The organism is Rhodothermus profundi (assembly GCF_900142415.1).
Classification (GTDB): Bacteria; Bacteroidota; Rhodothermia; order Rhodothermales; family Rhodothermaceae; genus Rhodothermus; species Rhodothermus profundi.
Map to the genome: position 1 here is coordinate 284,144 of NZ_FRAU01000002.1, position 56,417 is coordinate 340,560.

50 protein-coding genes and 1 tRNA gene (2 of these 51 running past the window's edge) are annotated in these 56,417 nt (G+C 59.7%); 29 read left to right on the top strand and 22 right to left on the bottom strand.

The window, feature by feature from the left end:
- Positions 1-844, top strand: partial view of a porin gene (locus BUA15_RS04710; RefSeq protein WP_072714809.1) — the 3' portion only. The gene continues 425 nt to the left of window position 1, outside the view; the window shows 844 of its 1,269 coding nt (coding positions 426-1,269); its start codon lies beyond the left edge, outside the window; the stop codon is at positions 842-844.
- Positions 845-1,091: 247 nt separating this feature from the next.
- Here BUA15_RS04710 and porQ read toward each other — a convergent pair whose 3' ends face one another.
- The gene (gene porQ / locus BUA15_RS04715) at positions 1,092-2,057 is read right to left on the bottom strand and encodes a type IX secretion system protein PorQ (RefSeq protein ID WP_072714810.1); all 966 of its coding nucleotides are present in this window, start codon (positions 2,055-2,057) and stop codon (positions 1,092-1,094) included.
- A 256-nt stretch (positions 2,058-2,313) separates the two neighbouring features.
- On the opposite strand from porQ, the gene BUA15_RS04720 reads away from it, so the two are divergent.
- From BUA15_RS04720 to BUA15_RS04730, 3 genes are all read left to right on the top strand, one after another.
- Positions 2,314-2,592: a hypothetical protein gene (locus BUA15_RS04720; protein WP_072714811.1), complete on the top strand. Its 279-nt coding sequence runs from the start codon at positions 2,314-2,316 to the stop codon at positions 2,590-2,592.
- A gap of 86 nt (positions 2,593-2,678) precedes the next feature.
- Entirely contained in the window at positions 2,679-4,172 is a 1,494-nt protein-coding gene (locus tag BUA15_RS04725) for a xylulokinase (protein WP_072714812.1), read from the top strand.
- Between the two features lie 3 nt (positions 4,173-4,175).
- On the top strand, positions 4,176-5,315 hold the full coding sequence (locus BUA15_RS04730) for a TIM barrel protein (RefSeq protein WP_072714813.1): 1,140 nt from the start codon (positions 4,176-4,178) through the stop codon (positions 5,313-5,315).
- A gap of 413 nt (positions 5,316-5,728) precedes the next feature.
- On the opposite strand, the gene BUA15_RS04735 is transcribed toward BUA15_RS04730, so the two are convergent.
- The 4 genes from BUA15_RS04735 to BUA15_RS04750 are packed head-to-tail and all read right to left on the bottom strand — an operon-like array spanning position 5,729 to position 10,186.
- Positions 5,729-7,432, bottom strand: coding sequence for a BatD family protein (locus BUA15_RS04735; protein ID WP_072714814.1), 1,704 nt, complete (start codon positions 7,430-7,432; stop codon positions 5,729-5,731).
- A gap of 6 nt (positions 7,433-7,438) precedes the next feature.
- A complete protein-coding gene (locus tag BUA15_RS04740; RefSeq protein ID WP_072714815.1) occupies positions 7,439-8,176 on the bottom strand; it encodes a tetratricopeptide repeat protein in 738 nt (245 codons plus the stop codon).
- Positions 8,177-8,180: 4 nt separating this feature from the next.
- Positions 8,181-9,200: a VWA domain-containing protein gene (locus BUA15_RS04745; protein ID WP_072714816.1), complete on the bottom strand. Its 1,020-nt coding sequence runs from the start codon at positions 9,198-9,200 to the stop codon at positions 8,181-8,183.
- Positions 9,197-10,186, bottom strand: a complete 990-nt coding sequence (locus BUA15_RS04750) for a vWA domain-containing protein (protein ID WP_072714817.1) — start codon at positions 10,184-10,186, stop codon at positions 9,197-9,199. The genes BUA15_RS04745 and BUA15_RS04750 overlap by 4 nt, the downstream gene beginning before the upstream one ends.
- Positions 10,187-10,474: 288 nt before the next feature.
- Between BUA15_RS04750 and BUA15_RS13585 the strand changes: the two genes are divergently transcribed.
- The 3 genes from BUA15_RS13585 to BUA15_RS04760 all read left to right on the top strand — a co-directional run bounded on the left by BUA15_RS13585 (position 10,475) and on the right by BUA15_RS04760 (position 12,445).
- Entirely contained in the window at positions 10,475-10,894 is a 420-nt protein-coding gene (locus BUA15_RS13585) for a hypothetical protein (protein ID WP_143149565.1), read from the top strand.
- Positions 10,895-10,968: 74 nt separating this feature from the next.
- On the top strand, positions 10,969-11,616 hold the full coding sequence (locus BUA15_RS04755) for a hypothetical protein (protein WP_072714818.1): 648 nt from the start codon (positions 10,969-10,971) through the stop codon (positions 11,614-11,616).
- A 259-nt stretch (positions 11,617-11,875) separates the two neighbouring features.
- Positions 11,876-12,445 (top strand): hypothetical protein, encoded by a 570-nt coding sequence (locus BUA15_RS04760; protein WP_072714819.1) that lies wholly within the window; start codon positions 11,876-11,878, stop codon positions 12,443-12,445.
- Positions 12,446-12,654: 209 nt separating this feature from the next.
- Here BUA15_RS04760 and BUA15_RS04765 read toward each other — a convergent pair whose 3' ends face one another.
- From BUA15_RS04765 to BUA15_RS04780, 4 genes are all read right to left on the bottom strand, one after another.
- Complete coding sequence (locus BUA15_RS04765) at positions 12,655-13,425, bottom strand: SIR2 family NAD-dependent protein deacylase (protein ID WP_072714820.1); 771 nt, start codon at positions 13,423-13,425, stop codon at positions 12,655-12,657.
- 4 nt (positions 13,426-13,429) lie between these two features.
- Entirely contained in the window at positions 13,430-14,389 is a 960-nt protein-coding gene (locus BUA15_RS04770; protein ID WP_072714821.1) for a hypothetical protein, read from the bottom strand.
- Positions 14,386-15,267, bottom strand: a complete 882-nt coding sequence (locus BUA15_RS04775; protein WP_072714822.1) for a DUF58 domain-containing protein — start codon at positions 15,265-15,267, stop codon at positions 14,386-14,388. Before BUA15_RS04775 ends, BUA15_RS04770 begins: the two co-directional genes overlap by 4 nt.
- Before the next feature lie 130 nt (positions 15,268-15,397).
- Positions 15,398-16,435 carry an ADP-ribosylglycohydrolase family protein gene (locus BUA15_RS04780; protein WP_072714823.1) on the bottom strand — a complete coding sequence of 346 codons (1,038 nt, stop codon included), beginning with the start codon at positions 16,433-16,435 and terminating at the stop codon, positions 15,398-15,400.
- Positions 16,436-16,510: 75 nt separating this feature from the next.
- On the opposite strand from BUA15_RS04780, the gene BUA15_RS04785 reads away from it, so the two are divergent.
- The 6 genes from BUA15_RS04785 (at position 16,511) to BUA15_RS04810 (ending at position 22,949) form a co-directional block, all read left to right on the top strand.
- Positions 16,511-17,188, top strand: a complete 678-nt coding sequence (locus BUA15_RS04785; protein WP_072714824.1) for a heme exporter protein CcmB — start codon at positions 16,511-16,513, stop codon at positions 17,186-17,188.
- A gap of 4 nt (positions 17,189-17,192) precedes the next feature.
- Positions 17,193-17,921: a cytochrome c biogenesis protein CcsA gene (gene ccsA / locus BUA15_RS04790; protein ID WP_072714825.1), complete on the top strand. Its 729-nt coding sequence runs from the start codon at positions 17,193-17,195 to the stop codon at positions 17,919-17,921.
- Entirely contained in the window at positions 17,918-18,190 is a 273-nt protein-coding gene (locus tag BUA15_RS04795) for a CcmD family protein (RefSeq protein WP_072714826.1), read from the top strand. Before ccsA ends, BUA15_RS04795 begins: the two co-directional genes overlap by 4 nt.
- Positions 18,187-18,624 (top strand): cytochrome c maturation protein CcmE domain-containing protein, encoded by a 438-nt coding sequence (locus BUA15_RS04800; RefSeq protein ID WP_072714827.1) that lies wholly within the window; start codon positions 18,187-18,189, stop codon positions 18,622-18,624. Before BUA15_RS04795 ends, BUA15_RS04800 begins: the two co-directional genes overlap by 4 nt.
- A gap of 125 nt (positions 18,625-18,749) precedes the next feature.
- On the top strand, positions 18,750-21,881 hold the full coding sequence (locus BUA15_RS04805) for a VPS10 domain-containing protein (RefSeq protein WP_072714828.1): 3,132 nt from the start codon (positions 18,750-18,752) through the stop codon (positions 21,879-21,881).
- A 90-nt stretch (positions 21,882-21,971) separates the two neighbouring features.
- Complete coding sequence (locus BUA15_RS04810) at positions 21,972-22,949, top strand: 3'(2'),5'-bisphosphate nucleotidase (RefSeq protein WP_143149566.1); 978 nt, start codon at positions 21,972-21,974, stop codon at positions 22,947-22,949.
- A 3-nt stretch (positions 22,950-22,952) separates the two neighbouring features.
- Here the strand turns inward: BUA15_RS04810 and BUA15_RS04815 are convergent, their stop codons facing one another.
- Together BUA15_RS04815 and BUA15_RS04820 are read right to left on the bottom strand one after the other, a co-directional pair.
- Positions 22,953-23,726: a TIGR01458 family HAD-type hydrolase gene (locus BUA15_RS04815; RefSeq protein WP_072714829.1), complete on the bottom strand. Its 774-nt coding sequence runs from the start codon at positions 23,724-23,726 to the stop codon at positions 22,953-22,955.
- Positions 23,727-23,733: 7 nt separating this feature from the next.
- On the bottom strand, positions 23,734-24,498 hold the full coding sequence (locus tag BUA15_RS04820; protein WP_072714830.1) for an aspartate/glutamate racemase family protein: 765 nt from the start codon (positions 24,496-24,498) through the stop codon (positions 23,734-23,736).
- A gap of 98 nt (positions 24,499-24,596) precedes the next feature.
- Between BUA15_RS04820 and BUA15_RS04825 the strand changes: the two genes are divergently transcribed.
- The 10 genes from BUA15_RS04825 (at position 24,597) to BUA15_RS04870 (ending at position 36,667) form a co-directional block, all read left to right on the top strand.
- Positions 24,597-25,715 (top strand): DmpA family aminopeptidase, encoded by a 1,119-nt coding sequence (locus tag BUA15_RS04825; RefSeq protein ID WP_072714831.1) that lies wholly within the window; start codon positions 24,597-24,599, stop codon positions 25,713-25,715.
- Positions 25,716-25,819: 104 nt separating this feature from the next.
- Positions 25,820-25,893: transfer RNA gene (locus tag BUA15_RS04830), tRNA-Gln, on the top strand.
- Between the two features lie 104 nt (positions 25,894-25,997).
- Positions 25,998-26,948, top strand: coding sequence for a ribose-phosphate diphosphokinase (locus tag BUA15_RS04835; protein ID WP_072714832.1), 951 nt, complete (start codon positions 25,998-26,000; stop codon positions 26,946-26,948).
- Positions 26,949-26,969: 21 nt separating this feature from the next.
- A complete protein-coding gene (locus BUA15_RS04840; protein WP_072714833.1) occupies positions 26,970-27,587 on the top strand; it encodes a 50S ribosomal protein L25 in 618 nt (205 codons plus the stop codon).
- A 17-nt stretch (positions 27,588-27,604) separates the two neighbouring features.
- On the top strand, positions 27,605-28,189 hold the full coding sequence (pth, locus tag BUA15_RS04845; RefSeq protein WP_072714834.1) for an aminoacyl-tRNA hydrolase: 585 nt from the start codon (positions 27,605-27,607) through the stop codon (positions 28,187-28,189).
- Positions 28,190-28,328: 139 nt separating this feature from the next.
- Positions 28,329-30,425, top strand: coding sequence for a sodium-translocating pyrophosphatase (locus BUA15_RS04850; RefSeq protein ID WP_072714835.1), 2,097 nt, complete (start codon positions 28,329-28,331; stop codon positions 30,423-30,425).
- 211 nt (positions 30,426-30,636) lie between these two features.
- Positions 30,637-32,361 carry a 2-oxoglutarate dehydrogenase, E2 component, dihydrolipoamide succinyltransferase gene (gene sucB / locus BUA15_RS04855; RefSeq protein WP_072714836.1) on the top strand — a complete coding sequence of 575 codons (1,725 nt, stop codon included), beginning with the start codon at positions 30,637-30,639 and terminating at the stop codon, positions 32,359-32,361.
- A gap of 109 nt (positions 32,362-32,470) precedes the next feature.
- Positions 32,471-34,297, top strand: a complete 1,827-nt coding sequence (locus BUA15_RS04860; protein WP_072714837.1) for a PAS domain-containing sensor histidine kinase — start codon at positions 32,471-32,473, stop codon at positions 34,295-34,297.
- 10 nt (positions 34,298-34,307) lie between these two features.
- The gene (locus BUA15_RS04865) at positions 34,308-34,766 is read left to right on the top strand and encodes a response regulator (RefSeq protein WP_178139379.1); all 459 of its coding nucleotides are present in this window, start codon (positions 34,308-34,310) and stop codon (positions 34,764-34,766) included.
- 2 nt (positions 34,767-34,768) lie between these two features.
- Positions 34,769-36,667: a hybrid sensor histidine kinase/response regulator gene (locus BUA15_RS04870; RefSeq protein ID WP_072714838.1), complete on the top strand. Its 1,899-nt coding sequence runs from the start codon at positions 34,769-34,771 to the stop codon at positions 36,665-36,667.
- A gap of 63 nt (positions 36,668-36,730) precedes the next feature.
- On the opposite strand, the gene clpP is transcribed toward BUA15_RS04870, so the two are convergent.
- From clpP to BUA15_RS04900, 6 genes are all read right to left on the bottom strand, one after another.
- Positions 36,731-37,483 (bottom strand): ATP-dependent Clp endopeptidase proteolytic subunit ClpP, encoded by a 753-nt coding sequence (clpP, locus tag BUA15_RS04875; protein ID WP_072714839.1) that lies wholly within the window; start codon positions 37,481-37,483, stop codon positions 36,731-36,733.
- 50 nt (positions 37,484-37,533) lie between these two features.
- A complete protein-coding gene (gene tig, locus BUA15_RS04880) occupies positions 37,534-38,898 on the bottom strand; it encodes a trigger factor (RefSeq protein ID WP_072714840.1) in 1,365 nt (454 codons plus the stop codon).
- 111 nt (positions 38,899-39,009) lie between these two features.
- Positions 39,010-42,249, bottom strand: a complete 3,240-nt coding sequence (locus BUA15_RS04885) for a peptidase MA family metallohydrolase (protein WP_072714841.1) — start codon at positions 42,247-42,249, stop codon at positions 39,010-39,012.
- Between the two features lie 75 nt (positions 42,250-42,324).
- Entirely contained in the window at positions 42,325-43,614 is a 1,290-nt protein-coding gene (locus BUA15_RS04890) for an ABC transporter permease (RefSeq protein WP_072714842.1), read from the bottom strand.
- Entirely contained in the window at positions 43,607-44,536 is a 930-nt protein-coding gene (locus BUA15_RS04895; RefSeq protein WP_072714843.1) for an ABC transporter ATP-binding protein, read from the bottom strand. The genes BUA15_RS04890 and BUA15_RS04895 overlap by 8 nt, the downstream gene beginning before the upstream one ends.
- A gap of 78 nt (positions 44,537-44,614) precedes the next feature.
- The gene (locus tag BUA15_RS04900) at positions 44,615-44,920 is read right to left on the bottom strand and encodes a hypothetical protein (RefSeq protein WP_072714844.1); all 306 of its coding nucleotides are present in this window, start codon (positions 44,918-44,920) and stop codon (positions 44,615-44,617) included.
- A gap of 211 nt (positions 44,921-45,131) precedes the next feature.
- On the opposite strand from BUA15_RS04900, the gene BUA15_RS04905 reads away from it, so the two are divergent.
- The gene (locus BUA15_RS04905; RefSeq protein ID WP_072714845.1) at positions 45,132-45,431 is read left to right on the top strand and encodes a DUF4290 domain-containing protein; all 300 of its coding nucleotides are present in this window, start codon (positions 45,132-45,134) and stop codon (positions 45,429-45,431) included.
- 3 nt (positions 45,432-45,434) lie between these two features.
- Here BUA15_RS04905 and ruvC read toward each other — a convergent pair whose 3' ends face one another.
- Together ruvC and BUA15_RS04915 are read right to left on the bottom strand one after the other, a co-directional pair.
- Complete coding sequence (gene ruvC, locus BUA15_RS04910) at positions 45,435-46,010, bottom strand: crossover junction endodeoxyribonuclease RuvC (protein WP_072714846.1); 576 nt, start codon at positions 46,008-46,010, stop codon at positions 45,435-45,437.
- Positions 45,994-46,740, bottom strand: coding sequence for a YebC/PmpR family DNA-binding transcriptional regulator (locus BUA15_RS04915; protein WP_072714847.1), 747 nt, complete (start codon positions 46,738-46,740; stop codon positions 45,994-45,996). Before BUA15_RS04915 ends, ruvC begins: the two co-directional genes overlap by 17 nt.
- A 353-nt stretch (positions 46,741-47,093) precedes the next feature.
- On the opposite strand from BUA15_RS04915, the gene BUA15_RS04920 reads away from it, so the two are divergent.
- From BUA15_RS04920 to BUA15_RS04930, 3 genes are all read left to right on the top strand, one after another.
- Complete coding sequence (locus BUA15_RS04920; RefSeq protein WP_072714848.1) at positions 47,094-48,749, top strand: sodium:solute symporter; 1,656 nt, start codon at positions 47,094-47,096, stop codon at positions 48,747-48,749.
- 99 nt (positions 48,750-48,848) lie between these two features.
- Positions 48,849-49,853 (top strand): porin, encoded by a 1,005-nt coding sequence (locus BUA15_RS04925; protein ID WP_245771921.1) that lies wholly within the window; start codon positions 48,849-48,851, stop codon positions 49,851-49,853.
- Between the two features lie 55 nt (positions 49,854-49,908).
- Positions 49,909-51,498, top strand: coding sequence for a sodium:solute symporter family protein (locus BUA15_RS04930; RefSeq protein WP_072714849.1), 1,590 nt, complete (start codon positions 49,909-49,911; stop codon positions 51,496-51,498).
- 16 nt (positions 51,499-51,514) lie between these two features.
- On the opposite strand, the gene BUA15_RS04935 is transcribed toward BUA15_RS04930, so the two are convergent.
- The 3 genes from BUA15_RS04935 to BUA15_RS04945 form a co-directional block, all read right to left on the bottom strand.
- On the bottom strand, positions 51,515-51,889 hold the full coding sequence (locus tag BUA15_RS04935; protein ID WP_072714850.1) for a regulator: 375 nt from the start codon (positions 51,887-51,889) through the stop codon (positions 51,515-51,517).
- Positions 51,890-51,891: 2 nt separating this feature from the next.
- Entirely contained in the window at positions 51,892-52,776 is an 885-nt protein-coding gene (locus tag BUA15_RS04940) for a KaiC domain-containing protein (RefSeq protein ID WP_072714851.1), read from the bottom strand.
- Positions 52,777-52,869: 93 nt separating this feature from the next.
- On the bottom strand, positions 52,870-53,946 hold the full coding sequence (locus BUA15_RS04945; RefSeq protein ID WP_072714852.1) for a bis-aminopropyl spermidine synthase family protein: 1,077 nt from the start codon (positions 53,944-53,946) through the stop codon (positions 52,870-52,872).
- Between the two features lie 617 nt (positions 53,947-54,563).
- On the opposite strand from BUA15_RS04945, the gene tdh reads away from it, so the two are divergent.
- Together tdh and BUA15_RS04960 are read left to right on the top strand one after the other, a co-directional pair.
- Positions 54,564-55,613 (top strand): L-threonine 3-dehydrogenase, encoded by a 1,050-nt coding sequence (gene tdh, locus BUA15_RS04955; RefSeq protein ID WP_178139380.1) that lies wholly within the window; start codon positions 54,564-54,566, stop codon positions 55,611-55,613.
- Positions 55,614-55,674: 61 nt separating this feature from the next.
- Positions 55,675-56,417 carry the 5' portion of a glycine C-acetyltransferase gene (locus BUA15_RS04960; RefSeq protein WP_072714855.1) on the top strand. Its footprint extends 445 nt past the window's final position, so the window shows 743 of its 1,188 coding nt (coding positions 1-743); its start codon is at positions 55,675-55,677; its stop codon lies off the right edge, out of view.

The window sequence follows — 56,417 nt, forward strand, 5'->3', positions numbered from 1 at the left end:
CCTGCCCTTCGTCGAGCGCTCCATTGTCCAGAAGTTTGTGGGGTTGCTTCGGGATTATGGTGCGGCCTTGCACGCCTATCCCGGTGAGAAGGTCTCGCTGGCACTGGCCGTTCAGACGGGGCTGGGTCGAAGCATTCCCAATCGTTATCTGCCGGAAGTCTTCGGTTTCCCGATGGTGACAGTCCGCGTGCAGCTCGGACCTAACAAAGGGCATGATCTGTTCCGGCTAAAGCCCAGTCCCGTTGGCGAGGCATTGGAAGTCCGGTTAGGAGCTAATGTGACCTATTACAAAGATGTGCTGGCCGGCCATTCCAGTGCGCTGAACGTCTGGAACAAGGAAAAGCCCATCTTGCTGCACAGCGCATGGAATCCGTACATCGGGCGGCGACCGCTCAAAGCGGGTGAACTGCTCATCGGAGGTAGTGACGTGGCGCTGGGCTATCCAACCGAACAGGGGGTGCTCTGGCTGGAAGGGCAGATAACCTATGGGCAGTTCAAAAATGACTATGGCGATGCATCGATTACGGCATTTCGCGCGCAGGCTACCTACAGGATGAAGACCGTGGCTTTCGGGCTGCGTTATGCACTGGTGCAACTGAAACAGCTCGGGACGGAGCAGCTCGGCGATGATCCTATTCACGAGGTCTCCCCGATGTTCAGCTACCGGCTCCGGAGCAACGTCCAGCTTATCCTGGACGGCAGCTTGCTGCTGGATGTGCCGGTAGGAATTGAGGATGGCATGGGCGTCTATGTGCTGACAGATCATCCAGAAGAAGTGGGACTGGAGACCATTGAGCGGCAGCAGGTAGTCAACCTGCGGGCAGCGGTGCAGATTTACTTCTAGGGGCTTTCAGAGGTAGAGGGGCCTCGGCTGCAATTGCCGGGGCCCCGGGCCGTTCATAAAGATACCCCGGCGATTTCGGGGGACAATCGCCGGGGTAAGGAGCACGTCCCAGGGGGGTGAGGCGCGAAGCCCACAATAAGGCATTGGAAGGGTTTCGTCAAGAGAATGGGCAAGATGACGCACTCAAAACGCGTCGGTTACCCCTTTTTTGCAGGGAAAGAGGCGCATGCGGGACAGGTGATCTGGATTATAGCCGGGTCTGGACCGTCAGATAATGCAGCGTGCCCAGTGTGGACCAGGAACTGAAGGCGTAGTCGAAATGCAATCCAACAATGCGCAGGCCAAAACCTGCATTAAACCCGGCCAGGTCCAGGCGGGGGCGTATCTTCAGCATCTCGTGGCGGCGATAGCTGTAGCCGAAGCGCAGTTGAAACGACCGGCTGGCCCCTAGCTCAGCCCCGAAGTTCAGGTAATAGAACAGGCGGCCCAGCCAGGTCTGATTCTCGGGCAGCCGCCCCAGGTGCGGCAGATCGTACAGCGTAACGGTAAGCTGCAGGGGGAGGTACCGCAGCCTTTTGCGCAGGCTCAGACGCACGTCGAACGGCAGGCGGTCGGGCATGGTGCCCAGCGACTGCAACGTAAGGCCCAGATAGTGCAGGCTACCACTGAGCGTCAGCAACTGATTAGGAATTTCATACCGAATACCTGCATCCAGGGCAACGGCTGTAGCTTGCCGTTCAGCCAGAGTGGAGTGGATCAGGTGCAGGTTGACCCCATAGTAAAGGGACGTATGGAGGGTGCGTCCGAGACCGACCGTTAATGCCAGGTCTAGGGGCCGAAATGTACCGTTCCGATTCCCTTCCGGATCGGCTTCGTCGATAGCGCCCCAGTCCAGAAAGCGCAGGGCCAGGCCAAGCGTCCCGCTGTTTTCCTGATGCCAGGCATACGCAACCGTGCCGGCGCGAATGCCCCCTACATGGTTCAGGTAGCTTACTTGAAACTGGCGATGTTGCCCGGTGTGCAGTAAGGCGGGATTCAGCAGGAACAGGGCCACGTCATCGTCGGCGACGGCCAGGGGCGTTTCGCCAAGCGCGGCCACGCGAGCCGAACTCGGCAAACGGAGAAAAGCAAACCCCCCCAGCGGAATCTCCTGCGCCCGCGACGGAGGGACCACGCACAGCCAGAGCACCGGCAGGAATCGCCACATCTTCATCGGCACGCTTACTTACTCGGCATGTCGAAACGTCACTTCCGTAGCAATTGCTTCGCTTTCCTGCCGGGCTGGTGAACTGAATTCTCGCTCCAATATAGCGCAGCAGAAGCCCAAAAGCGAGCCCTCATGGCCGTATCCAGAAACGCCTGGTAAATGCGCCAAATCTGCCATAAAAAGTGCGGTGAAGCTGCTATGGCGTCAAGCTGCAAACCGCTAACCTGTTCTTAAACGTTGTTGCACCAGCTATTTGTGTGCCATGCGCCGGTGGCAGGTTGTCAGCTTACTACTTGGATGGCATCTCGGGGTGGTTACCGGACTGGTAGCTCTTTTGAGTTATCTGCTGGGTACCGGTCTGCCTCTGGCAGAAAGCATGCTGGTGGCTATCTGGACGCTTCCTTTATCTGCCTTTGTCGCCTGGTTTATCGGGTATGATTTGCTGCAGTTCCTGATGCAGCGTTCTCTGCTGCGGCCGGCCATGGTACATTTGCTGCTGTTGGTCCTGGTGCTGTTGGTATGGGCAGCCGTTCCTTTTTAGGCATGCAGTGATTACATTACCAGGCAGTTGCTTTATTTCCTTTCTAAAGGAAGCGTTTACTACGGGGAGGCGCCAGGCAGACCTGCATGCTACTGCTGGGGTTTGATATAGGCAGCTCCTTCATTAAAGGGGCCCTGGTGGAGGCAGAAAGCGGGCGTCTTTGCGCTTCGGTGGCGGTTCCGGAGCAGGAACTGAAGATTACGTCGCCCTGTCCCGGCTGGGCCGAACAGGATCCGGCGCAGTGGTGGCAGGGCATGCAGCAGGCCGTAGCGGCGCTGCGTCGGCAATATCCTTTTGCCCCTGAGGCAGTTGGTGGCATCGGCCTTTCCTACCAGATGCACGGCCTGGTGCTGATTGACCGGCAGGGACGGGTGCTGCGTCCGGCCATCATCTGGTGCGACAGTCGGGCCGTATCGATCGGGGCTCGGGCTTTCCAGACGCTGGGAGTGGAGCGATGCCTGCGCCGTCTGCTAAACAGTCCAGGCAACTTTACCGCCACCAGACTGCGCTGGGTGCGCGAAAACGAACCCGCATGCTATCGGAAGGCTTACAAATGGCTGTTGCCAGGTGACTATGTGGCTTTTTGCCTGACCGGCGAACCCACAACTACCGTTTCCGGGCTCTCGGAAGGTATCTGCTGGGACTTTCTGGAGGAGGCACCTGCCTACTGGCTGCTAGATTACCTGGAGATCGACCGGTCCCTGATGCCGCGCCTGGTGCCCACGTTTGGACTCCAGGGTGAGCTGACGCGAACGGCTGCCGAGGCGCTGGGCCTCAAGCCGGGCACTCCGGTCGCCTACCGGGCGGGCGATCAGCCCAACAACGCCTTCTCGCTGGGCGTGCTGCATCCCGGTCAGGTTGCCACGACCGCCGGCACCTCGGGCGTCATCTATGCCGTGGACGACACGCCGCGCTACGATTCCCAGACGCGCGTCAATACGTTTGTCCACGTCAATCACTCATCGGAGCAACGACGCTATGGGATATTGTTGTGCCTGAACGGCACGGGGATTCTCTATCGCTGGCTCCGAGAAGTTTTCGGGGGCACGCTGAGCTATGCAGCCATGAACGAAGAGGCGTCTGCTGCACCGGTCGGGTCCGACGGCCTCTGCGTGTTGCCTTTCGGCAATGGCGCTGAACGCATGCTCCGCAACCAGACGCTGGGCGCCTCCATCCATGGGCTTGATTTCAACCGCCATGGGCGGGCGCATCTGCTGCGGGCTGCTAAAGAGGGGATTGCCTTTGCGCTGGCCTACGGCCTTGAGATAATCCGCCGGATGGGGCTGACAGTTGAGAAAGTGCGAGCGGGCCGCGCTAACCTCTTTCTGAGCCCTCTGTTCTCGCGAATTTATGCCACCGTTAACCGCACGGTCGTGGAGCTATATGATACCGAGGGAGCCGTCGGTGCAGCTCGCGGAGCAGGTGTCGGGATTGGGCTCTATGCGTCCCCGGAGGCTGCCCTGCAGGATATGGCTCCAGTGGCAACGGTTGAACCGGAGCCTACCTGGGAGGGACCCTACCAGGAAGCCTACCAGAACTGGTGCGACATTCTGGTCCGTCAACGGCAATCTGCAGCGTAAACCATGGCTCATGCACAGACCTACCATAGCATCTGCCGTTGGACGTTCCATGCAGGCAAGGGGGGCTTCGTTCCGGCCCATATGCGGCCATCCTGGGCGGCCGATCGTTTTCAGACGGTCGAATTTATCTATCTGGTCAAGGAGAAAATCGCCCCGCGCCTGCCCGATACGATCACGCTGGGTGTTGAGCTGCACTACGACAACGAAGTCAATGAGCAAAATGCGGAAGCGGTCGCGCGGGCCCTGGCCGATACCGGTTTGCATCTGGCAATGATCACCCCAGGCGCGCATGTTCATTTTGCCTATGGAGGGCTCTGCTCGCTGGATCCGAAGGAGCGGGCTGCTGCGGAGGCGTTAGGACAACGCACGGTCGCGCTGGCTTATGGGCCGCTGCGGTCAGCCTGGCACCCGGATCCTGAAAAAGCACCTACGCTGGTAATCTGGAATGGCTCGTTTGGCTACGACCTGGCCACGATAGGCGTGCGCCAGATGTACCGCAACCTGAAGGAGAGCCTGGCCCGGCTCTGCCAGTTCGAGCAGGCACAAGGGGGAGCCCTGTACATCGGTATTGAGCCAAAGCCGAACGAGGGACATCCTGCCATGCTGCTGCCGACCGTGGCCAGCGCGCTGCTCTTCTGGCGTCAGCTAGCCGACGAGTACGGGATTGACCGAACTCGGAAAGGGGTAAACATGGAGATCGGTCACTCAGAAATGATCGGTCTTGATACCGTCTATGATGTGGTCGAGCAGCTCGAAGAGCAGGCCATAGTGCATTTTCATCTAAACAGCCAGGGCTACAACGACGGCATCATTCTGGGCGGACCGGGCCGCTACGACATCGACCACGGCGTGCGCATCAACGGGATCAACATCGTGCTGGCCGGTCTGCTGAAGCAGGCAGGCTATAGCCGCTGGCTTGGGCACGACATGCAGCCCCGGCCCTACGACAACGAAGCGCAGGCCATCGACCGTGTGGTGCGTAGCGTTCTGAGCTGGGAGGCCTGCCGCCGCGCTGCCGAACAGCTAGACGAAGCGGAATTGCTGGCATGGCTGGCCCGTCGGGAGACGGCACGGGCCGAAGACCTGATGCGAGCAGCGCTGGTCGAAGCGCAACGTCAATTTGATATGCTCTATGAGCCCTGAACATCAGGACTGAAAGCAGCGGTTGAGGGGGGGCCGTAATGCTGGCTTCTGGAGAGCCTGTCAGATCAGTGTCCGCAGAAAAATGGTGGGGCTGAGGGCGCGCCAGGGCGCTGAAGCCAGTCATAATGTCTGGTGAAGGCTGGGGGTAGCATACCGTTTTTTTCTTGCTGCTGGGAAGGGTAACATCTCGGGTTGGCCTGTCGCTCCCAGATTGCTTCCTGGGGGGATGAGTCTACGGCTATGTTGACGGCCCAGAGTCAGTCCGCGGTAACTCAGCCAGCAGGCTAGCGCAGGAGACTTCTCGCTGTGCCGGAAGCGCAAAAAGACCCGAAGCACGCGCCTGGCTGGTCGAACTACCCACTGGTCCTGTTCAGAGAGGAAGTGGCGTTAGCGCCGTAGTAGCGGATCCCTTTTCAGGTAAGAGCCTTTCCGTTGAGATATTGCAGTAGTTGGACCGCCTCTCGGTGGTGACAAAGCGTCTGCGCCGGGTCGGGAGGAGTCGGCGCGTAGCAGGCCGCCTCGCAGGCAGCCAGCAGCCGGGCCATCCGAACTACTTCTGCTTCAGGCAGGCCCTGCTGGCGCAGGCGTTCGCATAGGTGGGAGCGCGTCAGGCCACGTGCATCCTGGCCCAGGTAGCGTCCCGCAGCTTGCCGCAGCGCTTCCTCCAGGCGTCGGTAGAACAGGCGGGGCTCCAGGGTGGAGGGGGGCAGCGTCGCGGCCTGCGTGGCCGAAGGGCGCACCTGGGGGCTGGCTCCTCGACGTCGCCATATCCAGAGCAGGAAGGCCAGGAGCAGCAGGCTACCACCGGCATAGGGCAGCAGGCGGTACCAGCGGAAAGGGGCAGCTTCTGGCGAAGAGGTAGCGACCGGAGAGGCCGGGGAAGAGACCGGAGCCGGGCGCACGACCAGCGCGGGAAGGGAAGCGGTCAGCGTGCGGTAGGCACGGGCTTCTGGATCAAAGTAAGTAAAGCGCACAGGGGGTAGCGTCAGCCGGTCAGCCTGGTGCGGCACGAGCACGTAAGTCAACGTGCGCGTGCCACTCAGGCGAGGGCCGCGACGGTCAAGGACTAGCGCGTCGTCGGCCGGATAGACGGCAAAGCTGGAGTCCAGATGGAGACGGGGCGGGGTCAGGGTGGGCAGGTTGCCGGTGCCGGAAAGTCGGAGCGTGATGGTTACCGGCTCCCCGACGCTGACGGCTGTCGGCGCTGCTGCTGCTTCCAGGCGAAACTGCCCCACGGCGTCGATAAAGGCAGGCGGGGCGCCTTTGGGAAGCGGTCGTACCGACACGGCAAGCGCCGGGGCGGCAATGCGCCGCGGCTCGCTCTGGCTTGGATGCAACAGCGTGGCAAAGGGGTCTAGGGGATCTGGCTGCACAGAGACTTCGCTTTCAATGGTGAGTGGATCTATACGTAGCGTGCCGCTGCGCGTAGGAAATAGCGCAATGCGCTGCAAGACGAACGTGTAGTACGGGATGCCGTGGCGCAATACGCGCTCGGGCAGTGGCCGGTCTTCAACTTTGAGCTCTTCGCGCCAGAAGCCTTCGGTCTCCCAGGAGCCGACAAGGCGACTGCGCCAGACCTGCAATCCTTCTCGAAAGAACAGTCGGTACTCCAGGACGGTCTGTTGCTGCTCGTAGGGCGTAGTGGGGCGCAGGGTTGCTTCAATGAACAGATCGGGAGCAGAAGCCACTGCCTCCGGCAGGGCTTCGGCGGGTGGTGCTGTGGGCGCGTCGTAAATGGTGAGTTCAATCGGGTCGGTGGTCAGGATCTGGTCGCCCACCTGGAGCTGGAAGGCGCCGATGCGGGCTTTGCCCGGGCGCACCGGTCGGAAGCGCCAGCTGTAGCGAATGCGCTGCTGGATGCGTCCGCCAGTCAGTGAATACTGGCGATGGACAGTCGGCATCGGGTAGACGAGGGCCAGTCCTTCGGTGGGAGGGGGCTCTGGCATGCGAAGGGCGCTGGGAAGGGTGCCGATTACTTCGACCGTGTAGACGACCGTTTCCCCCATGCCGATCTGGGTACGGCTGACACGCGCCTGAAGCTCTACCGTTTGTTGCTGCGCGGCTCCAGAGGTTGTCCAGGCGCCTATCAGCAGGAGCAGAAGGATCCCTCGCCTCATCGGGTATTACCAGTCTTTTTGTACCTTGCGCGGCGTAGTAGGCAGCCGAAGGGCACGTCGGAGCGCTTCCTGTTCCTGGCGTTGCAGGGCCTCAAGAAGGCGGGCGGCTGCTTCGGGCGAGAGCTGTGAAGGGGGAGGCGGTGCACCGGGCTTTGTAGACGACGGTTGTTGCGGCTTTGCCGCATCGCTCTGGGAGTCGGACGGGTTGGCGTTTTCGCGTGAGCCTCTGTTTGCCAGGCCCCGACCCGGCGTGTTCCGGGCGGAGGCGTTGTTCGGGTCGTTGTGCGTTGCGCTACCGCCTGAGGGAGAGGGTGGGGGGGAGGAGGGTAGATGACGCAGCACGTATTCATAGTTGAAGCGGGCGTCCTCAAAGTCGGGGTCGGCCAGCAGGGCCATACGATAGTAGTACAACGCAGCCTGCAGATCCCCTTCTGTGAAAGCGGCGTTGCCGGCATTATAGGCAGCGCGTGCGCGCTCGGTATGGTTGGAGGCCAGGCGGAGCGCGGCGTCGAAGGCGGCGCGGGCGGCCCCTGCTTCCCCTAAGCGAAGCAGCGCGGCTCCCAGATTATACTGCAGTCCAAAGCGTACCGCCGGATCCTGCGTCAGAAGCAATCCCTGGCGATAAAGCTCGGCCGCTTCGGCGTAGCGTTCGGCCCGGTAGGCGGCGTTTCCGCGACGTCCCTGGCGGGCGCCGTCGTCCGCCAGCAGCAGCCACAGCAGCGCGATTCCAAGCACAAGCCGCATGCGTTCAGGCGGTCTGAAGGGTTCGACGTCGCTCAGGCAAGAGGGCCTCCAGCGCCAGCAACAGCAACGCCAGCGCCAGCGGCCACTGGTAGCGTTCGGCGTAGGTTTCGAACGTCTCGGTTGCCATCGGGGTCCGGGCAAAACCTTCCAGCCGTTTCAGCAACAGGGACACAACGCTGCCGGTGCGTCCCAGGTGGAGGTACCCGTCGGGTTCAGCCAATGCCTGCAGGGTAGCCGGCTCCAGACGTGTATGCACAACGCGGCCTTCAGTGTCGCGCCGAAAACCTGTGCGACGTCCGTTGCGATACACGGGGATCGGGGCGCCTTCGGGTTCGCCCACGCCGATGGCCAGTCGTTCGATGCCCGCCTCTTTCAACTGCTGAAGGGCCTGCTCAAAGCCGGCCGCATGGTTTTCTCCATCCGAAACAACCAGCAGCACACGGCTGCGTGGCGTTTCTTCCGGCTGCGGCGTCTCAAACGCCTGCAGGGCCACCTGGAGCATCCGAACGTAGTCGGTGCCGGGCGTGGGAATCAGGGACGGATCAGCCACGTCTAGAAACAGCCGTACGGCTCCGTAATCGGTGGTGAACGGGCACTGCAGGAAGGCGTCGCCCGCAAACAGAATCAGGCCCACGCGGTCCCCTTCGAGCCGCTCGAGCAGGTGGTACAGCTCGTAGCGGGCACGGGCCAGGCGGCTGGGCGCTACGTCTTCGGCCAGCATAGAGGCCGATACGTCCAGGGCGATCAGTAGATCGAGGCCTCGGCGTTCTACGGGGCGTGGTTGCAGCCCGGTGCGGGGACCGGCCAGGGCCAGGCTGAGCAATGCAAGGGCCGAAAGCAGCAACGCTGCGCGCAGGCGGGCGCGACCGGGCGCGGGCGCAGTGAGCCGGCCAATCAGCGCGGGATCGCCCAGGCGGTGCAGGTCGCGCTGGCGGCGGCGCGCGGCCCACCACCATAGCAGGGCCATGCCGGGCACGGCAGCCAGCGTCCAGAGTCCTTCCGGATGGAGCCAGTGCAGGTTCATGTGACGACCAGTCGGCGAAGCCGGGTAGTACGGAGTACGACTTCCAGCAGGAGTAGCAGCAGGGCCGGTCCCAGAAAGACGGCGTAGCGTTCCCGGACCGTTTCGTAGCGGGTAACCGCGACCGGACTCTTCTCGAGGCGATCGATCTCTGCGTAAATGGCTTCTAAGGTGCGGGCGTCGGTGGCGCGGAAGTAGCGACCGCCGGTTTTTTCGGCCACGTCGCGCATCATGGCCTCGTCAATCTCAACGGGTACGGGCTGCGGCCGGGTGCCGGAAGGCGTCTGTCTTGGATAGGGGGCCTCGCCCCGGCCGCTGAGACCGATGGTGTAGATGCGAATGCCTGCCTGGCGCGCCAGCTCGGCGGCAGTAGGCGGATCGATCTCGCCCCGGTTGTTTTGGCCGTCGGTCAGTAGAATGATCACCTTGCTGCGAGCCTCGGTGTTTTTCAGCCGGTTGACGGCCGTGGCAATGGCGGTGCCGATAGCCGTTCCATCTTCAAGGCGCCCGACCTGAAGGCGCCGCAGCATGGTCAGGAGAAAACGATGGTCCAGCGTAGGGGGCACCTGCGTGAAGGCCTGTCCGGCAAAAACGACCAGTCCGATCCGGTCGACCGGGCGGCCCTGCACAAACTGGATGGCGGTGCGGCGGGCCACTTCAAAGCGACTGGGCGTGAAATCCTGGGCCAGCATGGACGACGACAGGTCGAGCACCAGCATCAGATCACGCCCCTCAACGGTGCGCTTTTCGAAGACATGTGGCTGCTGAGGGCGGGCCAGTGCCAGGATACCCAGCGTCAGCGTAGCCAGTCGGAGGGCGAAGGGAAGGCCGCGGAGACGGCTCCAGAAAGTAGCGGGCACTTGGTCCACCAGCGCCGTGCTGCTGAAGAGCAAATCCCCGCTTTGACGCCTCGTGTGCCACCAGCGCACGAATGCCAGGAAGGGGACCAGCACCAGCAACCAGAGCCACTGTGGCTGCGCAAAGGTCATCAAACCGCAGGTAGATTGCAAAATCTCCAACGCAACGTCTCACGAGCAGAGGGGAGGAGGGTTTCAACCGAGGCCGGCCCGAGCGTCCTTGTAACGTAGTCCAGCGCTGGCACCTTGCTGGATGCATCCAGACGTTCCGGGCAACCTGGCGCCGGCGCAAACACACCTGCCCCCGACCGCGCGCCGCAAGCGACAAGCTACCTGCGCCCATCGTACCCTGTGGTCCCAGCGACCCGGCATTTCTGTATCCCCCAGCTTTTCCCACAGACCCATCCAGACAGCAGCTATGTGCGCTACGGGACCGGTCTGCTGTTGCTGAGCCTGTTGTTGCTGGGCTGCGAGGCGGAGCGCGTGCTGGGGCCGTTGCCGCCGGCCTCGTTGCCAAAGGAAGGGCCTGCGCCGTTGCCGTCGGTCTCGTCAGGAGCACTGCCGCAGGTTTCGGGGGACCGGTGGGCGGAGGTGGCCTGGTTGCAGCAGGTGCGGCGGGCGCTGGGGGCGCCGTATGTGGCGTTTGTAAGCTGGCGCGACGAGGCGGGTCGTTGGCGGTATCGGTACGTGGTGTTGCGGGTGCCGCGGCGGTGGGTGCGGGAAAGTGGAGGCCGGGAGCAGGTGTACTGGTTTCGGAGGGAGTGGGGGTGCTCTGGGGGCAGGTGTTGGCGTGGGTGCCGTCGCATGAGCGGGTGTTGTGGGCGTTGCGTTAGTGGGTAGGACGCAGGGGTTCGTCGTCGGGTTCGGCGGTGGTGCAGGGGAATGACTGTGCGGTCAGCGGGGGTGCGTCGTTCATGTACGTGCCTTCGTGTGGGTGTTATGTGTTTGAGGAGGTGGAGGTGGTGTGTTCGGCAGCTGGGGGCGGGGGGAGTTGGCCGCCGACGCAGGAGGATCCGCGGTGGTGGCAGCAGGAGGGGGGAGTAGGGGACTGTGCGGATCTGTGGTGTGAGGAGCCGCGGAGTGGTGGGGGAGGTGGGGGCAGTGGTTCGGGTTCGGGGGCGCCGGAGGAGGCGTGCACGGAAGATGCGCTGACGTGCGAGGAGAGTTTCCCGCTCTGGGGCAAGGCGGTCCGGTTGGGCAAGCGGTTGCTGGAGCTGGCCCGGAAGGGGGAGGATTTGCTGGATGTGCAGACGTGGAAGCGGTTGGCGCGGGAGGAATGGGACGAGCTGCTCAGTTGCGGTATTGATGCGGTCCGTGTGGTCGGTGGGGACAGCGGGGCGTTATTCGGGGTGTTGGACTGTGCGGCGCGGTTGCTGGTGGGGGTGGATTTTCTGGAGATGGTTCGGGGGTTGAAGCTGGCCGATCGTCTGGGGGTTTCGGCGTACCGGGAGTTGCTGGGTTTCATCAAGCAGTCGCGTTTTGCGTCGGCGTTTGCCAATCGGATAGACGATCTGGAACTGTTAGAGGATTATGGCCGCCTGGATATGGATAAAAGATTATGACGTTCTGCGGATATTTGAGGCGAATTCGGAGGTTGTCGCGGACAATTTTTTGCAGAAGTGGGGCAATCCACCGAAGATTCCGCTTTCGAACAAGCCGGCGGGGTCGTGGAGGGTACAGGCGCCTGACGGGACCTGGCTTACGCGCTATCCGTCGACAAAAGGGGATCCGGGACGATGGACGTTACGGTTTCAACTTCCCGATGGAAAGGTTGTTAAGGTTCGGTTTGGAGATCGGGTGGAGAATTAACTGGAGAAGACGATGGGGCTGAGAAAGTACCGAAGTGCTTTTTTGTCCAGAGAGGATTTTGAGCGGGTGTGGCGTGTTCAGTTTGAGCGGTTGTTTTATGTGGATTCGGAGACGGGTTTGCCGGTCTGGTTTCCCCATCAGATTTTTCGGATCCATGGAAAGTTTCTGTTTTATACGCCTTCGTATAGCTTTTTGAGTTCTGACTATGCTCGTTTTGAGGAAGTACTTTCGCACTATGAAGAGAAAGAGTTTGTTGTTGTTGATGTAGAATTATTAGAATCGAATTCAGAAAATGTAGGGATTATTTTTCAATTAGGATGTGATTATGAAGGTTTAAATATTGATTATTTAGAGTGGATTCCCTTTGAGTTTTTGATATTTGGGAGGAGGCATGATTGGGCTTTTGTAAGTTCTGATGGTTATAATATTATGGTTTTGTGTGCGGAGGGTGCGCTGTGGGATGCATTTTCGAAGGTATATCCAGGGGTAAGCCGAGCTAGGTTGGAAGAGTATTTAAGTCATTGTCCGGATGATTATCGTGATTTGTTTGAGATGAATTATTTGAGGAGGGAGGGGGATTAGATGGGTAAAGAGGGGGCACATGATCCATTTGCTCAGGGATTAGGCGGGGGTTTCGCTTTTGTTTGGAGGAAATGCGGTGGGTTGGATGCGGCGCACGATGGGGCGTCGTGGGTAGGTGGTCTTCAGGTCTTTGAGGGTTGGTTGGGCGCACGTTGGGCTGGTAGGATAGGAGATCGTTCAGGTGCAAGACAGGAAGCGGGCGCAGGATTTCAGGAGGAGCCGCGGGCCTGCCGGACCGTTTCGACCAGTGCCGGTAGAAGCTCGCCGGCTTTGCCCAGCAACAGGGCATCTACTTCGTCGGCGATGGCACTGGGGTGCAGGTTGATTTCGGCCACGTAGGCACCTGCCCGTTTGGCTTCGAGGGGCAGCCCGGCCGCCGGATAAACCACGGCGCTGGTCCCGATGCTCAGGAAAACCTCGGCCCGCTCGCAGGCCGCGTACGCTTCGGCCAGCGCATTTTCTGGCAGCATTTCGCCAAACCAGACCACATCGGGGCGAATCAGCCCCCCGCAGGCAGGACAACGGGCAGGCCGGCCCTCTGCGGCCGCTTCCAGGTCCACTTCCTCGGCCGAGCGGCCGCAGTCGATACAGTAGCTGCGCAGCAGGTTGCCATGCAGCTCCACGACGCGTCGGCTGCCGGCTCGTCGATGCAGGTTGTCGACGTTCTGCGTGATGAGCGTGAAGTCAGGTACCAGGCGCTCCAGTTCCACCAGCGCATAATGCCCGGGGTTGGGCGCTACTTCGCGCACGAGCCGGCGGCGGTAGGCGTACCAGCGTTGCACCAGGTCGGGATTGCGCAGGAAGGCTTGCACATTGGCCAGCTCTTCGGGACGAAACTGCTCCCAGAGACCCCCAGGGTCGCGAAACGTCGGCACCCCGCTTTCGGCACTGATTCCTGCGCCGGTCAGCACGGCCACCGAACGCGCACGTGCGAGGCGCTCGATCAGCGCAGGCGGGAAGGCGATGGTTTCACGGTGCATAAGGCTACAGTCGGGTCGAGTGGGTTGTAAGCGTATCAGGCTGTATCGAAGTGCCAACCCGGCCGCTCAGTTCCAGCCGTTCGATCAGGGTGCGGGTAACGCTTAGCACCTGGCGGTTGTAGTCGGGCGGATACGTGCGACCGGCGAACTTGGCCAGGTCGGCCGTTTCGAGCACCTGGCGAATCGGAGTGGCCAGTCCGGCAATAGGCCGGGAGGGATGTTGCGCAAGGCGGGTGGTAAGCTCACGCGTGGTCATTCGACGGGCCGGCAGTTGCAGGCGGTCTTCCAGATAGCCGCGCAGCACATCGGCCAGCGCTATATAAAAGCGTCTGGAGGAGGACTGCGCCGTTACCGCTTCCAGTTCCTGCAATCGTTGCAGGGCGAGGCGGTAAGGATCGGGACGGGGTTCGGGGGGAGGAGGCGGAAAAGGGGGCGATGAAGGGCGACGGCGAAACCAGAGATAAGCGGCCAGTCCGAGCAGCAGGGCCAGCAGGGCCGCGCCGGCCAGCCAGGGCCAGCGGGCGGCCGGAAATGCCACGATGGGCGCCAGGTCGCGAATGCCCGTCGCATCGGGGGGAACGACAGAGCGAACGATCACCTGGAGGGGAGGGGTTGTCAGGGTGTGCTGCTCGGTTTCGGTATGAAGCACCAGCGGCAGTGGGGGCACCCGCGCCGAATCGAGCACAAACGTGGTCACCCGGTAGACGATGCTGTCGCGCAGGCGGCCTGCGTCGAGAGGGCGGCTATAGCGCAGGGGGCCTTCGATTACCTGCAGGTCTCCCAGCAGGCTGTCGGTGGGCAGTTTCAGCCGAGCAGCTGCCGGGCGTTCGAGGAGCAGCGTCAGCGTAAAGCGTTCGCCAATGGCCACCGTGTCGGCCGACAGGCGTGCTTCCAGCCGCGTCTGTCCAGAGGCGATCGGAAAGGGGCCGAGCACAAGCAGCAGCCCGAACAGCAGGCGGTTCATCGGCGGCGACGGTTCCGGCGGTGGAAGAAGGCCAGCAGCGGTTCCACGTAGTCGGCGTCGGTGCGCAGGCGCACGTGGTCGATCTGCAGGCGGCGGAAACGGGCTTCCAGCCTGGCCTGCTGCTGCCGGGCGTGCTGGGCCAGCCAGCGGCGCACACGCTTGCTGCGCGTGTCGAGCCAGCACCTGCGGCCCGTTTCCGCATCGACCAGCGCGACAAGCCCGACGTCGGGCCAGGTCTGTTCGATAGGATCTTGAAGCTGCAGGGCCACGACGTCGTGGCGGCGGGCCAGCGCCCGCAGCGGGCGCTCAAAATCTGGCATATCCAGAAAGTCGCTCAGGAGCAGGATAATCGCGCGGCGGCGCTGCACCCGGATCAGGTAGTCGAGCGCCACGCGCAGATCCGTGCGGATCGACTGCGGCTGGCAGGCATAGAGATCGCGCACGAGCCGAAGCACGTGCCGGCGACCTTTGCGGGGCGGTACGAATCCTTCGATCCGATCTGAAAAGAGGAGCAGCCCGACCCGGTCGTGGTTGCGCAGCGCGCTGAAGCCGAGCACAGCACAGATCTCAGCGGCCAGTTCGCGTTTGGTGCGCCCGCGCAGCCCAAATCCCTGAGAGCCCGACACGTCGACGACCAGCAGCAGCGTCTGTTCGCGTTCCTCCTCGAAGAGCTTCACGTAGGGCGTGCCCATGCGGGCCGACACGTTCCAGTCGATGGTGCGCACATCGTCGCCGATCTGGTAGGGCCGCACTTCGGCAAACGTAATGCCCTGCCCTTTAAAAGCCGTGTGATACTCGCCTCCAAACAGGCTATCCACCAGCCCGCGCGTGCGGACCTCCAGCCGGCGAATTTTCTGAAACAGTTCGCGCGGAATCATGCAGAATAACCGAGCACCTGTTTGCCTACGGCAACGCCCTGCCCACCAACCTGTTCACAGAAGAATGTACATCGTTTGCAGGGGCTGCAAGACGGCCGGTGCTGGTGCGCCGGATATACGATTTTGTGAATTATTCAACGTTTTGTTCAGGGTCTGGTAGGGCGTTTTGAGAGAGGGGGACGGCGTGCAAGGCCTGGAGGAAGGCGCGGGCGGTTGCTTCGAGGTGGTCGGCCGCTTCCAGCTCGCGGCGCCAGGCTTCGGGAAAGGCGTGCCAGCCGTGACGGGCTCCCAGCAGGGCCCCGACCATAGCTCCTATGGTGTCGGCGTCGCCGCCGACGTTGATGGCCGATAGCAGCGTTGCTTCCAGCAGGTCGGGGTTGCGCGCGAACATGGCCACGGCAAAAGGCCAGCTTTCGTCGGCCCGGGCACTGGTGCCGTGGCAGAGATCCTGGAGGTCCAGCGGAAAATCGTGCAGGTGGTCGCTCAGCAGTTGCAGGCGGCGAGAGCAGGCAGCCGAGGCATCGCCCAGGGCTGCTTCGGCTTGCTGGACGACCTTGAGGAGGCGTTGCCAGAAGACCATAGGGGCAAACGCTTCTGGCGGGGTGCGCAGCACCTCGGCCACGGCAAAAGCCTGGCCGATACCAGCTACCAGGGCCGTGGGATGGCGATGCGTGAGGCCCAAAACCGCCTGGAGAAACGTCAACGCCTGATCGAACGAAACTGCAACGGTAGCCCACCAGAGGCCCAGCGGAGCCGCCCGCATGGCCGCGCCATTGGACGGGTGCGTTGCATCGCCCGCTTTGGTCCAGGGGATGCCCTGCGCCAGGCGCTCGATAGCGGTTCGGCTGGTGGGCCCCCAGCGCCGGGCCCGGGGGCGCAGCGCCACGTAGGCGACGGTCAGCTGTTCGGCCAGGGTACGGTCGAAATGGGCCGGGTGATCGGTCGCGTGCAGCCATTCGGTCAGCGCTTCGGTCAGGGCAAACGTGAACTGCGTGTCGTCGGTCCACTGGCCGGCCGCCAGATCGCGGCGGTGCCGGTCGGGTTCGTACTGCTTGATCCCTCTGTAATAGGTGCGTACGTTTGTGTGGCTGAGGCCTTCGACAGGCATGCCCAGCGCATCCCCTACGGCCGTGCCCAGCAGGGCACCGAGCATTCGGTCTTCGGTCATTTCTTCGGCGGATTTTCTCGGGCGGACCTGTATCTTTGGACGTAGGCAGTAGGAAGGTACGAAATGGTCCCTTGTATGAAAGCCTGGCTGCGTGGATTCTGGGCGGTCTTCGAAAAGGATATTAAGCTGGAACTGCGGGCCCGCTACGCCATCAACATGCTGTTGCTGTTTGCGCTGGGCGCGCTAGTAGTGATGGCGTTTGCGGTGGGGCCCACGCCGCTGAGCGCGCGCGTGCAGGCTGCGCTGCTGTGGACAGTCCTGTTGTTTGCGGCGGCTGTGGGGCTGGGCCGGGCTTTCATCAGCGAGGAAGAGCGGGGCACGATGCTGCTTTTGCAGCTTAATCTGCGGCCGGGTGCGGTTTATGCCGGGAAGTTGCTGGTGAATTTTGTGCTGCTGCTGGCGCTGAATCTGGTTGCGGTGGGAGCGTTTACCGTGTTACTGCGAGTGAAAATCGCCTGGCCGGGGCTGCTGATGCTGACGCTTGTGCTGGGGTCGATCGGACTGGCAGGGGCAACAACCCTGCTGAGCGCGCTGATTGCCCGGGCGGCAGGAGGGCGGGGTGCCTTGTTGCCCGTGTTGCTGTTTCCAGTGCTGGTACCGCTATTGCTTTCGGCCGTTGAGGCGACACGCAGCGCGTTGCTGGTGGCTGAGGGATGGGCAACAGCGGCCGATGAATTGCTGACGCTCGTGGGGTTTGGAGGAGCTGTCATTACAGCAGCCGTGCTCCTGTTTGAGTATATCTGGCTCGACTGAAACCATGACCGAACCAACTGCCCCTGTGAATCTGCGGCGTTACCGGCGTATTCGGAATGCCGTAGTGGTGTGGCTGACGCTCGTCATCGTGGGCGCTTTCCTGTTGCGCATTCCACGCATTCATATTCTGGAGCATACCGCGCGTAACCTGTATTTTCATGTGCCGATGTGGTTTACGCTGATGGCTGCGGCGCTGGTATCGGCCTATCATTCGTTGCGCTACCTGCAATCAGGCGATCCGATTCGGGATTTGCGGGCACGTGAGGCGGCGCGGGTCGGAATCGCTTTTGGTCTGCTCGGGCTGGCCACTGGAATCGTCTGGGCGCGCTTTACCTGGTATCTGGGCACGTCACTCTGGTGGAATTTCGACCCCAAACAGTCGTTTGTGGTCATTCAACTCCTGATCTACGGCGCGTATTTTGTGTTGCGGGGGGCGGTGGAAGATCCGGAAAAGCGTGGGCGCGTGGCGGCTGTCTACAACCTGTTTGCCTGTGTGACCATGCCCTTTTTGCTGTACGTGTTGCCGCGCCAGATGGAAAGTCTCCATCCGGGCGCCGAAGGTAGCCCGGCGTTCAGTGACATTACGCATCCGATCATGCGGCTGGTATTCTACCCGGCGGTGATCGGATTCATCGGGTTGTTCTGGGTGCTCTACACGCAACGGGTGCGGCTGGCGCTGCTTGAGCGGCGTCTGGAAATGCTGCAAGCCACCATGCTGGAGGCCAAGTCATGAATCTGCGAGCCCTGAGCGATACAACCGAAACAGGCCTGGCCACACCCTATGATACGGTCTGGGCCACAGCGTCCGTGCCGACAAAACCTCCAGAGGGCATTGAGCGCGTGATGCTGGCCGAAGACAAGCTTTACGTGGTGCTGGCCGTTGTGCTGATTATCTGGTTCGGATTGATCTTCTTTGTGTTCCGGACCGATCGGAAACTTGATCGGCTGGAACGCACGTTGCAAGAACGTATTCCGGAAGCAAACGCAGGCCTTACGCCATGAACAAGCGCTTGATAAAAACCCTGGTAGGAGTAACCCTGCTGGGCGGCTTTTTTACCATGGTGATGCTGAGCTTTGGAGAAAAGGTGGGCGGTTACATGAGCTTTGAGGAAGCGGCTGCCAGCGGGGCCGAAGCCCACGTGGTGGGCCAGTGGGTGCCAGAGCGGCCCGTGCATTACGATCCGGCCCGGAACGTGTTTAGTTTCTACATGCGGGATGCGGAAGGGGTAGTGCGCCGCGTCGAATACCCCAATCTCAAGCCGGCCAACTTTGAAGATGCCGAGCAACTGGTGGTGATGGGACGTATGGAGGGGGAGGTGTTTCATGCGCGGGAGATTTTGATGAAGTGTCCCTCCAAGTACAATGACATGCGCGCGCTGGAATCCTCCGGCACACCTTCCCGCACAACCCGCATGCCGACTCTTCCCAATGAATAAGGGGAAACGGATCTGAGCAGTTGCCATGCGCGGGCTCTTGTGCAGAGCCCGCTTTTTTTAGGCTGGTGATTTTTTTCGGAAGGGCTTACATTTGGCAGGAACCTTCACCAGCCTTCGATCCGGCCATGCGCTACTTACTGCTCCTGCTAGCCTTCCTCTGGATTCCGGGATGGAACGGGCAGACGCAAACGATCCCGACGCCTCCTCATGGGTATGACCCGGCCCTGTTCGACACGCTTCAGTTTCGCATGATTGGCCCCTTTCGAGGGGGACGCTCAACAGCTGTTACAGGAGTGCGCGGCCAGCCACTGGTGCACTACTTTGGAGGAACAGGAGGTGGAGTCTGGAAGAGCACAGACGGCGGACAGACGTGGCAGAACGTTTCGGATGGCTTTTTTGGCGGATCGATCGGGGCTATTGCCGTCAGTGAATGGGATCCCAATGTAATCTACGTGGGAGGAGGAGAGGAGTCGATTCGCGGAAACGTCTCCCATGGATACGGCATGTGGAAATCAACCGATGCCGGCAAAACGTGGACGTTTATCGGACTGCCAGACAGTCGGCACATCGGCGACATTGTGATTCATCCGCGCAATCCTGATCTAGTGTATGTGGCCGTTATGGGGCACGCTTTCGGTCCCAACAAAGAGCGCGGCGTTTATCGGAGCAAAGACGGGGGCAAGACCTGGGAGCAGATCCTGTTTGTAAATGAAAACACAGGGGCCGTTGATCTGGCAATGGATCCTACCAATCCCCGCATCCTGTACGCGACGTTCTGGCGGTTCCGGCGCACGCCGTATAGCTTTGAAAGTGGGGGGGAAGGCTCTAGCCTCTGGAAAAGTACCGACGGAGGCGATACCTGGGTGGAATTAACGCACAACCCGGGCATGCCCGAGCCGCCCATCGGAAAAATCGGCATCACCGTTTCGGCCGATCCCAACCGGCTGTACGCCATTGTCGAAGCACACGAAGGCGGGGTCTTCCGCTCAGACGATGGCGGCAAAACCTGGCGGCGCGTGAACGACGACCGTAACCTGCGCCAGCGGGCCTGGTATTACAGCCATATCGTGGCCGACCCGAAAGACCCGGACGTCGTCTACGTGCTGAACGTCGGCTTCTGGAAGTCAAAGGATGGCGGCCGCACCTTCACGCGCATCCGCACGCCGCACGGCGACCACCACGACCTGTGGATCGACCCGGACAACCCCCAGCATATGATTATCGCCGATGACGGCGGGGCGCAGGTAACCTACGACGGCGGAAAGAACTGGACCACCTACTACAACCAGCCCACAGCCCAGTTCTATCGGGTCACCACCGACAACGTCTTCCCCTACCGCATCTATGGCGCCCAGCAGGACAACTCAACGGTGCGCATCTACAGCCGCTCGGACGGTCCCGGCATTTCCGAACGCGACTGGGAACCGACAGCAGGGGGAGAAAGCGGCTGGCTCGCGCCCGATCCGAAAGATCCCGAAATTGTGTACGGCGGCTCGTACGGAGGCTACCTGGAACGTTACGACCACCGCACCCGCCAGCGACGGCGCGTAGATATCTGGCCCGATAACCCCATGGGACATGGGGCTAAAGACCTGAAATATCGTTTTAACTGGAACTTCCCCATTCTCTTTTCGCGGCACGACCCCAACGTGCTGTATGCGGCTGCCAATGTACTGTTTAGAACCACCAACGAAGGACAGAGCTGGGAACAGATCAGCCCAGATCTTACGCGCAACGACACGACTAAGATGGGGCCATCGGGCGGTCCCATCACCAAAGATAACACCAGCGTAGAATACTACGGGACAATCTTCGCGCTGGCCGAGTCGGTGCATGAACCCGGCGTGATCTGGACCGGATCGGACGATGGCCTGATCTACCTGACGCGCGACGGGGGCAAAACCTGGACGAACGTGACGCCGCCTCCGTCGATCATGCCCGAATGGATTCAGATCAATAGCATCGAACCGGATCCCTTTAATCCAGGTGGCCTGTACGTCGCAGCCACTATGTACAAGTGGGACGACTTTCGTCCCTATCTCTACAAAACAAAAGATTATGGCCGCACCTGGGAGAAAATCACCAATGGGATTGCCGAGGATCACTTTACCCGGGTCATCCGGGCCGATCCGGAACGTCCCGGACTCCTCTTTGCCGGTACCGAAAGCGGCCTGTACGTCTCCTTCGACGATGGAGAACACTGGCAGCGATTCCAGCTCAATCTGCCGATCGTGCCCATCACGGATCTGGCTATCAAGGGTACAGATCTGATTGTGGCCACGCAGGGACGGAGTTTCTGGGTGCTGGATCATCTGGAAGTGCTCCGTCAGCTTACGCCTGAGCTGGCCCGCCAGGAAGTTATTCTGTTTAAACCCAAAGATACCTATCGGCTGCGCGGAGGGTTCAGGCGGCGCCCGCCCGGCGGACTGGGCGAAAACCCACCGGCCGGCGTGGTCATCTTTTTCTATCTGAAAGAAAAACCGGACACGGCTACCGTCGTCAAGCTGGAAATCCTGGAGGAAGATGGCGATGTGATCCGGACGTTTGCGACCAATGCGAAAAAAGAACGGGATCGCTTGAAGGTGCGGGCCGGTAGCAACAAGTTTGTCTGGGATATGCGCTATCCGGACGCCGAGGGCTTCGAAGGGTTGATCCTGTGGGCAGCCAGTCTGCGCGGACCGATGGCCCCGCCGGGCACTTATCGGGTACGCCTCACGGTAGGCGACCAGGTGCAAGAGCAGACCTTCCGTTTGCTCAAAGATCCCCGGAGTAAGGCCACCGATGAAGACCTGCAGGCGCAGTTTGCCTTCCTGATGGAAGTGCGGGATAAGCTTTCGGAAGTGCACCGTACGATAAAGCACATTCGGGAAATTCGGCAGGACATTCGACGGGTGCTCCGGCGCCTGCCAGACGATTCCACCGGCATGGCCCTGCGTCGCCAGGGGCGTGCCATTGTTCAGAAATTGACCGAGGTTGAAGAAGCGCTGTACCAGACCAGGAACCGGGCACCGCAGGACCCGCTGAACTTCCCGATCCGGCTTAACAATAAGCTGGCCGCCCTCATGGGCGTGGTCGGTACAGGCGATTTTCGACCCACGGATCAGGCTGTTGCCGTGAAGAACGAACTGGTGGCCCAGATCGATGACTGGCTGGCCCGCTACCGGGATGTCGTTGCCCGCGAGCTGGCCGCCTTCAATGAGGCGGTGCTGGCGCTGCGGCTGCCCCCCGTGGCTGTGCCGGCCGCCTCTGAAGAATAAATCATAGTGGATTTATGGCAGATCGCAGCCGGGATGCGTATCTTGCCGCATCCCGGCTTTTTTATGGACAATGCCCATTCGGGGAAGATCATGTCCAGAGAACGTGACGTTGCGCTGGCGGCTGTCCGGGAAGCGGCCGCCTTATGCCAGAATATCCAGGCAGCTATTGGACCGGACGTTTTAGAGAAACGCGATCGGAGTCCGGTTACGGTAGCCGACTTTGGCAGCCAGGCACTTATTTGCCGCCGACTGGCTGCGGCATTTCCTGATGATCCGATTATGGCCGAGGAGGACAGTACGGCGCTGCGTGAACCGGCCCAGGCGCCTCTCCTGGAGCGGGTGGTTGCGGAAGTGCAGCGGTTAGCGCCGGAGGCAACAGCCGAGACCGTGTGTGCGTGGATCGATCGGGGTAACCTGGCCACGTATCGGCCTCGCTTCTGGACGCTGGACCCAATCGATGGCACGAAAGGCTTCCTGCGCGGAGATCAGTATGCCATTGCCCTGGCGCTCCTTGTCGAAGGACGCGTGCGGGTGGCGGCGCTGGCCTGCCCGAACCTGCCGCTTACGCCTGCGACGGAATCGCCCCGCGGGGTGGTTTTTGTAGCGGTGCAGGGGGAGGGGGCCTGGGCCTACCCATTGGAGGAAGCTGGTACTCCCCTGCGCATTCAGGTGAGCGCTACGAGTGATCCGGCCCAGGCGCAGTTCTGCGAGTCCTTCGAATCGGCGCACAGTGCGCACGACGTAGCTGCTGAGGTGGCGCAGCGGCTGGGCATTACAAAGCCGCCCCGACGGCTTGACAGCCAGGCCAAGTATGCGCTGGTAGCCCGCGGAGAAGCCGACCTGTATCTGCGGATGCCCACGCGGCCCGGCTACGTGGAGAAAGTCTGGGATCATGCGGCCGGCGCGCTGATTGTCGCCGAAGCCGGTGGGCGCGTTACGGACATCCACGGGCGACCTCTGCGCTTTGACCAGGGAACAGCACTTGCTGAAAACCGAGGCGTGGTGGTCTCGAACGGCCTGTTGCATGCAGCCGTGCTAGAAGCTATTGCGGGAGTTGGCGTTACGTAACGTTTACGGGTGCAGCGCAGCTACCGTATCGATCACCAGGTCGGGCTGCACCGATCCATCAAGATCCGAGGGGCGAAATTTACCGGTTCGGACAAGCACGCCGCGCAGGCCCGCCTGCATGGCGGCTTCCACATCGGTGCGGATGTCGTCGCCTACCATGGCGACATAGGCAGGGGAGAGGTTCAGTAGGGTGCAGATCTGAGCAAAAAAGCGACGATCCGGCTTGCCAAAGATCAGAGCTGGTCGGCCAGTGGCATATTCGAGCGCCGCAATGAAGGGGCCGGCGTCAAGCTGCAGTCCGGTATCAGTCTGCCAGTAGCGCGTGCGACCCAGGCCGATCAGGCGAGCGCCCCGCTCCTGAATAAGGCGAAACGCCTGATTGAGGCGTTCAAAGGTCCAGGCAGGTCCCAGATCGCCTACGACGACGAAATCTGGATTTACGTCATCTCGCCGAACCCCCGCAAAGTCTTCGTAGGCGGCTTCCGGCACGAGCAGGTAGGCAGACGCCCCCTGTTCCCTCAGAAAAGTGCCGGCCAGGGCAGGAGGACTGAAGACCTGAGCGGGGGAAGCGTCGAACCCCAGGCGCTGGAGTTTTTCAACCAGTTGCCGCCGGCTTCGGGTTGTAGTGTTAGTGGCAAAGCATACCGCGTAGCCGGCTGCTTGCAGCGCCTGCACGGTTTCGGCGGCGCCGGGCAGGGCCCGGTCCCCCTGATACAGGGTGCCGTCCAGGTCGAACACAAAGGCCTGAATGTGCTGGAGGACGTCCGGAAGGGGCATGGCGATGTCAGAGCGGTTTAAGCTGTTCCGGATAGGTTTCGCGGATTAGTGCCCGCGCCAGGGCCAGCGATGGATCAATGATAGGCAGACCGTCGAGTTCCATTTCGGGGATGGCCAGCGGCAGCTCGGTGCAGCCCAGCACCACCGCTTCTACGTTTTTCTGGCGCAGATGCTCAATCGCTGTCAGCACACTCTGGCGCGCGATCTTGGAGACGGGATGACTCTGGGCTTTGATGCCATAGGAAGCGTCAAAAATGGCTCGGTTGACGATGGTCTCCTGCACACTTTCGTCAGCCATTACCGCTTCGTACCCCGCTGCTTCCAGCGCCTGGTGATACAGGCCAAGCCGGTAGGTAGCCAGCGTGGAGAGCACGCCTACGCGTCGTACGTCCGGATAGTGCTCGCGCAGGAAGCGCACGGTCTCGTCAATAAGGTGCAGCAGCCGCACGCGGCTTCCTGCCCGAGCTAGCGTCTCCTGAATTACCTGGAAGATAGGGGGCGCGTGGGCCGTGTTGCAGGGGATCCCGACGACTACGGCCCCGACCGATTCAGCCAGTCGAATTTGCTCGGCAATGGCGCGGCCCGGATTTTCAGGGGTCTTGCCAAAAAGAAAGGCGCTCCGGTCGGGTACCCGGTCGCCCATTGAAAACAACACGACGGGCAGGTGCTCCTGGTCTGAGGCGGCAAGGGTCTGGTCAAAAATGTGGTGCACCAGGGCCAGCCCTGCGTAGGGGCCCATTCCGCCAATGACGCCAATAATTTTATCTTTCATCGATCACCGTTTCCTACAAGCCGGGGGACAAAACAATGAGAGTATATTCAAAAATCAGTCGCTTCGTCAAACGATCCCTTTGCAAAACAGTTTGCGGCATGTTGATGCTGGGGTGGGTGGCCGGAGGATGGGCCCAGGGACAGGAGCGGCCGCGGGCGCGAGATCTCGGGGTGGCGCCGGGTATATTCCAGCCCGGACCGCTCAATGCCATTACCGACGTCCCGGGGGTGCGGGTGGGACACGTTACGCTGATCTTAGGAGACACGATTCGCACCGGGGCTACGGCTATTCTGCCGCATGGGGGAAATCTATTCCAGGAAAAGGTGCCGGCTGGAATTGCAGTAGGCAATGGCTTTGGAAAGCTGATGGGCAGCACGCAGGTTATGGAGCTGGGGGAGATTGAAACGCCCATTGTGCTGACCAACACGCTTTCGGTGCCCCAGGCCGCCGAGGCGATCCTGACCTGGACGCTCCGCCAGGCGGGTAACGAGCGGGTGCGCTCCGTCAATCCCATCGTGGGGGAGACGAACGATGGATTCTTGAATAATATTCGCGCACGGGCGCTGCGGGCAGAGCACATCCTGCAGGCTATTGAGCAGGCGCAGACGGGGCCCGTGCCCGAAGGAAACGTGGGGGCGGGGACGGGCACGATTGCATTTGGCTGGAAGGGGGGCATTGGCACCAGCTCACGCGTGCTCCCCGAAGCGCTGGGAGGCTATACCGTAGGCGTGCTTGTGCAGGCGAACTTTGGTGGCATCCTGCATATCTTAGGAGTTCCGGTAGGGCAGGAGCTGGGCCGCTATTATTTAAAGGACGTCGTTGAGGACACCACAGCGGATGGCTCTATTATGATTGTGATTGCCACCGATGCCCCGCTTTCGGATCGTAATCTGACGCGGCTGGCCCGGCGTGCTTTCCTGGGCGTAGCGCGAACGGGCTCGCCCATGACAAATGGCTCCGGCGACTATGCCATTGCCTTCTCTACTGCGCCCGAGGTGCGACGCACTCCAGAGCGGCGAGCAGGTGTCGGTACGTATCGAGAATTGTCCAACGATCGCATGTCCCCGCTTTTTCAGGCGGTGGTTGAGGCCACGGAAGAGGCTATCTACAACGCCCTGTTTCGTGCTGAAACCATGGAAGGCTATCGAGGGCGGGTCGAAGCGTTGCCGCTGGATCAGGTGCAAGAGGTGCTCCGTCGGTACGGACGTCTCCAGTGAAAGCCCTACGAAAGCGGATCCCCTCGGACTTCAAAGCGTTGACTGCACCGCCACAGGCGGGTTAACTTGTATATTCTCAGAGGCAGGTAACCTGCCCGGCATGTTGCCCGGTCGTCTAACGGTAGGACAGCGGCCTTTGGAGCCGTATGTGGAGGTTCGAATCCTCCCCGGGCAGCCAGGCTGTGCTGCGTGGCACAGCAGTAGTTTCCCTGCACCTGCGGTGCAGGTTTTTTGTTGAAGTTGAAAAATCTGGCGAAACTGATAAGCGCCCATCCCTGCCCTATGCTACCGAGCTACCGGCACGAGCGCCCCATCGCCCTGTTTGCCGGACGGTCGAATCCGGCGTTGGCTCGCCGCATTGCGGAGGCCTACGGTCAGGAGCTGGGTCAGGTGACCATCAAGAACTTTTCGGACGGGGAGATTTACGTTCGCTACGAAGAGTCGATCCGAGGGGCCGACGTCTTTATCATTCAGAGTACCCATCCGGGGGCAGAAAACTGGATGGAGCTGCTGCTTATGATTGATGCGGCCCGCCGGGCTTCGGCCGCTCGGATTACGGCGGTCATTCCCTACTTTGGATATGCCCGCCAGGAGCGCAAAGACCAGCCGCGCGTCTCGATTGCTGCCAAGCTGATGGCTAATATGCTTACGACGGCGGGCATCGACCGGCTGCTGACGATGGATCTGCATGCTCCGCAGATCCAGGGCTTTTTTGACGTGCCGGTCGATCACCTTTACGGCTCCGCCGTCTTTACCGAATACGTGCAGCAGCTGAACATTCCGAATCTGGTGGTTGTGGCGCCCGACGTTGGGGCGCTCAAAATGGCGCGTTCTTATGCCAAGCGGCTGCAGGCCGAACTGGCCTTTATTGATAAGCGTCGGCCTCGCCAGAATGAGGCCGAGGTGGTGAACATCATTGGGGAGGTGGAGGGGCGGAATGTACTGCTGATTGACGACATTGTGGACACGGCTGGTACGCTGACCAATGCGGCCTGGGCGCTTCGGGAAGCGGGAGCCCGGGAAATTTACGCTGCCTGCACGCATGCCTTGCTTTCAGGCCCCGCCTACGAGCGCATCGAGTCGTCGGTGCTAACCAAGCTGGTCGTAACCGATACCATCCCGCTTAAACGGCCTTCCGAAAAGATCGAAGTGGTCAGCGTGGCCGAGATCTTTGCCGACGCAATCCGACGCATTTACACAGACGAGTCAGTTTCGACCCTTTTTGTGGAATAAAAACGCTAACCGAGATAAACGATGGCGATCATTACCATTGAAGCCAAGCCGAGGGAGACCGGCAAACGTGCGGCAAAAGCGATCCGGCGCCAGGGATGGGTTCCCTGTATTCTCTACGGGCACCATGTGGAGCCTGTCCCTTTCCAGATTCCGGAGCTGAAGCTGCGGCCGCTCATTTATACGACCGAGACGCACCTGGTCAAGCTCGAACTGAATGGTCAGACCTGGGACTGCATTCTTAAAGACGTAGAATTCCATCCGGTAACCGACCGGCCCATTCATGCCGACTTCCAGGTGCTGCGGACCACAGAAAAGATTACGGTTACGGTGCCGGTTCGGATTGTAGGAACCGCTATCGGTGTGCAGCGCGGTGGCGTGCTGCAACTAGTAACCCACGAACTGGAGGTCACCTGCCTGCCCAAAGATATTCCTGCCCATATTGATATCGACGTCACGAACCTGGACATTGGCGACGCGCTGCACGTAGGTGATCTCCAGTTCGAAGGACTGGAATTTGAAGAGGCGCCGGACCAGACCGTTGTGGTTATTGCCGCTCCGCAGATTGGCGGCCTTGAGGAAGAAGAAGGTGCCGAAGGCGAAGCAGGAACGGCTGAAGCAGGGAGCGGCACAAGCGCCTGAACCGGCCGGGCAGTTTCATGGCGGCACGTGCCCTGATCGTTGGGCTGGGCAACCCGGGCGCGCGGTACGCGACCACGCGGCACAATGTCGGGTTTATGCTGGTCGATCGCCTGGCCCAGCAGTATGGTATTGCCTGGCGCTCAGAGCGAGGGCCGTCGCTACTGGGATGGGGACAGCTTGAAGGCTGTCCGGCCGGCCTGATGAAGCCGCTCACCTACATGAACCGTAGTGGTGCTGCCGTTTCCGAAATTGTTCGCTATTATCGCATCCCGCTAGAACGCCTGCTGGTCGTCTACGACGATATCCACCTACCACCCGGACGCATCCGGCTCCGGCCGGGAGGGAGCGCAGGCGGACATAATGGCGTCGAGGATATCATCCAGGCCCTGGGCACAACCGCCTTTCCCCGCTTACGCATTGGCATCGGCCGGAATTTTGAGCGAGGGCGGCAGGCCGACTACGTACTCTCGCCTTTTACCGAAGAAGAATGGCCACAGATCGACGAAGCCCTTGCGCGCGCCTGTCAGGCAGCCATCACCTTTGCCTGTGAAGGGCTAACGCCCGCTATGAACCGGTACAATCGCGTCGAAAATTCGCTTTAGGCAAAGCTTCACGCACTTTTTGCGGGAGAGCCCTGTCGCTTCTTTCCTAAAAAAGAATGCTGGTTTGTAACTTCTGGCGCCACAACTTTTGTAAGTTCAATACTTAACCAAAGCGAGAAGCTACCCGACGGAGACGCTTATGGAGATGCTGGTTACCTATCTCGTGCCGCTGGCCGGATTGCTGGCCCTGCTCTATGCGTTTGTGCGCACGCGCTGGATCAGCCGCCAGGACCCCGGCACGCCAGAAATGCAACAGATTGCGGCGGCTATTGCCGAAGGCGCACGGGCGTTCCTTCGGCGGGAATACCGGGTGTTAAGCATTTTCGTGATCGTGGTGGCCATTCTACTGGCCATTTTTAATGCCCGGCAACCCGGTTCCTCCTGGCTGATTGCCCTTTCGTTTGTGGTCGGCGCGGTTTGTTCGGCCACGGCCGGCTTTATTGGCATGACGGTTGCTACCCGGGCCAATGTGCGCACGACGAACGCTGCCCGGACGGGACTGGGACCGGCGCTTAACGTAGCCTTCTCGGGAGGGCTTGTCATGGGACTGAGCGTTGTGGGGCTGGGATTGCTGGGGCTCAGCTTGCTCTTTCTGTTCTATTCAGAGGTGCTGGCCTGGGATTATCTCAAGGTTATCAACGTTATTTCAGGCTTTTCGCTGGGCGCTTCTTCGATTGCCCTGTTTGCACGCGTGGGCGGCGGCATCTATACAAAAGCAGCCGATGTAGGAGCTGACCTGGCCGGCAAAGTCTATGAAGGCATTCCCGAAGACGACCCGCGCAACCCCGCTACGATTGCAGACAATGTGGGCGACAACGTCGGCGACGTGGCCGGAATGGGCGCCGACCTGTTCGAAAGCTACGTGGGGTCGATCATCGGGACCATTGTGCTGGGCGCTTCGTTTGTGCCCGTCTTCCAACAGATGTCCGGTGTGCACCCGCTGGCAGGCGTACTGCTGCCCATGATTCTGGCAGGAGCGGGCATTGTTGTTTCGATTATTGGGGCCTTTTTCGTAAAGGTTAAAGAGGGCGGCAACCCCCAGAAGGCGCTGAATCAGGGTGAGTTCGGCGCCGCTTTTGTAATGGCTGTACTGGCCTACTTCATCATTCAGTGGATGCTGCCTGAGGCCTGGACGGCCGAAAGCCCGCTTATTCCGTTTACGAACTACACCGCCACCGGCGTTTACTGGGCCGTGCTGATCGGGTTGGCGGCTGGCGTGCTGATCGGGCTCATTACCGAGTATTACACGTCTACGCATACCAAACCCACGCTCCTTATCGCCCGGCAGAGCGTCACGGGTGCCGCAACGAACATCATTGCCGGCCTGAGCGTGGGCATGCTCTCGACCGGATTGCCCGCTCTGGTGTTGGCCCTGGGCATCATTGGTGCCTATGCGGCAGCCGGACTCTACGGCATTGCCATTGCGGCGCTGGGAATGCTTTCGGTCACAGGCATTCAGCTTGCCGTTGATGCCTATGGACCGATTTCAGATAATGCAGGCGGCATCGCTGAAATGGCCCACCTGCCTCCTGAGGTGCGTGAGCGGACCGACAAGCTGGATGCTGTGGGCAATACGACGGCTGCCATCGGAAAAGGATTCGCTATTGGTTCGGCCGCGTTGACAGCCCTGGCGCTGTTTGCAGCGTACATGCAACAGGCCCATGTGCCTACCATTGACGTATCGCAGCCCAATATTCTGGCAGGTGTGCTGCTGGGAGCCGTTTTGCCCTTTGTGTTCAGTGCGCTGGCTATGAGCGCTGTAGGCCGCGCAGCCTCCGACATGATCAAAGAAGTGGGACGCCAATTCCGGGAAATTCCAGGACTCCGGGAAGGTAAAGCCCGCGCCGAGTATGCGCGCTGCGTGGACATTTCAACGAAAGCCGCTATTCGGGAGATGGTATTGCCCGGACTACTGGCCGTGTCGGCGCCCGTGATCGTGGGACTTATCGACAAGAACATGCTGGGCGGCCTGCTGGCTGGTGTGACGGTGTCGGGTGTGCTGCTGGCCATCTTCCAGGCCAACGCTGGCGGCGCCTGGGACAATGCGAAAAAGCGGATTGAAGCAGGCCTGGAAATTGACGGCGTGCACTACGGTAAAGGCAGTGACGCCCACAAAGCGGCGGTCGTAGGCGATACGGTCGGCGATCCGCTGAAGGATACCTCCGGCCCCAGCCTGAACATCCTGATCAAGTTGATTGCCGTAGTTGCGCTGGTTATTGCACCGCTGCTGGCTTGAGCCGTGAGCGCCAGACAGCCAACCCGGCGTCTCCCGTCTGGGACGCCGGGTTTTTTTACAGCGATATGCGCGAGCGGGCAAGCGGGTGCGTTGTGACAAACCTTCGCAAATTCTTGTCGAGGAACCGTCGGGGAAGGGCTTCCCTTTTCATGAAACGGTTACCGTATATTACCCAGGGTCGAAAAACAGGAAAAAAAGCCTGACGATAACCATGGCACGGGTTGAAGTGGTTATGCCCAAGATGGGCGAGAGCATTACAGAGGGGACGGTAGTGGCGTGGTTGAAGCAGCCGGGGGAGCGGGTGGAGGCGGACGAGCCGTTGCTGGAGATTGGGACGGACAAGGTTGACACGGAGGTTCCTTCGCCGGCTTCGGGGGTGTTGCAGGAGATTCTGGTTCCGGAAGGCGAAACCGTCGCGGTCGGTACCGTCCTGGCCGTTATCGAAACGGAAGCAGAAGCAGCCCCCGAGGCCGCACCGACGACGCCGGCTCCAGAAGCTGCGGCAGCGGAAGCACCTGAGGCGCCGCCCGCCCAGACAACACCCTCTCCCGAAGCTGGGGAGGGCGAGATCGTAGAGGTTGTGATGCCCAAGATGGGCGAGAGCATTACAGAGGGGACGGTAGTGGCGTGGTTGAAGCAGCCGGGGGAGCGGGTGGAGGCGGACGAGCCGTTGCTGGAGATTGGGACGGACAAGGTTGACACGGAGGTTCCTTCGCCGGCTTCGGGGGTGTTGCAGGAGATTCTGGTTCCGGAAGGCGAAACCGTCGCGGTCGGTACCGTCCTGGCCCGTATTGCAACGGGCGCGCCAGCTGCTACCACACCTCGCGAGGCACCGACTGCCCCAACCAGAGCGCCTCAACCGACGCCTGAACCGGCCGCGCCACCGCAGCCAACGCCTTCCGGTGATGGCGCTCCGGCTACGGCCCGGGCACCTATCCCTCGTCGCGGACCAGACGGGCGCTTTTACTCGCCGCTGGTGCGCTCTATTGCCGAAAAGGAAGGCTTGACGCTGGAAGAACTGGCCTCTATTCCCGGTAGCGGTCGAGGCGGACGCGTGACGAAGCGAGATGTGCTCCAGTATCTGGAGCAACGCCGCCAGCGGGTGCAGCAACCGGCTGCGCGACCTGCCGAGCCGCGTCCGGCTGCGCCGCCTCGTCCTCCTGCTCCAGAACGCCCGGCTGCACCGCCTCCGACGCCGCAGGTGGCCGCTGGCACCTACGAGGGCCGCGTCGAGATTATCGAAATGGATCGGATGCGGCAGCTCATCGCCGAGCACATGGTGCGCTCGAAGCACACCTCGCCCCATGTAACCTCCTTCGCTGAAGTCGATGTAACCAACCTGGTGCGGGTGCGCGAGCGCAACAAAGAGCGTTTTGAGCAGCGGGAGGGCGTGCGGCTGACCTACCTGCCGTTCTTTGTGCAGGCGGTTGTGGAAGCATTAAAAGAGCATCCCTGGCTGAACGCTTCGGTAGAAGGCACGCGCATTATCGTCAAAAAAGACTATCACATTGGGCTTGCCGTGGCGCTGGGCAGGACAGGCCTGGTGGTGCCGGTTATTCGAAATGCAGGACAGAAAAATCTGGTGGGGCTGGCGCACGCCATTGCCGACCTGGTGCATCGCGCCCGCAACAAACAACTACAACCTGACGAGCTGCAGGGAGGCACCTTTACCATCACCAATGTGGGGTCGCTGGGTTCGTTGATGGGCACGCCCATCATCAATCAGCCGCAGGTAGCGATTCTGGCAACCGGGGCCATTAAAAAGCGACCGGTCGTCATTGAGCATCCGGAGCTGGGCGATGTGATTGCGATTCGGCATATGATGTATCTCTCGCTGTCGTACGACCACCGGATCATCGACGGTGCCATGGCAGCCTCCTTCCTGCGGAAGGTAACGGAAGTGCTCGAATCCATTGATCCTGCCATGGAGTTGTAGCGCAGGCGTCAACAGTTGTTAACGGATCATTACATTTAGGCCGGGGGATTCAGCCAGTTACGGCGTTAGTTTTCCTGGTTCAACTGTTGGGTGAGGGAGCCCCGGCCGTATGGAGCAAGCCGTTGTTTGGCCGTCGTTGTTGCAACATTTGCCGGTAGCGGCTGCGCTCATGGATGAAGCGCTCTGCTACCGAGCGGTCAATCCCCAATGGTGCCAGACGTTTGCGTTGGCGGCCGAGGAGGTAGTGGGAAGGCCCCACCTGATGCTTTTTGAAGATGCCGGAGGATACTGGCCGCAGGCTATCCGGCGGGTGCTGCAGGGAGAAGTCGTGGAGGGCGAGGAGATGAGCCTGCGGCGTCGGGGCGGCCCCACCTTCTGGGTGCGCTGGTGGGCACGGGCCTGTCCGATGGACGAAAAACGTGGCGTGATCCTGGTGTTTGAGGATCAGACAGAGATGCATCGGACCCGTGAAGCCCTGGAAGCTTCCCGACGACTGCTAACCCGTATTCTTTCCTGTTCGCTCGAAGGCATTATGGTACTGCGTCCGGTGTATCATCCGGACGGTGACGTGATTGATTTCGTCTGGTTGCTGGCCAACCCCCGAGCCCATGCCCTGCTGCAGCAATCTGATTTAGATGGTCGTCGGCTCCGCGAAACGCTGCCGGAGGAGATCTTACCCGGCTTTTTCGAGGCCTGCGTGCGCGTTGTGCAGCGCGGCGAGCCTTTTCAGCAAACGTTTCGTCTGGCGCAAACCAGACAGCCGATATGGCTGGAAATGACGGCCACCCGCCTCGACGAAGGGGTGGCCGTCATCTTTCGGGATGTCACGAAAGCCCGGGCAGCAGAAGAAAAACTCCGGGAGCGAGAACGCCTTTTCCGGTTGCTGGCCGAGAACATGACCGATCTGGTGGCCCTGCATGACGCCGCCGGGCGTTTCGTGTACGTCAGCCCTTCGGCTACCCGGATCGTTGGTTATGCACCAGAAGAGCTGATCGGCCAACAGCCAGAACAATTCTGGCATCCGGAAGACCGGGGACGGTTCCGGTCGCTTGTAGCCCAACTGGCTGAGGATGATCAGCCCGCTGTTCTGGTTTATCGCTTCCGACACAAACAGGGAGGGTACCGCTGGCTCGAAACGCACGTGCGTGTCATTCGAAACGCCGCAGGCCAGCCAGAGCAACTCCAGAGCAGCTCACGGGACGTAACCGACCGAGTGCAAACAGAAGAAACGCTCCAGCAGCGAAACCGCGAGTTGCAGGAGTTTGCCTACATTGCATCGCATGATCTGCAGGAACCCCTCCGAAAGGTGCGGGCCTTTGCTGAGCTGCTCAAGGAAGAGTACGCATCGTTGCTGGATGACGAAGGACGTTACTATGTGGATCGCATGCAGGACGCCGCAACGCGCATGTCCCAGCTTATCGAAGATCTGCTGACCTGGTCGCGCATTACCACACGAGCAAGGCCTTTTGAACGCGTCGATCTGCATGCGGTGCTGCAACAGGTGCTGGCAGACCTGGAAGTGCGCATCGCCGAGACCGGAGCGCAGGTGCACGTCGAAGGGCATTGGCCTGTTGTCGAAGCCGATCCGACGCAAATGCGCCAGTTACTTCAAAACCTGATCGGAAACGCCTTGAAGTTTCATCATCCCAATCGCCCCCCCGAAGTCTGGCTGCGGTCGCGCCTGGAGGACGCTCCGTCGGGAACGCTGTGCGTCATCGAAGTGCAGGATAACGGGATTGGGTTTGATGAGAAGTATCTGGACCGTATCTTCTCTCCGTTCCAGCGACTACACGGGCGAGGGCGCTATGCCGGTACAGGAATGGGCCTGGCCATCTGCCGGCGTATTGTCGAGCGGCATCATGGACAACTGACCGCTCGCAGCCGACCCGATGAAGGGGCAACCTTTACCGTAGTGCTTCCCCTGACGCAGTCCTGACGGTAGATGCATGAGCAACGCAGAGCCCATTATCATTCTGCTGGCCGATGATGATCCTGATGATCGCCTGTTGACGATCCGGGCGCTCAAGCGGAGCCGTCTGCGTAATGAAATCTATACCGTTGAGGATGGAGAAGAGTTGATGGATTATCTCTATCGCCGCGGGCCCTATGCCGATCCAAGCCGCTCTCCTCGTCCAGGACTGATTCTACTGGACTTAAACATGCCGCGTAAGGATGGACGAGAGGCGCTGCAAGAAATCAAGTCAGATCCAGCTCTTCGGCGCATTCCTATTGTCGTGCTGACAACTTCCGACGCAGAAGCCGACATTTTGCGTAGCTACGATCTGGGCGTTAATGCTTTTATTACGAAACCGGTTACCTTTGATGGACTGGTGCGCGCGTTGCAGGTGCTGGGCGACTTCTGGTTTGAAATTGTGCGGCTTCCTCCCCCTGTGGATCAGGCCTGATCATGGCGACACCCCTGGACATTTTACTGGTTGAGGATGACGAGGATGACTATCACATTGTGCGTCGGCTCCTGAGCCGCGCTACAACCATTCAGTGCACGCTCCACTGGCGCTCAAGCTATGAAGAGGGATTGGCAGCCCTTCGAGAACGACCGTTCGACGTCTGCCTGATCGACTACCGCCTGGGCGCTCATGATGGCCTGGCGCTTTTGCGGACAATCCGTTGTGAAGGACTCACGCTACCGGTCATTTTGCTAACCGGCCAGGGAGACCTGCAGGTAGATCTGGAGGCCATGGCTGCGGGCGCCTGGGATTATCTGATCAAGGGGCAGATTGATGCGCAGCAACTGGAACGTTCGATTCGCTACGCCGTCGAGCGCCATCGGGCCGAAGAGCGCATCCGAGAGCAGGCCGCTCTGTTGGATGCAGCCCGAGATGTGATTGTGGCGGTCGATCTGGAAGGACGCGTTGTCTACTGGAACCGGAGCGCCGAACAGCTTACCGGAAAGGCCGCTGAGGAGGTGCGCGGCCGACCCATTCCGCATGCTCTTGAAGGCGTGGACGCGGCGTTGCTGCAGGAAGCCCTGCATCAGGTTAAAACCGAAGCAAGCTGGAACGGAGAACTGCATCTGCGTCTCCGTGATGGAGAAGTCCGCATTCTGGAGAGTCGGTGGACTCTCGTGAAGGATGCCTATGACCGGCCCCGCTCGGTCCTGATCATCAGTACCGATGTGACGGAACGGCGCCAGCTCGAACAGCAATTCTTACGAGCGCAGCGCATGGAGAGTATCGGGCGACTGGTCAGTGGCATGGCACACGATCTGAACAACCTGTTCGTGCCCATTTTACTGGGCGTGCGCATGCTCTCCCAGGACACGCTGGATCCCGAAAAGCAGAAGCGGGCGTTGGGAATGATTCAGCGCAGTGCAGAACGAGGGGCTGAGCTGGTGCGCCAGGTGTTGGCTTTTGCCCGGGGAGTGGAAGGAGAGCGGGTGCTCCTGGATGTGCGTCCGATTATTCAGGAAGTTGCCCATCTGCTGCGCGAGACCTTTCCCCGTACGATTCACATAGAGACGCGCCTGGACGACGCGCTCTGGGCAGTGCAAGGCGACGCCACGCAGCTGCAACAGGTCCTGATGAACCTGTGCGTTAATGCCCGGGATGCTATGCCGGAAGGCGGACGACTGTTGCTGGCGGCTGAGAATGTCCAAGTGGACGCGCACTATGCGCGCCGCGTGCTAGAGGCCCGTCCTGGTCCATATGTGTGCCTGACGGTCAGCGATACAGGAGTGGGGATCCCGCATGATATTCTCGACAAGATTTTCGAGCCTTTTTTCACGACCAAACCGGTTGGTAAGGGATCGGGCCTGGGCCTCTCAACGGTGTACAGCATTGTGCGCAGCCATGGAGGCTTCATCAATGTTTATAGTGAGCCAGGGCGCGGAGCGACCTTCCGGGTGTACCTGCCGGCTATGCCGGAAACGCAGGCCGCTCCATCCGAAATAGCGGTACCTGTCTTTCGAGGAGCTGGCGAGGGCATTTTGCTGGTTGACGACGAGCCGTTCGTCCTGGAAGCAGCGCGAGAGGCCCTGGAGCAACTGGGCTATCGCGTCTATACGGCCGCGCAGGGGCAGGATGCGCTGCAGCAACTGGAAGCGCACGCTTCCGAAATCCGAGCCGTGATTACAGACCTGGTAATGCCCGAAATGGACGGCCTGACGCTGATCCGGACCATTCGAGCGCGATGGCCGAAGTTGCCCATTGTGGCTTCCAGTGGGTTACATGGGGGGCGGGCTGAAGCGGCGCGTCAGGCCGGCGCCCAAGCTTTTTTACACAAGCCGTACACGGCGGAAAAACTGGCCGCGGTGCTGCACCAGGTGCTGCATGAGGGGGCCTCCTGAAAAGACAAACGGCCTGCTCTGCAGAGCAGGCCGTCGATGGCCACGGCGAAGGAGGCAAAATGGCTATGTATCTTTACCTTTCCCCTTTTCTTTATCTCCGCCAGCCTGTCCATCGGGAGATGGGAAGAAACCGCGACGAGGCGTCAGCACATTGTCCACAAGGCCGTATTCTTTGGCCTCTTGCGCACTGAGCCAGAAGTCCCGGTCGACGTCCTGGGCAATCCGTTCTTTAGGCTGGCCTGTGTGAAAGGCCAGGATGTCGTTTAGGCGCTCGCGCATTTTGAGAATTTCGCGGGCGTGAATTTCGATGTCGGTAGCCTGCCCTTGCACGCCGCTCATCCAGGGCTGGTGGATCATAATCCGTGAGTTGGGCAGGGCCGCCCGTTTGCCCTTAACGCCGGCGGCCAGTAAGACCGCTCCCATTGAGGCCGCCAGCCCTACGCAGATGGTGGCAACAGGCGGCGCCACATACTGCATGGTATCATAGACGGCCAGGCCGCTATCAATAGAGCCGCCTGGTGAGTTGATGTAAATGTTGATATCTCGCTCCGAGTCTTCGCTGGCCAGCCAGAGCAACTGAGCCACCACCAGGTTGGCGATCTGGTCATTGATCGGAGTGCCGATAATTACGATCCGTTCTTTGAGCAGGCGGCTGAAGATGTCGTAGGCTCGCTCTCCCCGCGTGGTTTGCTCAATCACAATAGGGACCAGCGCGCCGATGGGATACTGCTGGAACGGCCCGCTGTAGATCCCCGAGGGAAGCGTTAGACTCCGCGAAAACTTCAGGAAATCCTCTACAAGCTTACGGTCGGACATTGCTGTCTGATTTCTGGTCCAGTTTGCTGAAGGCGGACAGGCATTCGGTCCTACCGAACGCTTCCTTCAGAGTTCCGAGCCTCAGCGCCTTCCCGCTGGGCTCTCAGACGCTCCATGTACGCTTCGCGGTCCAGTTCTTCGAGCTGAAACTGCTCTTGCAGCGCATCGAATACCTTGCGGGTAAGCAGGCGCCGTCGCACCTGATCCATCAGACCCGGGACCGATTCGTAAAACTGACGCAGTTGGTCCGCACGTAAGCCTCGGTCAGGGTCGGCTTGTTCTTCAAAGAAGGCCTGCACGTCTTCTTCGGTGACTTCAAGGCCGTAGGTTTCCACGACCTTGTCGAAAAGGAACATCCAGCGGGCTTGCTGTTCAGCCAGGGCTCGGTTAGCGTGCCGGAAGGCGGTTTCATCAAAGCCTTCAGGAAGTCGGCCATTATTACGCTGGCGCACATCCTCCACAAATTCGTCCAGCACCATCTCTACGGCCGATTCGGGGACCGGAATGGGATGCAGCGCCAGCATTCGGTTCATAATCTCCTGTTCCAGCAACTCCCGAGATTCGCGGTTCCAGCGCGCCTGTAATTCCTGGCGAACCAGCTCGCGCAGGCCCGCTTCGTCAGAAGCCTGCCCGCGCGTGATCTTCTGAATGAAGGCTGCGTCGAGTTCAGGCAGCTCGCGCCGTTTGGTTTCCCGCACGTGCACTTCGTAGCGATGCGTATGCACCGGCTCGCCGGCCGTCTCATCCCCATGAGGCAGGTCAACGCGGACCGTTTCGCCCGCTTTTTTGCCCAGAAGCGCCTGGCGAAGTTCTTCACGCAGCCGCGGATCGTCTAAGAAAAAGGAAACGCCCTCTTCTTTTTCGCCGATAATAGGCGTGCCTGTTGCTTCATCCAGACGCTGCAGATCCACCACCGCGTAATCCTCAGAGCTCAGGGGGGTGTCGGCCGGCAGATCGACGAGCTTGGCCTCTTCTCGCTGTAAACGTCGGATGGCCTGTTCGACTTCTTCGTCTGTGACCTGGTGCACCAGATGCGGAATGGTTTCGTTGCCGAGTGGCTTCAGCTCAAATTCGGGGCGTACGCCGAAGCGCAGCACGGCATGGAGGTCGGTATCGGGCTTGTAGTCGAGACGGACGATGCGAGGGCGGCCGATGACCTTATACGTGCCCGGTTCTAATACGGCCTGCTCAAGCGCTTCGCGAATTTTGCGCTCGGCCAGCTCCAGGGCTACTTCGTCGCCATACAGCTTCTTGACAAGAGACAGAGGCGCCTTGCCGGGACGGAATCCTTTAAGCTGGACGCGAGCGCGCAGTCGGCGAAGCAGTTGGTCCAGTTCAGGTTGCAGTTCTTCTGCGGGAACGTGGACCGTCAGCTCGTATTCGACCGAGCTGATCTCTTTGATCTCTGTTTGCATGCTACGAGCGGGATTGACGCTACGGGGATGGATTGTGGAAAAAATGCCGACCTTACGGGTCGGCCATTCGTAGAACCCCTTTAAATCAAGGGCTTCATTTCGGGTTCCGTCTCAGAAGTCAAGTCCAATTGAGAAGTAGAATCGCTGTTTCAGAAAGCGGCGTCCGTTGAAAGGCCAGGCAAAATCGAACCGGAAGGGAAAGCCCAGGATAATGGTGCGCAGTCCCAGGCCACTGGCTACGCGCACATCGTCAAGCACCGGGCGGCCGCTTTCATCCCGCCGAAACAGATTCAGGCGGCGGTTGGAGGGACTGCCCCACACCGTGCCCACATCCAGAAACGCCGTGCCCTGAAGGTTGTAGAGGGGAAGCACAGGTAGAGGACCGGGTAGCAGCGCGGCGACCAGGGGAAAGCGGAACTCGGCATTGAACAGGCCAAAGTACGGTCCTTTAAGGGTGTTGATATCCGTAGCGCGTAGCGGAAGCACCGGCGTAGCAAAGACAAAGTCGGTCAGATCTTCGATGGGGAAGCTGTCAAAGTGCCGGTTGATCCAGTTTTCAACCCCTGCTGAATAAAAGAGCTGAGGATTCGGGCCAAACGAAGCGCCACCGGCCAGCCGAAAAGCCAGGCTGTAGAGCCCGCGGCCGAAGGACGTGTAGCTGCGCAGGTCGGCCAGCACGGTCACAAAGCGGATTTGCCGTCCGTAGAGCAAATTGCCGGGGCTCCCGGCAAGCTGAATTGCCAATCGATGCCCCCCGATCGGTGCCAGCAATCCCGGCACGCTGACGTCCCGCGTGTAGGTGAGGGAGGGGTAGAAAAGCGTGCGCGTGAGCGGCGGTCGCGTCAGGTTTCCGATGTCGGTCTGGTTGACCCCCATGTAGGATAGCCCGATGTCAAAGCGTTCAAATTTATTGAGCGGATAGCTGGCGCTGAGGTTCAGGCCATAGTGGCGGTAGCGGTAGAGCGTGCGCAGCGTATAGTCCGGAAGCAGTCGGGCTACGTGGTAGACGGCTACTGTCCAGTCGGTGCGGCGCGGCAGGTAACTGTAGGCAATGAGATAGTCCGAGTTGCGCAGGTCAACCAGCAGATTGGTGGCGGCCCAGATGCGATGGTTGCCCAGCATATCGCTGAACATCATTTGCGTAACGCTCTGGACACCATAGAGCATGTCGTAGCCAGCAGTGCCGTAGACCAGGTCGGGTGTAAAGTAGAGGCGATACCGTCGAGGGCGGTAGCGGCCGTTTTCGTCTACATTATCGTGCGGGGCAAAGGGATCTGCATAAAACGAAGGGGACGGTTGGGACCGTGCTTCGTCGAAGGCTGAGCTGAAGACATAATTGCGGAAGTCGACGCGCAGCGTGCCGTAGCGGGTAGAGTCGGGCGCCTCGTCGAGACCGTTGGTTCTATCAGGTGGTCCTTCTTCAGCGGTGGCCAGCAGAGCGCGCCCAAACGATGCGGAAGGGGGCGGAGCGCTTGCGTCGCGCAGAAAAGGATTGCGCTGCCGCATCGCCGCTGAAGCGAGGGCAAGGGCGGGAGCAGGTCGGGTGGTCTGGTGCAGGCGTCGCTGTGCCCAGACCGTAGGGGCCAGCGTGTCGGTTTCAAGGCGGCGTGCAAAAGGATTTTTGATCAGATAAATCGACGGGACACCATCCCGCAGACTGACAACGGCTGCTTTGTGGCCGTCGGCTGAGAGCGAAACTTGCTGAATGCCCACGACCACATTGGTCAGGGGGCGTTCAAGGCCCGTGCGCAGATCTTTCTCATAAAGATTAGGGATTCCGTTGCGGTCCGAGATGAACAGCACGCGATCGGGATGGCTGCCGAAGCGTCCGCTCCGATCATCCCAGGGCTCGGTAGTGGTTAACCGCTCGATGCGCACCGGGTCGAGGTAGAGCAGGTAGAGGTCATAGCCTTGGAAAGCGTGCGTCGTAAGGTCAAAGGAGCCGGCCTGGTAGCGACCGGGTTCGATATAGTCGCCTCGGTCGCTGTGAAACACCAGTGCCTGGCCGTCGGGACGCCAGGCTGGTTCGTGATCACTGAAGATATCGTTCGTGTAATTGATCGTTTCGCCTGTTTGCAGGTTCAGCACATAAATATCGCTCTGGCCCTGCTGCGTGCCTGCAAAAGCGATCCGATGACCGTCGGGGCTCCAGGCCAGCGACAGAATCTGCTCAACGCCCGGGATGCGGTAGCGGAGGTGCGCGCCTGTTTCAACGTTGATGACGGAAATGACGTCGGTTGGGCCACTTTTGACGGCCAGGGCCAGCAGTCGGCCATCCGGGCTCCAGGTAAGCCCCGGGGTCAGGATCCGCAGGCTTTCAAAGTCGGGGCTGGTTTGCCCGGACACCAGGCGGCGCAAAATTTTGCCATCGTTGGCGCTGGCCAGGTACACATCGAACAGTCCATTGCGCGTGGTGATGAAGGCAATGCGGTCTCCCTGAGGCGAAAGGGCCGGACTTGTATTGTAGTAGCCTGCATTGCGAGCGGTCAATAAGGGGCGGCCGATGTCTTCAAGCGGTTCACGAGCGGTTAATTCCGGATAGTAAATTTCACGCAATGCCTTGTGCCAGCGCTCCGACAGTTCGCGCAACGACAGTCCTGTTGCCTGCCGAATGCCAGCCTCGACCGAATGCGTCAGACGAACGCGTTGCAGAATTTCGGCAATTTTCTCACGGCCATACTGCTCGGCAATGTAATCCCAGACGCTTTGTCCTCCCCGGTAGGCAAAATACCCCGAGAGATACGGAATAGAGGCCAGATGGTCATTCAGCACGGCCTCTCGCAGGTACATGTCGGAGTTTACGTCCCATCCCAGCGCGGCGTATTCGGCCAGTCCTTCGCTAAACCAGAGCGGGAGTACCAGGCGCAGATTGTTCTGGAGGATAGATTGCAATGAGCCGCCGTAGAACATGTCGTTCAGGACGGCATGCACGAGTTCGTGGTGCACCACTCGGCGATAGTCGCGATAGTCGCCCATAAAAGGGACCGCTATGCGGTTCTTATACAGCTCCGTAACGCCGCCAATGCCTTCGCTATAGTCGGGCAGGTCAACGGCATTGGTGACGGCGAAATCATGATGGCTTTGATAAACCAGGATAGGAATGCGATGGGAGATTTCGTACTGGAACAGGTCAACTAACTGTTGATAGGCTGCTTCCGCCACTTCGGCTGTAAAGCTGGCCAGTTCGTAGCCGCCTTCGTAGTAGTAGATATCGAAGTGCTGCGATTGGATATAGTACCAGGTGAGCGTTCGATAATGCACTTTGTTTTTGCCGAAGCGAAAGTACTGTGCCTGCGCGGCCGGTGCGGCCGGTAACAGCAGCAGCAATCCCACAAGGCATCCGAGCCGCATTGCAGCCAGCAAGAAAGGGTGGCCGAAACCCTTTTCGTTGTAGGCAGGCTTAATCGTTAAGTTCCGTTGAACAAATCAGGCCCGGAGCCATCGCAGCAGCTCACGCAGGGAGGGTTTCTGACCATAGGACAGGATGCCAATGCGATAGATGCGAGCGCTGACCCAGATAGCCCCGAGGAAGCCGGCTACCAGCAGCAGGTAAGCCAGCACGGCTTCCCAGAGGGCAGCGCTGCCAATCGCAATGCGGACCATCATCAGGATAGGCGAGAAAAACGGAAATAGAGATAGCCCGACCGACAGGGGGGCGCTGGGGCTTTCGATCACGTACGTGATAAAGAAGATGGGAAGCATGATCAGAAGCATCAACGGGAGCATGAGGCTCTGGGCATCTTGCTGCTGTTCGACAGCCGATCCGGCAGCTGCAAACAGGCTGGAGTAGAGCAGATAACCGCCCAGGAAAAACAACACGAACCAGACAATCAGCACCGGATCAATGGTAGGCAGCGTGATATTTGCCGCTGCGAGCAGCTCTTCGGTGGAAGCGTTGGTGGGCAGGTTTAGCTGCTGGGGATCAAGAAAGTAGGCAATGATAGGACCTGCGGCCGCAGCCCCGGCAATGAGCAGAATCCCCCAGAGCATAAACTGGACAAGCCCCATCGCTCCTATGCCGAGCACTTTGCCCATGAGGAGGTGAAACGGGCGTACGGAAGAGACGATGAGCTCCACCACGCGGCTGGATTTCTCTTCGATGACGCCCTGCATGACCAGACTCCCATAGCCGAGCGTGGCCCCGTAGATAATAAAGCCCATCAGGTAACCAATGATAGAGAAGAACACGGTGCCGTCTTCTTCAGCGCCGGTTTCCGAAAGGCGGTACTGGCGCAGGGAAACCTCCGAGCGCAGGACAGCTACCAGCTCGGGGGGGACCTGTAGCCGTTCGATTCGCACTTCCCGCACGGCCTGGTTGATCAGGCGTTCGAGGTGTCCTTGAAAACTCAATCCCGGGCTTTTTTCGACATAAAATTCGACGTCTGCCTCCCCTTCGATCAGGCTGGCGGGCAAGATGAGATAGCCGTCGTAGCGTCCCTGACGGACAGCCGCTTGCAGCGAGTCGAGCGGTAACGAAACGGCTTCCAGGCGCAGTGTGGAAGGCGCAAGCGCTTGCATGCGGGAGAGCAGGACGCCACTAGAATCAATCACTGCAAGATGGCGCGTCGTATCGCGGCTGCCTAGATAGCCGATTAGCGCGGGCAGCAGCGCCATGGCCAGCAGGAGGACAGGCGCCAGCAGCGTTGTGAGCACAAAGGTGCGGGTGCGCACGCGTCGGAGAAACTCGCTTTGCAGAATGATCCAGATCTTATCCATGGGACGTTTCGGTCGATGCGGATTGCGTGCGAACAACCTGCTTAAAAATTTCGGTTAAGGGCGGTTCGGTCACTTCGAAGCGATATACTTCGCGCACGTGGCGCAGAGCAGCTTCCAGTACCCGACGAGGGGGCGTTCCATTGTTCAAGATCAGTTCGACGCGGTGGTTGGTCCGGTTGAGCAGTCGAACGGCCCCTTCCTGTAGCAACGGGTCAAGAAAGTCGTCGTCTCCGTCGAATTCGAGCACTACGGTGTTGCGCCCGAAGCGCTGCTTGACTTCCCGTAGCGAGCCGGCTATCAGAATACGCCCCCGGGCAATCAGACAGATATCGTCGCAAAGCTGCTCGACTTGCTCCATGCGATGGGAGGCAAACAGGATGATCCGACCGGCTTCTTTGAGCTCCAGCACGATATCGCGTAGCAACTCTGCGTTAAGCGGATCTAAGCCGCTGAAGGGTTCGTCCAGGATGAGCAGCCGGGGCTGGTGTTGAATTGCAGCAATGAACTGGAGCTTTTGCTGCATGCCCTTAGAAAGCGCTTCGGTTTTATGGTGGCGCCATCGCGCAAGGCCAAGCCGCTCCAGCCAGTGGCGGGCCTGCCGCTGCGCCTCCGAAAGCGAAAGTCCCTTCAGCCGACCGAAATACACAAGTTGTTCTTCCACCTTGAGTTTGCGGTAGAGGCCTCGTTCTTCGGGCAGGTAGCCCATAAGCGCCTGGCTCCAGGGACCAACGGGGCGTCCCTCCAGAAGGATGCGCCCTTCGTCGGGAAGTAAAATGGCGGCTATCATGCGAATGGTGGTTGTTTTGCCGGCGCCATTGGGGCCCAGCAATCCCAGAATGCGGCCGGGGGCTGCAGTGAAGGAGGCGCGATGGACTGCTACGGTCGTTCCGTAGCGCTTCGTGACCTGATCAACAATGAGCATGCTCTGGCCAGTTGGTGGATGCAGCGCTTCTCTGATACGAATGCGTCTCCAGAAAAGATACAGGGAGAAGGAGGGTAACTACAACAAGGGGAGCGTTGCAGGGGGAATGGGAATGAGATACTCTTCGGACAGAACATCTTCGTGCACGCCAAGCAGTCCGGTGCCTCGGAAATCGACCGCTACGTACGAACCAACCACCTGTTTGACTTCGCCAATGCCATAATAAAGTGGCATGGGACCATAATACACTAACTGCCCCTCCTTTAGCTCTTTTTTCTGGCGTGCCCGTCGATGATAGGCCGGCACAACAGGTAGCAGTTCCAGCCGATAAGGGCTGGCCCGTCGCTGTTTTTGCGCAGGTTCTCGTATTGGTTTCTGGCTCATAGCTCCGTAGTATGGGCTATGTCCGGCCTTGTTCAACGCTGGGCAGAAGGCCGGGTTCGTAGAAACCTGTTCGCACAATTTTCTGTTGATACCCGGTAGCCCTTTTACAAGGGGTGTTGTAATTTATTTCTACACGCATCTTACCCGTCTGTGCGCAGGGTTTTTGTAGAACCCGGCCTCACCATGTGTAAGATAAGCAGTTTGTAGAGCGATGACTTACTATCGTGAGAAAATGATTGACCGCCAGGTTGGGCGCAATGCCGAATTATTTGCACAGGCCATTGCCCGCCTGGACTCCCCGGAAAAGCGCTATCCGTATTTGCGCATTCTGGTCAGTCTGATCGAACAGGCGCATCCTGAATGGAATCAGGCTCCCCACAAGGATCGACAGATCGCGCAGTTGGTCTATCTGATGAGTAAAGGCCAGCTCGACATGGACGAGGTGGCCGAGGTAGTGCGCGTTCGGGATGAGGAGCGCGGCTATTTCTACGATAGCGAGCGCGCGCGCTAACGATCAGTCCAGGCGTTCCGGGTGTGCCTGAACGAAACGGGCCCAACTGGTATGGCCTCGGAAAGGCTGCAAGCGCGTCCGGTGTTGCCAGTGGCACACAGCCACGGCGAGGGCATCGGACGCGTCAAGGGCCAGTTTTACCTGATCGGAAGGTAGATCAAGCAAGGCCTGCACCATAAAGCGCACCTGCTCCTTGGTAGCATTGCCGCGGCCAGTTAGTGCTTTTTTGACTTCTTTCGGGGTGTATTCAACCGTAGGAATCTGACGGGTCAGAACGGCCAGCATCGCGGCAGCCTGCGCCCGCCCCAGTTTCAGCATAGATTGGGGATTGCGGCCATAAACAGGCATCTCAAGCGCGCATTCGTCCGGTCGATACCGATCCACCAGGGCGCTGAGCTGTTCAAACAGCCGAAGCAAACGGAGCGGATGGGACGCCTGCGCGTCCAGATGGATTACGTCCACGGCGACCACCCGCGCCCGCTCGCCTTCCACTGCCAGCACCCCATAGCCGGTGTGGCGCGATCCCGGATCAATTCCCAGGATGATCAACGTCTCGGTGCGCTCAGGAGATAGCGGCAAGGGTGGCCTCGTCGAAGTTGAGGGTGGTGTAGACGTTCTGCACGTCTTGATGCGCTTCAAGCGCCTCCAGGAGGGCGACAACCTTCTTGGCCTCCTCCGGAGGCAGGGTGACCGTGGTCGTGGGAACGCGCTGCAGACCCGCCTCTAGGGGCTCAATACCCGCGCTGCGCAGGGCTTCCAGCACGTCAGCAAACGCTTCGACCGACGTGGTAACGACAAACGTATCGTCCTCTCGCGTCAGATCTTCGGCACCAGCTTCGGCCACCAGCTCAAAAAGCTCCAATTCGTCGCGGTCGGCCGCTGAGATCTCAATGATACCCTTGCGCTCAAACAGATAGGCCACCGATCCGGGCTGTCCCAGACTGCCCCCTGCCTTGGTAAACAGGTGGCGAATTTCAGAAACAGTCCGATTGGTGTTGTCCGTCAACGCTTCGATAAAGACGGCTACGCCGCCAGGCGCGTACCCTTCATAGGTTACTTCGACGTAGTCTTCGCCCTGAATTTCGCCCGTTCCCCGTTTGATTGCCCGTTCAATGTTTTCCTTGGGCATGTTCTCGGCTTTCGCGCGCTCAATAGCCTGCGCCAGGCGGGGATTGGCCTCAGGATCTCCTCCTCCTTCCCGAGCCGCAACAATGATGTCGCGCGAGAGTCGCGCCCAGATCTTTGATTTCCGTGCGTCGACGACGGCCTTCTGCCGCTTGACCTTCGACCATTTATTATGCCCGGCCATTGCTGCTGCATCGCTTGGTTGCACACCCCATCGAAAAACGCAGGGCAGGCATTTGTGGGTTCCCGCGCAATCGCCCCGCTGAATGGACGCGGGCGCAAAACCTGAAGCACCGAGCGCTCCAGAAAGAGGACGCAAGATCGCCGGACCTTCCGGAACCGGTCCATGTCCGCGTAGGCTAACGCGGCAAGAGATCCTCTACGTCTGGTGGAGGGGGCGGGCGCCACCACACCTTTCACTCCTTTACATCAAGAAAAATGAGGCGCACCCTTTAAACGAAGACTGGCAAAATCGAACAGAAATTCCGATCTTTGGCGCAAGAAGTGTGAGCGCTTTCATTACCCGAAATATCTGCCATGCCTGCGTTTCAGTTCGTCTGGCTCGATTTAGCTGCTGTTGGGCTCTACGTGGTCTTTATTGTCTGGTTAGGGCTGTACCTGGCCCGTCGCATGAAAACAGCCGACGACTATTTTCTGGCAGGCCGTTCGCTTACCTGGTGGCTGATTGGTTTTTCACTATTTGCTTCCAACATTTCTTCCAGTACGCTGCTGGGATTGGCCTCAAGTGCTTACGGTACGGGCATATCGGTGTACAATTATGAGTGGATGGCCACCCTTGTGTTGATCTTCTTTGTCATCTTTATTCTTCCTTTCTATTTGCGCACGCGCATTTATACCATTCCCGAGTTTCTGGAGCGGCGGTTTGACGGACGGGCGCGGGTGTACTTTTCGGGATTGCTTATTGTGCTCAACATTATGGTGGACACGGCGGGAGCGCTCTATGCAGGAGCCCTGGTGGTGCAGATCCTTTATCCTCAGGTGCCCATGTGGATGGCGGTGGCTGTGCTTGGATTGTTGGCCGGTCTCTACACGGTAGCGGGTGGCTTGAAGGCGGTTGTGTACACCGATGCGGTGCAGGCCGTGCTCTTGCTGCTGGGTGCGGTGCTGGTGGCGGTGCTTTCCTTCCAAGCGGTAGGTTCCTGGGAGGTTGTAACGGCCCAGATTCCGCCGGGTGACCTGAGCATCCTTCGTCCAGCCGACGATCCGGTGCTGCCATGGCCCGGGCTGGTAACAGGGGTCTTCCTGCTGGGCTTCTATTTCTGGTGTACCAACCAGTTTATGGTGCAGCGTGTGCTGGGCGCGCGGGATTTGAACCACGGGCGGTGGGGGTCGCTCTTCGCGGGACTGCTGAAATTACCCGTCCTTTTCATCATGGTACTGCCGGGCATTTTTGCACGCATTCTTTATCCCCCCGAGCAATTTCCGATGCTGGCAGCCAACACTGACCTGATTTTTCCAACCCTTCTTTTTGATCTGTTGCCGGCAGGCATTCGGGGGCTGGTCATTACGGCCCTGGTAGCGGCGATCATGTCAAGCGTCGATTCGACGCTGAACGCTGCTTCGACGCTTGTAACTATGGATTTCATCCGCCGCTTCAGACGGCAGGACAGCCATGCATTGGTCGGGGCAGGACGCTGGGTGACCGCCGGCTTCATGGCGCTGGCCATTCTCTGGGCACCGCAGATCGTGCGCTTTCCTAATCTGTGGACCTACCTGCAGGCCATGCTGGCCTATCTGGCACCGCCGGTAGTAGCCTGCTTTCTGGTAGGCATCTTCTGGAAACGCGCCACGCGCAGCAGCGCCTTTATCGGGCTTGTGGTGGGCCATCTGGCGGCTGCGGTCTTTCTCATCCTGAATCTGACGAACCAGCTTATTGTGCAGACCGGACCGCTCTCTTCCGAGCAGCAGGCCCTGGTAGCGGCCGGCGTGCCGGTGCTGCACTTTCTCTATCTGCCACCTATTCTGCTGGTCATCAGCGTGATTACGATGGTGGTAGCCAGTCTGCTGCAGCCACCTCCTGCTCCGGAAGAAGTCGAAGGGTTGACGTGGTCGCCTGCGTTTTTCCAGGAAGAGTCGCGTATGCTGGCCGCCCTGCCCTGGTATAAAAACTACCGGATCCAGGCGTTAGGCCTACTTGTGCTCATTGCATGGATTCTGGTGTGGTTCCGATGAGGCTTGATCAAAAATTCGCCGGCCGTCGCAAAAGTTAACAGTATGGAAACACAGCACCCTGTAGTATTACAGCTTACTGCAGGCAACCTGAAAAAAAGGATGATGCGGTATTTCCGGTGCGGAATCGCTCTGCTCAGCCTGTTGCTCACAGGAACGCTTTATGGTCAGGGACGAGTCAGTGGACTGGCTTTCGGGGATTTCTACTACATAGCGCGTCATCACAATGCTGAGCTGGAAGGACAAAACGGATTCTGGATCCGGCGCATTTATTTAACCTATGATCAGAAGCTGGACGAAACCTTTGCCTGGCGGTTACGCCTGGAAATGAACTCGCCGGGCAATTTCACGGCAGGCAACGCAACGCCTTTCGTAAAGGATGCCTATCTGCGATGGAAGCTGAACGACCTGCATGCGCTATACCTGGGCATTTCTTCATCGGCGCTGTTCAACCTGGTGGAATCGGTCTGGGGGTACCGCTCCGTTGAAAAAGCTCCGGCAGATTTGCAAAAACTGGGATCGTCGCGGGAGTTTGGCGTTGCGCTGAAAGGACGCCTTACCCGGGATGGACGAGTGCGGTATCATGCTACGTTTGGTAACGGAGAGGGAACGAAGGCAGAAGGATACCGAGGAAAAAAGCTGGCGCTGGCGCTGCAGTTTTTCCCATCCAGGCCATTGATTCTGGAGTCTTATGTGGATTATGCGCGCCTGCAGCAAGGCGCCTCGCTGACGACGTGGCATCTTTTCGGGGCTTACCGGACCGAAGGCTTCCGCGCTGGGGTGGTGTATGAAAGGCAGCGCGTTCGTGCGGCGGGAGGAAGCGACCGCATGCTGCGCTATGTTTCGGGATTTGTGGTGGGGCGTGTGCAGGAGCGCATGCACCTGTTGGTGCGCATGGATCGGCTGCTGGATCCTAATCCGAAAGGCGCCTCCATTTCCTATCTACCCTTTGCCACAACTTCAAAAGCCACGTTGTGGATTCTGGGAGTAGATGTGGCCGTAGCGCCGCAGGTTCATTTTATTCCGAACATTGAATGGATCACCTATGACCAAGAAGCCCTGCGCGCCGATCTTTACCTTCGCGGGACGTTCTATTTTCGTTTCTAAATAACCGGAAAAGGCCTATCTTTCCGAAGCTCCGAAGGACTCGCCTGCCAACACGATGATTACGGCGCTGGATTATGCCGTCATTGGCGCCTACTTTGCCGGACTTATTCTGCTCTCTTACCTTATTGGACGGCGCTTTCAGGGACGAGCGGACTATTTTCTGGGAGGCCGGCGCATGCCTGCCTGGGTGATTGGATGTTCCATTATCGCTACCCAGGCCAGTGTCATCAGCATGATCAGCGCGCCAGCGTTTGTAGCCTTGCGACCAGGGGGCGGTCTCCAATGGCTCCAGTATGAGTTCGCCGTACCCCTGGCCATGATTCCCGTGGCTGCTGTGCTGGCGCGCGCCTTTCATCGCGCCGGCATTATTACCGTCTACGAATACCTGGAGCAGCGTTTTGGCGTGGCGACTCGGCTGCTGTTCAGCCTGATTTTCCAGCTCAGCCGTAGTCTGGCTACAGGCGTTGCTATCTATGCGGCTGCCATTTTGCTTTCGACCATCCTGGATACGTCTCTGCCTGTTTCCATTTTGTTGGTCGGAGGCATTTGTTTGCTGTACACAACTATCGGCGGGATTGCCGCGGACATCTGGAGCGACGTGATTCAGCTTTTTGTGCTCTGGGCAGGGATTTTCATTGTGTTGGGGTATGCGCTGAAGGTGGGAGGCGGATGGGAACAGCTACTAGCGCACGTGCCCACCGATCGATTGCAGGCGCTTGAGCTGACCGCGCATGGATGGGGCGACGGGGCTACTTTTGGGTTCTGGCCGATGTTGCTGGGAGGACTGTTTCTGTACACCTCCTACTACGGATGCGATCAGAGTCAGATTCAACGGGTACTGTCCACGCCGGATGAGGACACCGCCCGCCGCGCGCTTTTTCTGAACGGAATCGGACGCTTTCCGCTGGTACTTTCTTACATCCTGGTAGGGGTGTTTTTTGCCGGTTTTGTGCAGGCGGTACCGTCGTTTGCAGCGGCCGTACCTGCCGACCATCCGGACTACATGATTCCGCTCTTTATCAAGCAATACGTGCCTCCAGGTATTACGGGGGTGCTGCTGGCTGCCATGTTTGCTGCGGTCATGTCGAGCATCGACTCAGCCTTCAACGCACTGGCAGCAACAACCGTCCAGGACGTCTATGCCCGGTACCTGCGCCCTCAGGCCAGTGATCGGCATTATTTGAAGGTTTCGCGGCTGCTTACGGTAGTCTGGGGGACAATCTGCACAGGATTTGCGTTTCTTGCAGGCGGGGTTGCCCCTACCGTCATTGAAGCCATCAACAAGATCGGATCGGTCTTTTACGGCCCTATTCTGGCAGCCTTTCTGCTCGCTATTCTGAGCCGACGGGCTACCGGTGCGGGGGTTATTGTGGGATTGCTGGCGGGCGTGGGGGTTAACCTGGTACTCTGGTTGGCCTTCGAAGCCGAAGTGTCCTGGCTCTGGTGGAATGTAACCGGCTGTCTGGCAACGCTTGGCGTAGCCACGCTGCTTCGCAGCCGAAGCGCAACAGCTTCCCCCTTCCCCCTGGAGATCAAGCAGGAGCTCCAGGCATATCGCGGACTCTACGCGGGGCTATTGGCTTATAGTCTGGTCATTATGGGCGTGTCGGCTGGCCTTGCCTACGTGATCCGCTGGCTGGGGTAGTGCAGGCAAGGCAGCTTCACCCTGCCTGCGAGGCCGTTTCACGCTGGAGGGCCTTGTAGGCCAACCGAGCCAGGCCGCCAGCAACATGCACGTTGCGTTCCGAGGGCTCTTCCTGGTCCAGTCGTTCTCGGACGGCTTCGGTCGAAGCCCGGAGTAAGTTGCGCGTGGCAGCCGTTGAGAGGCCCAGAAAACGGGCAATTTCATCAGCCGATCGATGATGCTCGGCCTCCAGCACCACCGCATAGGCGGCTTCCATCAGGCTGGGCAGCCAGGTCAGGCGTTTGCGCTCGATCAAGCCACGCGGACCACCGGCCAGCTCAATGGCCTTCAGAAAAACCTGCAGGGCGCGTTGGTCGAGATCCACAGGTTGTGGAATGACTTCAACCGGCATGGCTACGTCTCGGAGGTTGATGCTACCGGGGAGGTCTGATGCAGCACCTGAAGGCTGGGGCCGATGCGGACCAGTCCCTCCGGTGTGATATCCAGCACGTGGGTGCTGGTGTCGTGCCCGCAAAGCCGGCAGCCATCGATACGAAACAGCCGGACCGTTTCGCCAAGGGGCAAGCGGTAGAGCCGGGCCTGTTGGACACTGGTAATGGGCTGTTTGGCCAGCACCAGCGTGCCGTCAAGAATATGCCCTACCGCATACCCCCCGGCCGCTTCGGCCGTGAGCAACTCGTGGCCGCTGCGTTTCTGGGAAACCAGCAAGGCGGTCTGGCGCCACTTTTTTAAAAAGGAAAAGATCGGTCGCACCACGTCGCGGGCCAGCATTTCCCGTGCTTCATAAAGACCGGTGATGGAATCGATTACAAGAGCCCGCACGTGGTAGGTTTTTATGGCGTGCGCTAACGTATTGAGCAGGGTGGGTAGATCCTGAAGCAGAATTGTATGCGTGGCCGCGTCGATGAGCACAATGCGTTCTTCGATGGCCTGCCAGTCGGTGCCCATGGCCGCCGCCCGGGTGCGCAGGCCCATGGCGACAAAGGGTGCCGGGTTCTCGGTGGTCAGAAAGAGACACCCGTGACCCTGGCGAGCCTGCGCTATGACAAACTGCTCGACAAGCAGGGTTTTGCCGGTGTCGGCTACGCCGGTAACCTGGAGAACGGCATAGCGAGGAATGCCGCCCAGCGGCCTGCGTACCGGGCGATGCGCTTGCCAGACCGTAGTGAAGAATAGGTCATCCAGTCCTTCAACTCCTGTGGGAACCCCTTCCAACTGAGGGGCGGCGGCTGCTGCATGGCGCAGCGAAACAACCGCTTCAACCACCGGTCCGGCCATAAAAAAGCTACCGGCTGTTTCGCGACAACCGGTAGCGTCAAACGTTCGTTCCGTCGAATCGCTTCGCGCTGTATGTAATGGGTTTGTAATACGTTAGGTGGTAGCAGCCTCTTCGTCGCTGAAGATGTCTCCTTCGACGGCCGTATTTTCCAGGGCAGGCGTGCGCAGCAGCTCAATGCGATGCAGCGCCGAGTAATACCAGGAGCGTTCGGGTGGGCGGTGTGTGGGAAGCCATTTCCAGGAGCGCATCGACTCGATATATCCCCAGTTGATGTACGCGCTAAAGTCATCCAGTAAGTCGGTGAGGACAGCGCCACTGTCGAGCAAAAAGCGCTGGATGCGCGCCCACTTCTCATAGCTTGATTCTACGTGGGTCAGGCCAAAATAGCCTGCGCAACCTGGACCGCGCAGGGCCATGAGTCCTCGCTCAATGGTCGTCTTAAAGCCCAGAAAACTTTCGGTAGGATCGGTCATAAAGGTGTCAAAACTGCGGAGCCATGATGTAGGCAGTGGGTCGCGCAGGTCGTAGCGGACGGCTTCAAGCCGGTCAAGTCCTTCGCGGCGAGCCACCTCGTTAATGAACTGGATCAACCGTTCATCAATATCAATGGCTAAAATGCGGGCAGGGGCGCCGGTAAGAGCGGCGGCAATGCTCATAAGGTCATCGTCCCCCAGCACAATGATGGTTTTCCCTTCCAGATCGCCGCGATGCCAGGCAAAAGCAATGCGCGAGAGGGTGGTTGCTTCGGTGACAAAGCCTTGATCATAGGCCTGAATGGCTTCGGGGCGTTGCTTGCAGATCTCTGCAAAGCGGGTAACCACCTGTTCAGGCAACGTGTGATAGTCAACCCCTCGCCCTTCGCAGTGCGGGCAGGTGGCCTCGCGCGCTGGCGCAACGCCCAGCGCTTGCGCCAGGGCCTGACCGCTTTTGGTCAGGCGCAGCGCACCGTCCCGGGCTTCCAGGAGCTCCGCAGCGATGAGCTGGTGCCAGAACGCAGTGAGCGCCCGCAGGGGCACATGGCTCAGCCGAATCGCTTCCCACAGATTGTCGGTGGTCAACAGAGCCGCCAGCGCCCGTTTGGCATCGCGCTCAGTGAAAGGGACCGGTGCCTGCTGGCGCGTTTGCGCAAGTAAATGGGACAGATGCTGGATGGCTTCCTGGCTCGTCATAGTATGGAAAAAATTTTGAGTGCGACCGGATCAAATGGATTGAAACAAAAGCTAAAGGACTGGTCCCGTCGATGCAACTTGTTGGGCAAATCTTGATCTTGAAGGATAGAAAAAACGATGCCCGAGTAAACCTGCAGCTATTGTCTTCAAGAGCGTTAGCGGAGTGGGATGCGATGTGCAGGGGAAGCTCAGAGGAATCGAAGAGGGCTTTCATGGGGCTGTTTCCGTTCTTAGTTGCACGCTATCTCTGAGCATTACAGTGGCCTCGGTTAGCCTGTGCATTTCCGGAGGCTGAAACTTTCCGGCAGAGTGCAACCGCACGGAGCTCCGGACCGCTCGGTTGTTGCCGGCGCTGCCGAAGACCATGCTGCCCATCTGGATTGTTCGGTGCTGCTGAGTCAGTGCTGAGGATTTTCGCGACAATGACGGGTTCTTTCCTGTAAAGCCGTGATGGACAGATTGGCGGAGGGGAACGGGGCCACCTCTTTTTCATGGAAGGCGCCCGGCTTTTAGCCAGGTGCGTTGTATTTTTTCCGACAGACGGCAGGGCTGTCTCAGACAGGCAGTCTGCGTTGAAAGGCAAGCAAAAGGCAAAGTTGGAGAAGATGCCGATGACCATGAAAGCACTGGCCAAGACGCGTCCGGGACCCGGGTTAGAATTGATCGAGACGGACGTGCCCCGGCCGGGCCCTCGGGACGTGTTGATCCGGGTGAGGGCTGCGTCGATCTGTGGCACCGATGTGCACATTTACCGGTGGGATGCCTGGAGCCAGCATCGCATTCGTCCGCCGTTGATTCTGGGACATGAGTTTGCGGGTGAAATTGTTGCGGTAGGTGAGGAGGTGGAAGGGTTAGAGGTGGGACAGTTCGTATCGGCGGAAGGGCACATTGTAGATCATACCTGTGCGGCCTGCCGAGCTGGCCAACTGCATCTGTGCCGGAATGCGCGGGTGATCGGAATCGACCGTCCGGGCGCGTTTGCTGAATATGTATGCGTTCCTGCGGAGAACGTCTGGGTGAATGCCCTGGATGTCCCCCCTGAAATCGCTTCGCTGCAGGATCCGTTTGGCAACGCCGTGCATGCAGCCTACGCATTTGATCTGGCCGGTCGGGCCGTGCTGGTCAGTGGATGTGGGCCCATTGGCCTGATGGCTATTCCGGTGGCTCGCGTAGCTGGAGCGCGGCTCATTGTGGCCACGGACCTTAACGAGCGGCGGTTGGCTTTAGCTCGACGCATGGGAGCTGATGTAACGCTGAACCCTCAACAGGATGATGTGGTAGGCCAGGTGCGCACGCTGACGGGAGGCGATGGCGTAGATGTTGTGCTGGAAATGAGCGGGGCACCGGCCGCTATCTACGCAGCGCTGGAAGCGCTTCGGCCCGGTGGACAGGTGGCCGCCCTTGGGCTAACGGCTGCGTCGATTACGCTTGACTGGAACGAGCACGTGGTGATCAAAGGGGCAACCGTGCAGGGCATCTACGGCCGCAAGATCTGGGATACCTGGCATCGCATGCGGGCGCTGCTCCAGACAGGTGCCGTCGATCTCAGTCCCCTGATTACGCACCGTTTGCCTCTGGAAGACTATGAGCAGGCGTTTCGGCTCCTGATGCATCCGGGCGACGAAGTCGTTGCCAAAATTATTCTATATCCCAATGGCATGGATTAACGTTTCAGAACCTGCTATTTTGAACGGAGAGCAAAAGCGCTGAACCCAACCGGAATGCGCCATGAACCATCCGTTGAGCTGGATTGATGACGAACTGGCCGCCTTAAAAGAAGCAGGGCTGTACACGCACATTCGCACCATTGAATCGCCCCAGGGCGCCTGGTTGACCATTGAGGGGAAACGCGTGCTGAACTTCTGCTCCAACAACTACCTGGGACTGGCGAACCACCCGCGTCTGGTGGAGGCGGCGCGCAAGGCCATGGAGCAATACGGGGTCGGTCCCGGTGCCGTGCGAACCATTGCGGGTACCATGACGCTCCACGTAGAACTGGAGCGTCGGCTGGCTGCCTTCAAGGGGGTAGAAGCCGCGATTACGTTTCAGAGTGGCTTTGCCGCCAACCTGGCGACGATCCCGGCCATTGTCGGCCGGGAAGACGTCATCTTCAGCGATCAGTTAAACCATGCCAGCATCATCGATGGCTGCCGCCTGAGCCGCGCTAAAATCATCGCCTATCCCCACAACGACGTCGATGCCCTGGAAGACCTGATCAAAGAGCATGGCCCCCAGTATCGCCGCAAGCTCATCGTGACCGATGGGGTGTTTAGCATGGACGGGGACATTGCACCGCTGCCGCGTCTGGCAGAGCTGGCCAAGCGGTATGGCTGCATTCTAATGGTAGACGATGCCCATGGCGAAGGCGTGCTGGGCCGAGGAGGGCGGGGCATTGTCGATCATTTCGATCTGCACGGAGTGGTTGATATTGAGGTGGGCACCATGTCGAAAGCGTTCGGCGTAATGGGAGG

What these genes read in the sequence shown, in the direction of transcription:
- BUA15_RS04865 (WP_178139379.1), top strand. Translation starts at nt 34,308, where the DNA reads ATGAGCAACGCAGAGCCCATTATCATTCTGCTGGCCGATGATGATCCT.
- BUA15_RS04870 (WP_072714838.1), top strand. Translation starts at nt 34,769, where the DNA reads ATGGCGACACCCCTGGACATTTTACTGGTTGAGGATGACGAGGATGAC.
- sucB (WP_072714836.1), top strand. Translation starts at nt 30,637, where the DNA reads ATGGCACGGGTTGAAGTGGTTATGCCCAAGATGGGCGAGAGCATTACA.
- BUA15_RS04850 (WP_072714835.1), top strand. Translation starts at nt 28,329, where the DNA reads ATGGAGATGCTGGTTACCTATCTCGTGCCGCTGGCCGGATTGCTGGCC.
- BUA15_RS04915 (WP_072714847.1), bottom strand. Translation starts at nt 46,740, where the DNA reads ATGGCCGGGCATAATAAATGGTCGAAGGTCAAGCGGCAGAAGGCCGTC.
- BUA15_RS04930 (WP_072714849.1), top strand. Translation starts at nt 49,909, where the DNA reads ATGATTACGGCGCTGGATTATGCCGTCATTGGCGCCTACTTTGCCGGA.
- tig (WP_072714840.1), bottom strand. Translation starts at nt 38,898, where the DNA reads ATGCAAACAGAGATCAAAGAGATCAGCTCGGTCGAATACGAGCTGACG.
- BUA15_RS04810 (WP_143149566.1), top strand. Translation starts at nt 21,972, where the DNA reads ATGTCCAGAGAACGTGACGTTGCGCTGGCGGCTGTCCGGGAAGCGGCC.
- BUA15_RS04795 (WP_072714826.1), top strand. Translation starts at nt 17,918, where the DNA reads ATGAATCTGCGAGCCCTGAGCGATACAACCGAAACAGGCCTGGCCACA.
- BUA15_RS04825 (WP_072714831.1), top strand. Translation starts at nt 24,597, where the DNA reads ATGTTGATGCTGGGGTGGGTGGCCGGAGGATGGGCCCAGGGACAGGAG.
- BUA15_RS04800 (WP_072714827.1), top strand. Translation starts at nt 18,187, where the DNA reads ATGAACAAGCGCTTGATAAAAACCCTGGTAGGAGTAACCCTGCTGGGC.
- BUA15_RS04750 (WP_072714817.1), bottom strand. Translation starts at nt 10,186, where the DNA reads ATGACCTTTGCGCAGCCACAGTGGCTCTGGTTGCTGGTGCTGGTCCCC.
- BUA15_RS04765 (WP_072714820.1), bottom strand. Translation starts at nt 13,425, where the DNA reads ATGCACCGTGAAACCATCGCCTTCCCGCCTGCGCTGATCGAGCGCCTC.
- BUA15_RS04745 (WP_072714816.1), bottom strand. Translation starts at nt 9,200, where the DNA reads ATGAACCTGCACTGGCTCCATCCGGAAGGACTCTGGACGCTGGCTGCC.
- BUA15_RS04735 (WP_072714814.1), bottom strand. Translation starts at nt 7,432, where the DNA reads ATGAGGCGAGGGATCCTTCTGCTCCTGCTGATAGGCGCCTGGACAACC.
- BUA15_RS04740 (WP_072714815.1), bottom strand. Translation starts at nt 8,176, where the DNA reads ATGCGGCTTGTGCTTGGAATCGCGCTGCTGTGGCTGCTGCTGGCGGAC.
- BUA15_RS04945 (WP_072714852.1), bottom strand. Translation starts at nt 53,946, where the DNA reads ATGACGAGCCAGGAAGCCATCCAGCATCTGTCCCATTTACTTGCGCAA.
- BUA15_RS04720 (WP_072714811.1), top strand. Translation starts at nt 2,314, where the DNA reads ATGCGCCGGTGGCAGGTTGTCAGCTTACTACTTGGATGGCATCTCGGG.
- BUA15_RS04860 (WP_072714837.1), top strand. Translation starts at nt 32,471, where the DNA reads ATGGAGCAAGCCGTTGTTTGGCCGTCGTTGTTGCAACATTTGCCGGTA.
- pth (WP_072714834.1), top strand. Translation starts at nt 27,605, where the DNA reads ATGGCGGCACGTGCCCTGATCGTTGGGCTGGGCAACCCGGGCGCGCGG.
- BUA15_RS04725 (WP_072714812.1), top strand. Translation starts at nt 2,679, where the DNA reads ATGCTACTGCTGGGGTTTGATATAGGCAGCTCCTTCATTAAAGGGGCC.
- BUA15_RS04760 (WP_072714819.1), top strand. Translation starts at nt 11,876, where the DNA reads ATGGGGCTGAGAAAGTACCGAAGTGCTTTTTTGTCCAGAGAGGATTTT.
- BUA15_RS04900 (WP_072714844.1), bottom strand. Translation starts at nt 44,920, where the DNA reads ATGAGCCAGAAACCAATACGAGAACCTGCGCAAAAACAGCGACGGGCC.
- BUA15_RS04770 (WP_072714821.1), bottom strand. Translation starts at nt 14,389, where the DNA reads ATGAACCGCCTGCTGTTCGGGCTGCTGCTTGTGCTCGGCCCCTTTCCG.
- BUA15_RS04820 (WP_072714830.1), bottom strand. Translation starts at nt 24,498, where the DNA reads ATGAAAGATAAAATTATTGGCGTCATTGGCGGAATGGGCCCCTACGCA.
- BUA15_RS04920 (WP_072714848.1), top strand. Translation starts at nt 47,094, where the DNA reads ATGCCTGCGTTTCAGTTCGTCTGGCTCGATTTAGCTGCTGTTGGGCTC.
- BUA15_RS04730 (WP_072714813.1), top strand. Translation starts at nt 4,176, where the DNA reads ATGGCTCATGCACAGACCTACCATAGCATCTGCCGTTGGACGTTCCAT.
- BUA15_RS04890 (WP_072714842.1), bottom strand. Translation starts at nt 43,614, where the DNA reads ATGGATAAGATCTGGATCATTCTGCAAAGCGAGTTTCTCCGACGCGTG.
- BUA15_RS04815 (WP_072714829.1), bottom strand. Translation starts at nt 23,726, where the DNA reads ATGCCCCTTCCGGACGTCCTCCAGCACATTCAGGCCTTTGTGTTCGAC.
- BUA15_RS04755 (WP_072714818.1), top strand. Translation starts at nt 10,969, where the DNA reads ATGTACGTGCCTTCGTGTGGGTGTTATGTGTTTGAGGAGGTGGAGGTG.
- BUA15_RS04935 (WP_072714850.1), bottom strand. Translation starts at nt 51,889, where the DNA reads ATGCCGGTTGAAGTCATTCCACAACCTGTGGATCTCGACCAACGCGCC.
- BUA15_RS04785 (WP_072714824.1), top strand. Translation starts at nt 16,511, where the DNA reads ATGAAAGCCTGGCTGCGTGGATTCTGGGCGGTCTTCGAAAAGGATATT.
- ccsA (WP_072714825.1), top strand. Translation starts at nt 17,193, where the DNA reads ATGACCGAACCAACTGCCCCTGTGAATCTGCGGCGTTACCGGCGTATT.
- tdh (WP_178139380.1), top strand. Translation starts at nt 54,564, where the DNA reads ATGAAAGCACTGGCCAAGACGCGTCCGGGACCCGGGTTAGAATTGATC.
- clpP (WP_072714839.1), bottom strand. Translation starts at nt 37,483, where the DNA reads ATGTCCGACCGTAAGCTTGTAGAGGATTTCCTGAAGTTTTCGCGGAGT.
- porQ (WP_072714810.1), bottom strand. Translation starts at nt 2,057, where the DNA reads ATGAAGATGTGGCGATTCCTGCCGGTGCTCTGGCTGTGCGTGGTCCCT.
- BUA15_RS04885 (WP_072714841.1), bottom strand. Translation starts at nt 42,249, where the DNA reads ATGCGGCTCGGATGCCTTGTGGGATTGCTGCTGCTGTTACCGGCCGCA.
- BUA15_RS04780 (WP_072714823.1), bottom strand. Translation starts at nt 16,435, where the DNA reads ATGACCGAAGACCGAATGCTCGGTGCCCTGCTGGGCACGGCCGTAGGG.
- BUA15_RS04905 (WP_072714845.1), top strand. Translation starts at nt 45,132, where the DNA reads ATGACTTACTATCGTGAGAAAATGATTGACCGCCAGGTTGGGCGCAAT.
- BUA15_RS04940 (WP_072714851.1), bottom strand. Translation starts at nt 52,776, where the DNA reads ATGGCCGGACCGGTGGTTGAAGCGGTTGTTTCGCTGCGCCATGCAGCA.
- BUA15_RS04775 (WP_072714822.1), bottom strand. Translation starts at nt 15,267, where the DNA reads ATGATTCCGCGCGAACTGTTTCAGAAAATTCGCCGGCTGGAGGTCCGC.
- BUA15_RS04805 (WP_072714828.1), top strand. Translation starts at nt 18,750, where the DNA reads ATGCGCTACTTACTGCTCCTGCTAGCCTTCCTCTGGATTCCGGGATGG.
- BUA15_RS04835 (WP_072714832.1), top strand. Translation starts at nt 25,998, where the DNA reads ATGCTACCGAGCTACCGGCACGAGCGCCCCATCGCCCTGTTTGCCGGA.
- BUA15_RS04840 (WP_072714833.1), top strand. Translation starts at nt 26,970, where the DNA reads ATGGCGATCATTACCATTGAAGCCAAGCCGAGGGAGACCGGCAAACGT.
- BUA15_RS04925 (WP_245771921.1), top strand. Translation starts at nt 48,849, where the DNA reads ATGATGCGGTATTTCCGGTGCGGAATCGCTCTGCTCAGCCTGTTGCTC.
- BUA15_RS04895 (WP_072714843.1), bottom strand. Translation starts at nt 44,536, where the DNA reads ATGCTCATTGTTGATCAGGTCACGAAGCGCTACGGAACGACCGTAGCA.